This window comes from Dechloromonas sp. CZR5, assembly GCF_008711155.1.
Taxonomy (GTDB): domain Bacteria; phylum Pseudomonadota; class Gammaproteobacteria; order Burkholderiales; family Rhodocyclaceae; genus Azonexus.
The window spans coordinates 1-55,576 of sequence record NZ_VUYQ01000004.1 but is presented as its reverse complement, the minus strand read 5'-3'; the positions used below and the strand labels follow the sequence as shown (position 1 = coordinate 55,576).

The following is a 55,576-nucleotide window of genomic DNA, read 5'->3' as shown; positions in this document are numbered from 1 at the left end:
TCATGCCGTTGGCCGTCCAGCCGATGGCGTAGTGATTGGGTACGGCGCCTATCCGCCGGATCAGTCCGCTCTCGAGCATCCGCCCGAGCCGTTCGATGACCTCGCTGGCCGAAATGCCCAATTCCTCGCCCAGCGCGCGATACGGCTCGCCGACCAGCGGCAGGCCGCCTTGCGTGGCCACGATCAGGGCACGGTCGATGTCGTCACCGATCATACCCGGGCCTCCAGTTGCATCTGCACGAAGTACTCCCGTTCCTTGGGAAAGGCATGCACCGGAAGTCCGGTCTCCGCCTCGATCTGCGCAATGGCTTCGGCAATCCCCTCAGGCTTCTCGGTCGCCAGGACAAACCACATGTTGAGCAGGTGCTCGCGCCGATAGTTGTGCGCCACCTGCGGCAAGGCATTGACCTGCGCGGTCACTGTTTCGTAGCGCGCCTCGGGAACGGCCAGCGCCGCCAGCACGAAGGCGCCGCCCATGCGTTCGATCTGAAACATCGGGCCGAAACGCGTCAGCACCTTGTCGGCCAGCATCCGTTCCAGACGCGCCAGAAGATCCGCCTCGGCAATGCCAAGACGTTCTGCCGCCTGCGCATAGGGATGCTCGGTCAACGGGAAGTCGCCCTGCAAGGTATCGATGATCGCGCGATCGATGGCGTCGAGCTCACGCATAGCGCGCCCCGTTCTGCTTGAAACGGGTGAGCGAAAACAGCGTTTCGTGCGCGCAGTCATCCAGGCCATGGCGCTGACGCAGGTTGGCGATGATCGCCTCGACTTCGTCGCGCGCCTTGCCGTGGATCATGCAGAACAGGTTGTACGGCCAGTCAGGCAGGCAACGTGGCCGCCGATAACAGAGGGTAACCGCCGGCTCGACGGCCAGGGCACGCCCCAATTCGCTGACCCGATCATCGGGGATGTCGTGCACCAGCATGGCGTTGGCCCGAAAACCGAGTTCGTGGTGACGGACGACGACGCCGAAACGCTTGATCGCCCCCTCCTCAAGCCAGGCCCTGATGCGGCCCAGCACGTCGCTTTCGGAACTGCCGACACGATTGGCAATCAACTGGAAAGGCCGGATGAACATGGGCAACCCTTCCTGCAGAACCGAAATCAAGCGACGCTCGATTTCACCGATCGGCTGCACGGGTGTGACCGGAACGGCGGCCACTTCGCGCTTTTGCCGCTTGCCATCGAGCGAGAAGCCGAGGTCGATGTGGAACTCTTCCAGCAAGGGCAGGGGCATCAGGCGGTAGCCGGCGGCCTGCTCGATGGCCCCCAGCGTCGCCTGCAGGCGCCCCTCGCTGGCTGCGGTGACGACAAACCACAGGTTGTAGCGATGTTCGCGCTCGTAGTTGTGGTTGACCTCAGGGAAGCGGTTGACCGCTGCAGCCACCGCCGCCAGTTTTTCCGGCGGCACAGCCATGGCCGCCAGCGTCGAGGCGCCAATCCGCTTGGGTGCGAAGACCGCGCCCACCCGGGATATTTTTCCTTCCCGGCGCAGGTTGTCGAGCCGCCCGAGCACCACTTTTTCGGCAACCCCCAGCCGCGATGCCAATTCGGCGAAAGGTGCCGGACAGAGCGGAAAATCGCGTTGAAAATCGTTCAGCAGGTGAAAGTCGAGTGTATCGTCCATCAGAAGCCAATGCGTACGGCGCGCGAGGTGAAGAAGATGCCGGAGGGACTGTCGGCCACGATCTCACCCTGCTTGGTGAAATTCTCGGTGTTGTAGATGACGACCTTGTTGTCGTCACGCGCCGAGAGCCAGATATTCTCGCCACGCGGCGCAAACTCCATGTGCAGGATGCCCTTGCCCGGCTCCATGTTATGCACGACCTTGCCCGCCAGCGTATCGATCACGTCGATCTTGCCATTGTCGGGGAAGGCGAAATTGACCCAGATCTGCCGCCCGTCGGGGCGCGCCATCACGAAGACCGGCTGGCCGCGCACCGGAATCCGCCCCACTTCCTTCCAGGTCGCCACATCGACAACCAGCACCTCATGTCGTCCGATTGCCGGCAAGTAGGCCTTGCCTTGTGCCACGGACCAGCCGCGCAGGTGCGGCATCTTGAACACCGGCAGCTTTTCCTCGCCACGACCGTACTTTTCGAGAATTTTGCGGGCGCCCTTTTCCGGCTGCCAGAGGTCGAGCATGGCGACACCGTCCTCGCCGAACAGACCGGCCAGGAAATAGCGACCATCAGGCGTTACCAGACCGTCGTACGGCTGGCTGCCAGCCGGGAAACGCTGGGTCTTGGGCTGCTTCGGGTCACTGAAATCGGTCACCCGGATTTCGCCCCCCTCGAACAAGGCATAGGCGAACTTGTTGCCTGCCGTATCGGCCAGGCCGACGACCTTGGAGAATTTGCCCGGCGCGTATTCGGCCGGCACTTCGGACAGCAACTCAAGCGTCTCGGCATCGAAGGCCTTGATGCCGCCCGGCGAATAGTTCTGGGCGACGACAATGCGGCCATCCTGCGAAATCGAGCCGCCGATGGCGTTGCCCGACTGGATGACGCGCTTGACGATCTTGGCTTCGAGCAGGTCGATCTTGGTCAGGCCGCCGTCACGGCCGAAAATGAACGCATAACGACCATCCCGCGAATAAACGGCGGAGGCATGGGAAAGATCGCCCAGGCCGGCAATCCGCGCGTAGGGCTGGCGCGTGGACGTATTGACCAGCGTGACGTGGCCACTCGACCGCTCGATGATCAGGCCCAGATCGCCGGTACCACGCAACTGTGGGCCGGCACAGGCATTGAGCAGGAGGACAAGGAACAGACTCAGCAACAGGCGCATGGTGATCTCGCAGGGGCTTATTCGGGAAAGGCAGTCATCAGTTTATCGACAATCCAGGCGGCTTCGGCTTCCGACATGAACTGCTTCCACGGCGGCATCGGCGTTCCCGGGCGACCGTAATAGATCGTTGCAGTCAGTCCCTCGGCCGGCTTGTCGCGCAAGTTCTCCGGCAGCAAGGCCGGTCCGAGCCCGCCTTTCAAACTCATCCCGTGACAGGAACCGCAATCCTGCCGGACCAGATGCACCAATTCCTTCTGGCGCGCCGCGTTGGGCTCAGATCCCCAGGCGACGCACGATACGGCGAGCAAGGCAAGCGCCAGCTTATTCGGAGACAACGACACTCCCTTTCATTTCCGGATGCGGACCGCAATGATAGTCATGGCGCCCCGCCTTGTCGAAACGGCGAGTCCAGCTCTCGTCCGGGAACAGGCGCTCGGATTCGAGGCCCTTGTCGGCCGGGAAAAGGACGGAATGACTGGTCCGCTTCTCGCGATTCGTCCAGCGGACGCTATCGCCGACCCGGATACGGACCTCGGCCGGCTCGAAACGGTAACCTTCGATCGTCACATCGACGGTCGTTTGGGCAGTCGCCGATGAAAAAAGGAGCGCCAGCACAGCCAGCGCCCCTCCCTGACAGGGCCACCCGGATCGAGCAGTCGGTCTTCCGGATGGCATGGGCAGGTTACTGCTTGGCAGCCTTCACGTCGCCGTCGGCACCGAGACCGATGGTGTGGCCGAAGGAGACGTGGTGGAAGCGGCCGGCCGCATTGTCGGCGTGGATGGCGATGCCGAACGGTACGGCCTTGCCGGGAGCGAGCACGGCATTGCCGGCCAGCTTACGGGTGAAGGTGACGGTGTAGGTATCGCCTGCCTTGGCACCCTCGGCGGTCGCACCGGCCTTGCCGCCTTCCATGTTGCGCTTGTCGGCGACAAAACCATCGACCGACTTGCCGCTACTCTTCCACTGCATCAGATCCATAACGCCAGCATTCACATGCTTGGTCTTGTCCTTGCCCTTCGGCATGCCCTTGGCATCTTCATGGCAAGCCGACCAGCAGCCCGCCTGATCGGCCAGAGGAACCTTGTCGTTCGGGAACATGATGGTCGCCTTGACCTCGTTCTCCTTGTCCGAATGATCGAAGCCACCGGTCGGTGCCTTGAAGGTCAGACGCACATAGAGGTTGGAAGCATCGAAGGCCGCCTGAACGGTAACCGGATAGGTCATGGTCTTCGGTGCGCCCTTGGGCTCCATTTCCTTGCTGGCCAACCGCTTGAGATCGAGCGACAGCTTGCCGTCCTCAACGTGGCAGCCGGCGCAGCTTTCACCCTTTTTCAGGCCGCTGGCGCCGCTGTGTTCGCCCTTGCCCTGCAGCCACTCGAGCGGCGCAGCACCCGGATGGAATACGTGAATCGTGCTCTTGCCCACCTTGGCCCAGTCCGGCGCGGCAATCGCCGCTTGCGAACCCAGCGCCATGAAGGCACCGGCGACTGCCAGGGAAACGAAATGCTTGTTCATCGTGGTCATCTCCACAAAAGTGATACGAATTCGGCTAAATCAAAACAGCTTCGTTTTGTGCTGCTTCATATGCTACGGGGGCTTGCGCCCCCGTAGCTTTGCCTCAAATCAAACAATCAACAGTCGATCAATAGATGTCGTGCTGGGTGTTGTAGACGTTGAACTTACCGGTCGGCGTGATCATCTTCGGATCGGTGATGACCTTCTTGACCTTCAGCGTAGCGTCATCATAGACCACAACGGCGGACTGGTCGGTCTTGCCGCCCCACAGGGAGATCCAGACTTCCTTGCCGTCAGCCGAGTATTCCGGATGGACAGCGCGCTTGACAGCCTTGGTCGGCGGCAGGCCGGAATCCTTGGCGACGTTCAGGATAGCCTTCGGCTTGGACAGGTCGGCCATATCCCAGACGGCAACCGACTCGGCCAGATCCTTGTCCGGGTTCTGCGGCGCGTCGGCCCAGAAGTGCTTGGACTTCGGATGGGTCTTGACGAACAGGTTGCCCGGAACGTGCTTCATTTCCTGAACGACCTTCCAGTTGTATTCCTTGTACTTGGCAAACTTCTTGTCGTCGGACGGCGTCGAGATCAAGGTCACGACATCGGCACCGAGGTGACCCGTTGCCCAGACCGGACCGAACTTCGGATGGACGAAGTTGGCGCCGCGACCCGGGTGCGGAATCTTGGCGGTATCGACCAGGGCAGCCAGCTTGCCGGTCTTGGTGTCGACCGCGGCGATCTTGTTGGAGGCGTTGGCCGCCACCAGGAAGTAGCGCTTGGAAGCATCCCAGCCGCCGTCGTGCAGGAACTTGGCGGAACCGACAGTGGTCGTCTTGAGGTTTTCGATGTCGGAATAATCGACCAACAGAATCTGGCCGGTTTCCTTGATGTTGATAACCCACTCCGGCTTGATGAACGAAGCGACGATGGAGGCAACGCGCGGTTCCGGATGGTATTCGCCATCGACGGTCATGCCACGGGTGGAAACGACCTTGCGCGGCTTCAGCGTATCGCCGTCCATGATCACGTACTGGGGCGGCCAGTAGGAACCGGCGACAGCGTACTTGTCTTCGAAGCCCTTGAACTTGGAGGTATCGACCGAGCGTGCATCGAAGCCGATCTTGACTTCAGCCACGACAGCCGGCTTTTCCATCCACAGGTCGATCAGGCTCAGACGACCGTCGCGACCGATCACGTATACATAACGGCCGGAAGCGGAGAGGCGGGAGATGTGAACCGCATAGCCGGTCTTGACGATGGAGCGGATTTCCTTGGTATCGCCGTCGATCAGGGCAACTTCACCGGTGTCACGCAGGGTGACCGAGAACATGTTGTTCAGGTTGAAGTTGTTCATCTGCTTCTTCGGACGCTGGTCGACCGGAACGATGACCTTCCAGGAATCCATCGTGTCCTTGAAGCTGTACTCTGGCGGAACGTCGGGGGTGTTCTGGATGTACTTCGACATCAGGGTGATTTCTTCCTTGGTCAGGATGTCGTCGAAGTTCACCATGCCACCGTCGGTACCGTAGCCGATGATCTTTTCCAGACGCTGCTGACCGAGCTTGAGCGTACCGCCTTCGGTGACGTTGCCGTCCTTGTCCTTCTTGGACCAGTGCGGCTCAAGGTTCTTGCCGGTGGCGCCCTTGCGCAGCACGCCGTGGCAGCCGGCGCAACGCTCGAAGTAAATCTTCTTGGCCTGCTCCTTCTCGGCTGCCGTCATTGCCGGAGCAGCCTTGGCGGCCTCCTGGGCAAAGGCGGAACCCATGGCGGCAGCCATGGCAGTCAGTGCAAGCATCCCCACAACAGTTTTTTTCATCTTTCCTCTCCTAGAACGAAAACGGGTCGCGTCCTTGTTCCCCAAACGCGATGTCCGCTAGGTTGCGCTTGAGCGCCTCCCGCATCCTTGATACTCATCAATCTTTTTTCCATAAGAAATCTCATACATTCAACGCCATGTAATCACTAGTAACTATTTAACTACAACTTTTGAACTATATTTACTCAATTCCTTGATCCACGCTATTGGCAGGTGCGAACGACCGCATTAGGATGCCCGCCCAAAGGAAGAGAAAAACCATGAATAATTCATCGCAATTACAAGGCGGGAAAGTCTGGCTCGTCGGTGCTGGACCAGGCGACCCCGATCTCCTGACCATCAAGGCTGCCCGCGTCATCGCACAGGCCGATGTCCTCGTCTATGACCACCTGGTCGGCAACGGCATCATGGACCTGGCCCGTTCCGATGCCCGCGTCATCTACGCTGGCAAGGAATCCTCCAAGCACACCATGCCGCAGGGCGACATCAACCAGTTGCTGGTCACCCTCGCCCGTGAAGGACTGTCCGTCGTCCGCCTCAAGGGGGGCGATCCCTTCATTTTCGGCCGAGGCGGCGAAGAGCTGGAAACACTGGTTGCCTCCGGCATTCCCTTCGAGGTCGTACCCGGCGTCACGGCAGCAGCCGGCTGTGCGGCCTACTCCGGTTTTCCGCTGACGCATCGCGATCACGCGCAAGCCGTGACCTTCGTCACCGGCCATCTCAAGGATGGAACGGTCAATCTCGACTGGAGCGCGCTGGCCCGCCCCAACCAGACCGTCGTTTTCTACATGGGCATCGGCGCTGCCGAGGAAATCTGCAAGCAGATGATGCATTACGGCCTGCCCTCGATGACACCGGCGGCGGTCATCCGTAACGGCACCCAGGCTGACCAGAAGACCGTACTGGCAACGCTGGGCACCCTGCCGCACCGCATAGCCGAGTCCGGCATCAAGCCGCCGGCGCTGATCGTGGTCGGCAGTGTCGTCGGGCTGCATGAAAAGCTCAGCTGGTTCGAGAAGCGATGAAATACCTGTTCTTGCTGGTAGCGCTGTTTTCGGCCTCCGCCTACGCCTACACGCCGGACGAATTACGCGGCGACTGCCAGGCCGCCGAAGAGCTGTATGCCAAGCAGAAAAACAGCGACCCTCTTCAGTCGATACGCAGCGCCCGCTGCATTGCCTACGTCGCCGGTTTTGCCGACGGCTACGCAGTCAGCGATTACCTGGCCGGGCAGGTCGGCATGAAGCTCAATGCCTTCTGCCTGCCCAACGACCCGGATTTGTCGATGCGTCTCGTCCGCGCCGTCGTCATTCATGTCGAGCGTGTGCCGCCGAACACCACCATGAGCACCGCAACGCTGGTTGCCGGAGCCCTTGCAAAAGCTTTCCCATGTACGGAATCGCTTGAATCGAAGAAGTGATTCAGGGATAATCCGGCCTCCACTCGCCCCGGTGGCGGAATCGGTAGACGCAGCGGATTCAAAATCCGCCGCCGAAAGGTGTGCCAGTTCGAGTCTGGCCCGGGGCACCAGTTTCAAAACAAAGCGGCTTTCCGTCAGGAAGGCCGTTTTTGTTTGTTCTTCGTGATTGGACAGCACCATGTCGATGACTGTCGACGACTTCGACTTCCACCTCCCCCCCGAACTGATCGCCCAGCACCCCGCCGCCGAACGCACGGGCAGCCGCCTGTTGCATGTGGATGGCTCCACGCATGTCGACCGCCGCTTCGCCGACTTGCCGTCGCTGCTGCAGCCGGGCGACCTGCTCGTCTTCAACGACACCCGCGTGATCAAGGCCCGTTTCTTCGGCCTCAAGGAAAGCGGCGGACGCGTTGAAATCATGCTCGAGCGCATCGTCGACGCAACGCACGCGATCTGCCAGATTCGCGCCAGCAAGGCGCCCAAGCCGGGCAGCAAGATGATCCTGGCCGATGCCTTCACGGTCACGATGACCGGCCGGGCTGGCGCCGACGACGACTTTTTCGCCCTCGAACTGAGCGATGGCGGCGATTTCTGGGAACTCGCCGAACAATACGGCAAGCTGCCGCTGCCGCCGTACATCGAACACCCGGCCGAAGGCGCCGACGAGGCGCGCTACCAGACGGTCTATGCCCGCGAACCGGGCGCCGTGGCCGCTCCCACCGCCGGGCTGCATTTCGACGAAAACATGCTCGAATTGCTGCGCGGGCAGGGTATCCATACCGCTTTCCTGACCCTGCATGTCGGCGCCGGTACCTATCGCCCGATGCGCGTGGAAAAAATTGCCGACCACCGGATGCACAGCGAACGCTTCGAAATTCCGGCGGCAACCGCCGAGGCCGTCGCCGCGACCCGCGCCGCCGGCGGCCGTGTCATCGCCATCGGCACGACCAGCCTGCGCGCCCTTGAGTCGGCCGGCAACGCCGACGGCACGGTGCGTGTCGGCGGGGCGGAAACCGACATCTTCATCACGCCGGGCTACCGCTTCAAGGTCGTCGACCGGCTGATCACCAACTTCCACCTGCCGAAATCGACGCTGATGATGCTGGTATCGGCCTTTGCCGGTTACGACGCGATCCGCGCCGCCTACGCCCACGCGGTCGCCGACCGCTATCGCTTCTTCAGCTACGGCGACGCGATGCTGCTCGAAAAGGCGCCGGACGCCGCCTAACGGTAGTTGGCGAACACGTTCGCGCCCCCGTCCCGGCGGACGAGCAGCACCTCGTAGGGATCGCGCCGGCCGCGATAGGCCGGGCCGTCCATGCCCGGCGAACCGACCGGCATGCCCGGTACCGCCAAGCCGAGGCCGGCCGGCCGTTCGGCGAGCAGGCGACGGATGTCGGCCGCCGGAACATGGCCTTCGAGCAGGTAATCGCCGACCCGTGCGGTATGACAGGAGGCATAGCGCTCGGGCATCCCCAGCCTGCGGCGGGCACCGTCCAGATCGCCGACCTCATGGACCTGAACCGTGAAGCCCTCTTTTTCGAGATGCGCGACCCAATCCTTGCAACAGCCGCAATACGGACTTTTCCAGACTTCGACCCGGGGAGCGGCCGGCGCCGCCCATCCGGGAACAGCGGCGGTAAGCAGCAGTGACAACAACAGGCGACGGCGCGCCGACAGTGATGAACTCATCGCATTTCCTTTCCCGAAATTCGCATCAAGGGGCCACGGCACGGCCCTGCAGGGGCTTGCGGCCGGGCCACTCGACCAGGATCAGCAGCTTGGCGCCGCTCGCCAGGCTACCTGCCGCTTCGAGGCGATTGGGGGCGACCGGGGCCAGCGTCAGTTCGCTTTTCGCCCCGCCAGCCAGCACGGACAGCTTGGCCTTCGCCCCCGCCGTATCGACCGGAGTGCCGTGACTCGTTGCATGGACAACGATCTTGCCGCCCTTGCCAACAATCTCGAATTGAGCCTCGCCGGCCTCGGCGACAACGCCGCCGAACTGTGGCTGGCCGTGCTCGGCATGCGCCAGAACAGCCGATGACGACAGCTGCAGCAAACCGGCAACGACGATGGCAACAATGGCTTTCATGGGTTTCTCCTATTACGGTTTAGAAATTTTCGCCGTCGTTGGCCGCCAGCAGACGCTGTGCGGCCGGCCGGCCAAAGAGCCAGAACAGGGCTGGCGTGACAAAGGTATCGAGCAGGGTCGAGCTGATCAGCCCGGAAAAAATGACGACGGCCACCGGATGCAGGATCTCGGTACCCGGCTGTTCGGCCTCGAAGAGCAGCGGCGCCAGCGCGAAGGCAGCAACCAGCGCGGTCATCAGCACCGGCGTCAGGCGCTCCAGCGAACCGCGCACGATCATCGGCACGCCGAAGGTCTCGCCTTCGAAGCGCATCAGATTCAGGTAGTGGCTGATCTTCAGGATGCCGTTGCGGGTGGCGATACCGGCCAACGTGATGAAGCCGATCAGCGCAGCAACCGACAGGGGCTGGCCGGACAGCCACAGGCCGATGACGCTGCCGACCAGCGCCAGTGGCACGTTGGCCATGATCAGCGCGGCCAGCACCGCCGAGCGGTAGCGGCTGAAGAGGACCATGAAGATCAAGGCCGCCGAACCGAGGGCGAGCACGGCGATCAAGCGCGCTGCCTCCTCCTGCGCCTGAAACTGGCCGCCCAGGGTCACGAAATAGCCCTCAGGCAATGAGAAATCCGCCACGACGGCACGCAGGTCGGCCACCACCTCGGACAGCGCCCTGCCTTGAGCATTGGCCGAGATGACGATGCGCCGCCGGCCATCGTCGCGGGTGATCTGGTTCGGCCCGTCGGCATCCTCGATGCTGGCCAGCCGGGACAGCGGGACGCGACCGGCCGGCGTCTCGACCAGCAGGTTGGCCAGCCCGTCGAGCGAACGGGCCGCCTCCGGCAAGCGGACGACCAGATCGAAACGTCGGTTGCCCTCGACGATCTGCGTCACCTTCTCGCCATCGACCAGGGTCTGCAGCGTGCGCGTCAGCTGCGCCGTCGAGATGCCGTAGCGCGCCGCCGCGTCGAAATCGACGCGTACCTTGATCTGCGGCGCCAGCACCTGCTTCTCGATCTCCAGGTCGGCGAGGCCCGGTATCCTGGCCAGCCGTTCGCGCAGCAGGCCGGCCTGGGCGCGCAGCGTGTCGAGGTCCTCGCCGACGATCTTGATGGCGATCTGCGCCCGCACCCCCGATAGCATGTGGTCGATACGGTGCGCGATGGGCTGGCCCAGGCTCAGGCTGGCCGGCAACTCCTTGAGCCGCTGGCGGATGTCGGCGTAGACCGCTTCCTTGGGTCGTCCGTCCGGTTTGAGCTTGATCTCGAACTCGGTGACATGCACACCCTCGGCATGTTCGTCGAGTTCGGCCCGCCCGGTACGCCGACCCATGTGCTCGATCTCGGGCAGGCCACGCAGCGCCTGTTCGGCCGCCGTGGCGACGCGGATCGATTCGGACAGCGTGGCACCCGGATTGAGGCGCAGGCCGAGGGTGATCGAGCCTTCGTTGAACGGCGGCAGGAAGGTGGTCGGGAAGAAAGGTACGGCGAGCGTTGCCAGCACGACGGCGATGCCGGCTGCCGCCACTGGCAGGCGCGGTGCCGCCAGCACACGCTCCAGAGCCTGCCGGTAGGCGGCCTTGAGACGGACGACCAGGCGCGTCTCGCCATGGTCGTGGCGCACCAGCGCCGGCAACAGATAGCTCGACAGCACCGGCGTCACCAGCACCGACACCGCCAGCGAAGCCAGGATGGCGACGATGTAGGCAATGCCGAGCGGCACGAACAGGCGCCCCTCGATACCGGGCAGGGCGAAGAGCGGCACGAACACCAGGGCGATGATCAGCGTCGCATAGACGATGGCGGTGCGCACCTCGAGCGAGGCGGCGATCACCGTTTCGCGCACCGAGTAGGGCTGGCCGCTGGCCGCCTTTTCGCGCAGGCGGCGCAGGATGTTCTCGACATCGACGACGGCATCGTCCACCAGCTCGCCGATGGCGATCGCCAACCCGCCCAGGGTCATGGTGTTGATCGACAAGCCGAACCATTTGAAGACCAGGATGGCGGTCAGGATAGAGAGCGGGATCGCCGTCAGCGAAATCAGCATCGTCCGCAGATTACCGAGGAAGAAGAACAGCACGCCGGCGACGAAGCAGGCGGCCATCAACAGCTTGAGCTGCAGGTTGCCGAGCGATGCCTCGATGAAGTCGGCCTGGCGGAAGATCACCTGCGGGGCGCTCAGGCCGGCCGGCACGCTGCTCTTGAGATCGACCAGCGCCGACTCGATGCGCCGCGTCAGTTCCACCGTATCCGCCGTCGGCTGTTTCTGGATGCTGAGGATCACCGCCGGGCTGCCGTCGCGCCCGTCGTCGAAGCCGCCGTCGCCGCGCTTGATCGCGGCAGCGAAGCCGACATCGGCGACCTGGCGCAGCAGGATGGGCTGCCCGTTCCGCGCCGTGAGCGCGAGGTTCTTCAGATCCTCCAGCCGTGCGCTGCGCCCGAGGTGACGGATCAGGTATTCGCGCCCGTTCAGTTCGAGAAAGCCACCCGAGGTATTGGCGGCAAAACCGCGTACCGCCGCCTCGATCTGGTCGAGGCCGACGCCCAGTTCCATCATCCGCCGCGTATCCGGCTGCACCTGGAACTGCCGGACTTCGCCCCCGATCGGAATGACCTGCGACACGCCGGCAATCGCCATCAGGCGCGGCCGCAGCACCCAGTCGGCGTATTCCCGCGCCGCCTTGGGATCGGCCCCCTCTCCACGAATGGGAATGGCGACCAGCATGATCTCGCCCATGATCGACGACACCGGCCCCATGCGCGGAACGCTGCCCGGCGGCAACGCGGATTCCATCGCCGCCAGCCGCTCGGTCACCATCTGCCGGGCGCGATAGACATCGACGCTCCAGTCGAACGTGAGATAGACGAAGGACAGGCCGGCACTCGAAATCGAGCGCACCGTCGCAATCCCCGGCAAGCCGCTCATTGCCGTCTCGAGCGGAAAGCTGATCAACTGCTCGACTTCCTCGGGCGCCATGCCGCCGGCTTCGGTCATCACCGTCACCGTCGGCTTGTTGAGATCGGGAAAGACGTCGACCGGCAAGCGCGTCGCCTGCACGGCGCCCCAGATCATCAACGCGGTAGCCGCCACCAGCACGAAGAGCCGGCTACCCAGACTTTTTTCGACAAGCCACTGAAACATGCTGTGCTCCTAGCGGATTTGCGCGATCAGGCTGGCGCCCTGGACGACGACTCGCTCGCCCGGCTCAAGGCCGCCAGTGACCAGTACCCGCAGCCCGTCCAGCGGCTCGCTGCGGATCGCCCGTGCCACGAAACGTTCCGGCGCGGTTTTCACCCAGACGATCACCTGATTCGCCGTATTGCGCGCCAGAGCTGTCGCCGGCAGCGGCAAGCCGGATACGGTCGACTTGAGCTGTACCTGGACCTTGACCGGCTGTCCGAGCGGGAGAGCCAGTCCGGCACCCGCGGCATGATTCTCGAAAATCAGCGGCAAGGCCTGTTCGCGCAGGCGGCGGGGTGCGCCGACAAAAACCAGCGGCACCGAGCGGCCACCGACGGCCACCGTCGCCGCCGCCACATCGCCGAGCGGCACGGCCTCGAAGGCAGTCGCCTCGATATGCAGGCTGTCCGGATCGATGACCTCGAAGATCAGCTCCTTTGGCTCGACGACCTGCCCGACCACCGCGTTGCTCGCCGCCAATACCCCGCCAACCGGTGCCACCAGCGCCTCGCGCCCGGACAAGCCGCCGCCTACCGCGGCCAGGCGTCCCTTCAGGCTGGCCACCTCGCTCTCGGCGCCATCGATGTCCTTTCTCGGCACCGTATCGGCCAGTTCGTTGAGCCGGGCCAGCCGCCGCTCGGCCAGGCCCAGCGCGGCCTTCAGCTCGGCCAGCAAGGCCGCCTGGTTAGACCGCTCGATGGCACCGGAGGCCGGCACAACCCAACCCAGAATCTCGCCTTTTTTCACCCGGCTGCCCGCCGCCGGCAAGCCATGCGGGCCGGCCGGCTCGATGCGGCCCGGAATCATGGCCTGCACGCGCCCGCCGAGATGCGGGTCCATGATCACGCGCCCCGGCAACTCCAGCGTTTTGGGCAGCGTTTCCGCCTGCATCTTGCGCGTCAGCACGGCCATGCCGCGCTGCGCCGATTTGGGCACGAAGACGGCGCCATCCGGCAGGCGCTGCGGTGCGTCGCCCAACGGACGGGCCATTTTTTTCTCGTCGGCATGGTCATGGCCTTCGTGAGCCATCGCCACCGGAGGAATGCCAGCCAGGAAAGCCAGCACGAGGAGTCCTTTTTTCATCATGCACCTCCTTTCGAGCGACGACGCCAGAGCCAGGCAAGCAACCCGCCCACCCCGAGGACCAGCGCCAGCCAGCCGGCCGGCTGCGATAGCATCGCCCCCGACGCAGCCGCATCCGCTGCCTCGACACGCAGTTCACCACTAAGCAGGTCGCTGTCTTCTCCGGCGATCAGCGTCAGCGCCATCGGGTACTCGCCAGGCCGACGCAGGGGCTGCAGCCACTTCTCGTCGGCCACCAGGTAATCGCCCCGCTCCGGGCGAAAGCGCGCCTTGACCGACTGGCCGCCGGCCTCCAGCTCCAGTTCGGCGTTGAGTACCGGCGCATTGCTATCGGCGTAATCGACATACCAGCTCATGCCCTCGGGCGTGAGCCGTCCCACCGCCTCGAAATGCTCACTTTCGGCCACGGCGACCGACATAGGCGGCGTCTCGCCGGCCACCGCGGCGGCCGACAGCACCAGGGCTGCAAGGAGGCCCATCGTTCGTATCAAAATCATCTTCTCTTCCTCACTCCGGCAACAGGCCGAGACTCTGGCGCAGTTGCGAAATACCCTGCCCCAGGGCAATACGGGCGCGCCCGAGCGCGCGCTCCGCCTCAAATGCTTCGGCTTCGATGCGCAACCGCGCCGGGAGATCGGTTTCACCCAGGCGGAAGGATTTTTCGTAGTAACCGCGGTTCTCGCGCGCCAGCCGGGCACGCTCCTCCGTCGCCGCCAGTTGCTGGCGCGCTGCGGCAACCTGCCTGCGTGAAGCCTCGGCCTCACGCCCCAGTCGTTCGCGCAAGCGCTCGAATTCCACGGTGGCTTCGATGGCCTCGGCATTCGCCGTGGCGACCCGGGCATCGTGACGCGGGCCATCCCCGAAAGGAATCCGCAAGGAGAGCGCCCAGGTCTGATCGGCGCGCTCTCCGCTGGCTGCCCGGTCGCTCCGCGTTGCCACGGCCAGCTCCGGGTTGCTGCGCGACTGCACCCGCGCCAGATCGGCATTGCGCCGCGCCAGGTCGGCCCGCCCCTGCCATTCGCGCAGCAGCGGATGAGCCTCGCCGACCTGCGCCGGAAATGCCTCCGACTGCCCGTCCGCCGCGGCTGCCGGGGCGCCGGTCAGGCTTTCCAGGCGATAGCGGGCGAGCGCTTCGGCGGCCTCGGTTTCAGCCTGTTGGGCGCGAACCTGCGACAGGACACCATCTGCCTGGTTGAGATCGGCCCGCGACAAATCGCCGGCGGCGAAACGCCGGGCAACGTCGTCGCGCAGGCGCCTTGCCGCGCCAAGACGATCGGCGGCAAGCGCGACCTCGTTTTGCTGGGCTTGCCAGCCCCACCAGGCATCGCGGACCAGCTGCGCCAGTTGCAGGCGCAGACTCTCCGCCCGCCCGGCCAGCGCCACGTCCTCCGCCTCTGCCGCCGCACGGGCGCCGCTGCGCTCGCCGGGCAGCCAGAGTGGCAGCACCAGGCCGAGATCGCTTTCAAGGGCGCCTCGGTTGCGATTGAATTGATCGCTGCGCACACCCAGCTCCAGGCTGGGCGCGGCAGCCGTCAAGGCCGACGCGGCGCCAAGACGGGCGGCAACCGCACGCTGGCGCTCGGCCAGCGCGGCAGTAGCCGGCTGACGCTGCCAGGCATCGGCAAAGGCCTTGGCCAACGGCGTTTCGCCGCGGGCCGGAGAGGCCAGACTGAACATCACGGTGATTGCGATGCAAAAAACGCTTCGCATGGGATTTCCTCCGGTTGCAATGGAACAACCGGCGGCATGCCGCACTGGGCCCGTCAGGGCCTCAAACAGAAATGGAAAGTGTCAGGACAAGCCGCCGCGACTCAGGCGGCAGCTCTGGGGGGGCGCTCGAGCCCCTCGGGAACGCGCGAGGCGAAGCGGTCCGCATGGCCATCCAGCGCAAACGAATCGGCCGTCACCATGACAGCCAGCCCCGATGCGCCCAGACCACCCGGCAGATGACCAAGAATATGGCCGGGGCAGCAATGGTGATCCTGCTCGTCGCAGGCCGCCTGCTCGTCATGCCCGGCGACCGCGGCATGCATGTCATGCCCGTCATGTCCGGAATGCTCCTCGCCCCCGGCGGACGACACGCCATGCTCGTGCGGCGCCACGCCATCCACGATTTCCCAGCCGAAACTCGGCGAGAAAACGGTCGATAGCATGACCAGCAACAACAGGCGGGTAATCAGGCGCTTGAACATGGAGATTCGAAGATTGAACGCACAAACTATACAATCTCGCACCGCACAAGCAAACAGCTGTTACAAAAACCCCACACATGCAATTCGAACTTTTGAAAACCGATGGCGCCGCCCGGCGCGGCACGCTGACGCTGAACCACGGCGTCGTCCAGACCCCCGTCTTCATGCCGGTCGGCACCTACGGCACGGTCAAGGCCATGACCCCCCAGTCGCTGAACGACATCGGCGCCCAGATCTGCCTCGGCAACACCTTCCACCTGTGGCTGCGCCCGGGGCTGGAGGTCGTCCAGGCGCACAAGGGCCTGCACGACTTCATGAACTGGCGAAAGCCCATCCTGACCGATTCCGGCGGCTTCCAGGTCTTTTCGCTCGGCGCGCTGCGCAAGATCACCGAGGAAGGCGTCAAGTTCTCGTCGCCGCACGACGGCGCCAAGCTCTTCCTGTCGCCGGAAATCTCGATGCAGATTCAGAAGGTGTTGAATTCCGATATCGTGATGATCTTCGACGAATGCACACCCTACCCGGCGACCCGCGACGAAGCCGCGAAGTCGATGCGCCTGTCGATGCGCTGGGCGCAGCGTTCGCGTGACGAACACAACAAGCTGGAAAACAGCAACGCGCTGTTCGGCATCGTCCAGGGCGGCATGTACGAAGACCTGCGCGACGAGTCGCTGGCCGGGCTGGACCAGATCGGCTTCGACGGCATGGCCATCGGCGGCCTGTCGGTCGGCGAACCGAAGGAAGACATGGCGCGCATCCTCGAGCACGTCGCGCCGAAAATGCCGGCCCACAAGCCGCGCTACCTGATGGGCGTCGGCACGCCGGAAGACCTGGTCTTCGCCGTCAAGCGCGGCATCGACATGTTCGACTGCGTGATGCCGACCCGCAACGCCCGCAACGGCCACCTGTTTACCCGTTTCGGCGACATCAAGATCAAGAACGCCCGTTTCAAGACCGACACCGGCCCGCTCGACCCGTCGTGCACCTGCACCACCTGCACGCAGTTCAGCCGGGCCTACCTGCACCACCTGTTCCGCTGCGGCGAGATTCTCGGCGGCATGCTGAATACCATCCATAACCTGCACTTCTATCAGACCATCATGGCCGAGATGCGTGCCGCCATCGAGGCCGGCACGCTCGACGAATGGTCGATCGGCTTTGCCCGCGACCGATCCTCGGGCCGGTGATAGAATCCCCCGTTTCGTTATTCAAGCAACCTGGAGTTACACAATGATCAGTATTGCCCACGCCCAAACCGCCGGCGCCGCTGCCGACCCGACCGGCGGCTTCATGCAGTTGCTGCCGATGATCCTGATGTTCGTCGTGCTGTGGTTCCTGATGATCCGTCCGCAGATGAAGAAGGCCAAGGAGCACAAGGCGCTGCTGGCCGGTCTGTCCAAGGGCGATGAAGTCGTCACCCAGGGCGGCATCGTCGGCAAGGTGACCAAGGTCGGCGAGAACTACGTCTCCGTCGAAATCGCCGAAGGCACCGAAGTCGTCGTGCAAAAGCCGTCGATCGGCCTGGTTTTGCCCAAGGGCACGCTGAAGTCGCTGTAATTCACCCCGAAAGGCGGCCGCTGGCCGCCTTTTTCGCTTCAAAGCCACCATGAATCGCTACCCACTCTGGAAGTACGTCACCGTCGCCATCGCGCTGGTGCTCGGCTTTATCTACACCCTGCCCAATTTCTTCGGCGAATCGCCGGCCGTGCAGGTTTCAAGCGCCAAGGCGACGCTCAAGGTCGATCACAAGACGCAGAACCGCGTCGAGGAAGCCTTGAAGGCCGCCAATATCGCTCACAATGGCATCCAGCTCGACTTCAACGGCGTCAAGACCCGCTTCAAGGATACCGACACCCAGCTGAAGGCCAAGGATGCCCTGGAAAAGGCATTCAACCCGGATGCCGCCGATCCGCAATACGTCGTCGCCCTGAACCTGCTGGCCGCCTCGCCGCAGTGGCTGACCTCGCTGCACGCGCTGCCGATGTACCTCGGCCTCGATCTGCGTGGCGGCGTGCACTTCCTGCTCCAGGTCGACATGAAAGGCGCGCTGACCAAGCGCCTCGACTCGACCTCGGCCGACCTGCGCACCCTGATGCGCGACAAGAACCTGCGCCATGGCGGCGTCAATCGCGAAGGCGACCGCATCGTCATCAAGTTCCGCGACGCCGAAACCCAGAACAAGGCACGCTTCGCCATTTCCGAGAGCCAGCCTGATCTGCAGGTCGTCGAAGCCGGCGACGCCAGCGAGCCGCGACTGATCGCCACGCTGAAGGTTCAGGCCCAGCAGAAGATCGGTGAATCGGCGCTGAAGCAGAACATCACCACCCTGCACAACCGGATCAACGAACTCGGCGTTGCCGAACCGGTGATCCAGCAGCAGGGCCAGGACCGCATCGTCGTCCAACTGCCGGGCGTACAGGATACCGCCAAGGCCAAGGATATCCTCGGCCGCACGGCGACCCTGGAAATCCGCCTGGTCGACGACACCCCGGGGGCGCTCGACGCCGCGTTGGCCGGCAATCCGCCGTTCGGCACCGAGGTCTATAGCGAGCGCGGCGGCCAGCCGCTGCTGGTCAAGAAGCAGGTCGTCCTCACCGGCGACCGCCTGACCGACGCCCAGCCCGGCTTCGACAACCAGACGCAGGAACCGGCCGTCCATCTGACGCTGGATTCCGCCGGCGCCCGCATCTTCAAGGATGTCACCCGCGAGAACGTGAACAAGCGCATGGCCATCCTGCTCATCGAGAAGGGCAAGGGCGAAGTCGTCACCGCCCCGGTCATCCGCACCGAAATCGGTGGCGGCCGCGTGCAGATTTCCGGCCGCATGACAACCAGCGAAGCCAACGATACCGCGCTGCTGCTGCGTGCCGGTTCGCTGGCCGCGCCGATGGACATCATCGAGGAACGCACCATCGGCCCGTCGCTCGGCGCCGAAAACATCCAGAAGGGTTTCCATTCGACGATGTGGGGTTTCGCCGCCATCGCCGTGTTCATGATCCTCTACTACCAGATGTTCGGCCTCGTCTCGGTGCTGGCCCTGGCCTCCAACCTGCTGTTCCTGGTCGCCATCCTGTCGCTGCTGCAGGCCACGCTGACCCTGCCCGGCATCGCGGCCATCGCGCTGACGCTGGGCATGGCCATCGACGCCAACGTGTTGATCAACGAGCGTATCCGCGAGGAACTGCGCGCCGGCATGCCGCCACAGGCCGCGATCTCGGAAGGTTACGAGCGCGCCTTCGGCACCATCCTGGATTCCAACATCACCACGCTGATCGCCGGCCTCGCCCTGCTCATTTTCGGCTCCGGCCCGGTGCGCGGCTTCGCCGTGGTGCACTGCCTGGGCATCCTGACCTCGATCTTCTCGTCGGTCGTCGTCTCGCGCGCGCTGGTCAACCTGATCTACGGCCGCCAGAAGAAACTGACCAAGGTCGCCATCGGCCAGGTGTGGAAGCCCGGCGTCGCCGCCGGCGCGCAGAAATAAGGAATCACGGACATGGAATTTTTCCGCATCAAGAAAGACATCCCGTTCATGCGCCATGCGCTGACGTTCAATGTCATTTCGCTCGTCACCTTCATCCTGGCCGTGTTCTTCCTGTTCACCAAGGGTCTGCACCTGTCGGTCGAATTCACCGGCGGCACGCTAATCGAGGTCAAATACGAACAGTCGGCCGACCTTGAAAAGGTCCGCGGCGCGCTCGGCAAGGCCGGCTTCTCCGATTTCTCGGTGCAGAATTTCGGTTCCTCGCAGGATGTCATGATCCGCCTGCCGCTCAAGGGTGACCAGAACACCAACCAGATCGGCGACGCCGTGATGTCCGCCCTGCAGGCCGATGCCCCGGGCGGCACCAAGCAACGCGTCGAGTTCGTCGGCCCGCAGGTCGGCAAGGAACTGGCCGAGAACGGCGCCATGGCCCTGCTGCTGGTCGTCATCGGCATCGTCATCTATCTCGCCTTCCGTTTCGAATGGCGCTTCTCGGTGTCGGCCATCATCGCCAACCTGCACGACGTGGTGATCATTCTCGGCTTCTTCGCCTTCTTCCAGTGGGAATTCTCGCTGTCGGTTCTGGCCGCCGTACTGGCCGTGCTCGGCTACTCGGTCAACGAGTCGGTCGTCGTCTTCGACCGGGTGCGCGAAACCTTCAAGAAGGTGCGCGGCCTGAGCACGCCGGAAGTCCTCGACCACGCCATCACCAGCACGATCAGCCGAACCATCATCACCCACGGCTCGACCCAGTTGATGGTGCTGTCGATGCTGATCTTCGGCGGCGAGACGCTGCATTACTTCGCCATGGCGCTGACCATCGGCATCTGCTTCGGCATCTACTCGTCGGTGCTGGTCGCCAGCCCGCTGGTCATGTGGCTGGGCGTGTCGCGGGAGCAGTTCATCCGGCAGAAGAAGGTTGTCGAAGGCGCCAACGAGGAAGGTGCCGTCGTCTAAGCATCCCTGTACCCAGGATGGAAGGGAGGGGCCTGCGGGCTCCTCTTTTTTTGCCACCACCCCAGAGGCGAGGCACTTCCACAAAACATGCCACAACCGTCATAATTGCGGCATATATCAGACACTCAAGGCGAATGTCGTGTACGGACTAGTCAATCGGGCATTGCAGGAGTTCATTTGCACCCACCATGGCGAGGCCAGTTGGGCAGCCATCAGGATCACGGCCGGAGTTGAGCTTGAATTCTTCGTCCGCATGGAATCCTACCCCGATGACATCACCTATCGCCTCGTCGGCGCGGCATGCGAGTCGCTGTGTATCGAGCCGGCCACCCTGCTACGGAACTTCGGTCGCCACTGGGTGCTGTTTACCGGGCAGGAAGGATACGGCTCGCTGCTCGACGGAGCGGGCAGTTCATTGCAGGAAATCCTGACCAATCTCGACGACCTGCATGTCAGGGTCGGCCTGATGTACCCGGCGCTCAAGCCGCCCTCCTTCAGCTGCAGCGATGTCCGCGAAGACGGGCTGACACTGCATTATTTTTCGGAACGTCCGGGGCTGGCCCCCATGGTGATGGGCTTGATCGAAGGACTGGGCGAGCGCTTCGGCAAAACCGTCACGATCCGTCATTCCTGTGACCGAAATGCGGGTGCCGACCATGACAGTTTCGATATCCGCATAGCCTGACATGGAACTGGGTTCTCCGTTGCCTCTCGGCGAGCTATTTCCCTTTCTGCTTGAATTGGACGACTGCCTGCGCATCGGGCAAACCGGACCGCTCATGCGCAAGGCTTACCCGGGATTGCAAACCGGCGATTTCTTGATCGATGTCTTCCAACCCATCGGCAAGAGCGGCGAATTCGTCAGTTTCGACCAGCTCTCGACAGAACATCGACGCCCTGCTGCGATTCGCCAGAAGCAGTCCCCGGCTCTGGTATTCCGGGGCGAATGGTTTGCCTGCAAGGCATCGCGCAAACTGTTTTTCCTTGGCTGGCCCTGGGTCACCGATCCGGACGAACTGACGAACCTGGGGATTCCGCTCCATGCCATCCCGGCCCACAATCCGCTCGGTGACCTGCTGTTGCTGCTCAAGACGAATCGCAATACGCTCGCCGACACCCATGCCCTGACCGAGGCGCTGCGCCAGCGAACGCTGGCACTGGAAAGCAGCAATCGCCGCCTGCAGGACGAAGCGGCGCTGATTCGCGCCGTCGAGGAAGCCAAACGGGCCAACCATGCCAAGAGCACTTTTCTGGCCAACATGAGCCATGAACTGCGCACCCCGCTCAGCGGCATCATCGGCATGGCATCGCTGCTGCTGAAACGCAGCGAAGAGCCGAAAACGCGCGACCAGATCGGAAAGATCCTCGCTTCGTCCAACCATTTGCTTGCCGTGATCAACGACATACTGGATCTTTCCAAGATCGAGGCCAATCGGATGTCGCTGGAATCGGCCCCATTCACGCTCTCGGGCGTCATCAACAACGTCCAGAACGCCCTGCTTCTGCGAGCCGACGGCCATCGCGGGATTGAGGTCCGGATCGCCATTGCGGAGGAGCTTCTCGACCGGGTGCTAACGGGTGACCCGCTGCGCCTGGGCCAGATCCTGATCAATCTACTCGGCAACGCGATGAAATTCACACCGCATGGTCATGCCACCGTGCGGGCCGACATCGTGAGCGCCGAGGGCGATGAGGTGATCGTACGCTTCGAGGTGGAGGACACCGGCATCGGCATTCAGCCGGAAGATCAGGAACGCCTATTTCTGGCCTTCGAACAGGCAGACAGTTCGACAAGCCGCCGCCACGGAGGGACCGGTCTGGGCCTGGCGATCTGCAAGCGCCTGGTCGAATTGATGGAAGGCAGCATCGGTGTCAGGAGTCAGCCCGGACGCGGAAGCACATTCTGGTTCACCGTCCGATTCAGCGACCCACATCAATCCTCGCTCCCCCTGCCCGCGAGCGCTTCTGGCCCGGCGACCGAAGAAACGATCCGCGTGCAATTCGGGGGAACACGCATACTGATTGCCGACGACGAACCGGTCAGCCAGGAAATTGCCCGCGAGTTGCTTGAGCACGCGGGCCTTGTCGTCGATGTCGCCAGTGACGGCCAGGAAGCGCTTGAGCTATCGCGCCAAAATGCCTACGCCCTGATCCTGATGGACATGCAGATGCCGCGCATGAGCGGCACCGAAGCCACACGATGTATCCGCGGCCAATCGCTGAATACCGCAACACCGATCCTGGCGACGACCGCCAACGCCTTCGATGAAGACCGCAAGGATTGCCTTGAGGCCGGCATGAACAGCCACCTGCCCAAGCCGATCAGCCCCGCGAAGCTCTACGAAGCCGTGCTGCACTGGTTGCAATACGACGCCAATCGGCGCGACTGAAGCCGCCCCCAACTACCAGGTCGGCACCTCGCCGACCGCCGGCGGCGGCACCTCCGGCAACCACGCGCCGCTGGCGCCGTAGATCGCCGCCAAGGCAATCGCCAGCGCAACAAGCAGCGCCAGGAAGCCGCCGCCGCGCGCGGACTCGCCGTCGGCATCGTCTTTCCATCCGGTAACCATAGGCTTGACCAGGTTCTGCTTCTTGACATGGGCGTAGAACGCAATGGCGGCGACGTGCAGGACAACGAGGCCGATCAGGACATTTGACAGCAGGTGATGCACGCCTGTCAGCCGGTTGCTGACCTCGCGGCTGACCAGATCGGCGAGCGGCCCGGTAAACGCGATGTCGTCATTGGCCAACAGCCCGCTGCCCACCTGAACCAGCAGCAAAGCGATCAGGCCGAATACCGACAGCGCACCGAGCGGGTTATGTCCCTCGCCACGCCATTGGCCGCTCAGGTAGGCCTTGATCTTGGCGGGCGTCGGAAAGAAATGGGCAAAGCGGGCGTAGGTCGAGCCGAGGACACCCCAGACCAGGCGAAAAACCAGCAGGCCAGCGATCAGGATGCCAATCTTTCCATGCCACTCGATCAGATTGCCACCTATTTGCCCGGTCACGACGGCAGCGACCACCGATGCCCCCAGAAGCCAGTGAAACAGGCGCGTCGGTAGATCCCACAGGAAAATCCGCTTGCTGTTCATACCCTGCCCTTCCTCGTTAAATGAAACAGGCGCCCCAAGGGACGCCTGCCTGCTCCAATCGAAGCGCCCGACCTTATTTCTTGGCCTTGAAATCGTCGTGGCATCCCTTGCAGGTACCGCCGAGCTTGCCCAACTGGACACCGACCGCAGCCGCATCGCCAGTTGCCGCAACCTTGGCCATTTCATTGGCTTCCTTGTTGAATTCCATCGCCACCTTGCCCAGCTTTTCCTTGTCCGTCCAGATATTGGCCTTCGCGCGAGTCGGCTCCCAGCCGGTGCCCTTGTCGGTGCCCGGCAGATACAGCGCCCCCATGCCGGAATTGGCGATGGCCTGGATGGCGTTGGCCGCCTTGACGACCTCTTCCTTGTTGAAGTTGCCGCCTTCGACGTTCATCTTGATGCGCTGCATGTTCCAGGCCATGAAGCCATAGCCGGACTGACGGAACTTGATCGCATCTTCCGGCTTGACCTGAGCGACAGCAGCTCCGGCCATGGTGATAGCCAGCAGGGACAGCAAAAGCTTGGATTTCATGAACTCTTCTCCGTTGTTGGGTGGGACACACTGGGTATACGCAGGCAGGGCACAAAATATTCCACCATTCATTTGACGCTGCCCAGGCGCGTTACTTTATCAGCCTCAACGCAAGCTTCCGTGACTCAAGTCACCGAGCGCACACCTAAACCGCGAATACGTGCTTCACGCGCAGCGCCGGAGCACCGGATTCGATGGCCAGCAGGCGAGCGATGTTCGGGTGCTTGCCCGGATTGGCGCGCTCGTCCTCGGTATGTTCGGCGAAGATTTCCAGGCCCTTCCTGGCCGCCTCGGCATTGATCGACCCATAGGTCTGCGCCAGATGGTTATAGACCGCCAGGGAACCCTGGCTGCCAGCCTTGTTCTCGATGCTGGCGACCAGCTGGCCGTCGGCGTCGAGCAGGTTGATGGCGGCCAGATGCGAAATGCCCGGCAATTTCTTCAAGTTTTCGGCAAAAGACATTTATTTCCAGTCCCGTTTGGCTTTGACCAGGCCGATGATCAGCCCGGTGGTGAAGGTGGCTATCGGCACGGTGAAGGCGATGGCCTTGATGCCGCGCTCGGCGCCGAATTGGAAGAGCAGCCAGACCGCCGGCAACATGCCGAGGAACAGCCCGATCGCCGCGCCCCGGATGCCGCCACGGATCACTTCGCGATCCGTGGTTTTCCGGTCGCCGGTGCAGTGCGGACAGTAGATGGCGTCCGCCGGCACGTCCTGGCCGCACTTGCTGCACTGCATGGCTTAGATACGCTTGGCCAGTTCGGCGGCCTTGCCGGTGTAGTCCCACGGCGTCAGCTTGAGCAGCTCGGCCTTGGCGGCTTCCGGGATGGCCAGCGTGGACACGAAAGCCTGCATGCCGTCGCGCGAGACGCGGGTGCCGCGGGTCAGTTCCTTGAGCTTTTCGTAGGCGTTCGGCACAGCGTAGCGACGCATCACGGTCTGGATCGGCTCGGCCAGCAGCTCCCAGTTGGCATCGAGGTCGGCCTTCATCAGGTCGGCATTGATTTCCAGTTTGCCTAGGCCCTTGAGCAGCGAATCGTAACCGAGCAGCGTGTAGCCCAGGCCGACACCCATGTTGCGGAGCACGGTGGAGTCGGTCAGGTCGCGCTGCCAGCGGGAGATCGGCAGCTTTTCAGCGAGGTGCTTCAACACGGCGTTGGCTAGGCCGAGGTTGCCTTCGGAGTTCTCGAAGTCGATCGGATTGACCTTGTGCGGCATGGTCGAGGAACCGATTTCGCCGGCTTTGACCTTCTGCTTGAAGAAGCCGAGGGAGATATAGCCCCAGACGTCGCGGTCGAGGTCGACCAGAATACTGTTGGCGCGGGCAAAGGCGTCGAACAGTTCGGCCAGCGCATCGTGCGGCTCGATCTGGATGGTGTAGGGATTGAAGGTCAGGCCGAGCGACTCGACGAAGCGCTTGGCGAAGCCTTCCCAGTCGTAGCCCGGGTAGGCGGCGAGGTGGGCGTTGTAGTTACCGACGGCGCCGTTGATCTTGCCGAGCAGCTCGACGGCGGCTATGCGGGCGCGAGCGCGTTGCAGGCGGTAGGCGGTATTGGCCATTTCCTTGCCCATCGTCGACGGCGTCGCCGGCTGGCCGTGCGTGCGGCTCATCATCGGGATGTCGGCATAGGCGTGGGCCAGTTCGACCAGCTTGGCAATGACCTTGTCCAGCGTCGGCAGCATGGCCTGGGCGCGGGCGCCCTGGCACATCAGGGCGTGCGACAGGTTATTGATGTCTTCCGAGGTGCAGGCGAAGTGGATGAACTCGCTAACCTTGACGACTTCGGCATTCGCCTTGGTCTTGTCCTTGATCCAGTATTCCAGCGCCTTGACGTCGTGGTTGGTGGTGGCTTCAATGGCTTTGACCTCGGCGGCCTGCGCCGGCCCGAAGTTGGCGACCAGCGCATCCAGCTCGGCAACGGTGGCCGGCGAGAAGGCGGCGATTTCGGCGAAATGCGGCTCGGCGGACAGCGCCTTCAGCCATTCGATCTCCACCTTGAGGCGGGCACGGATCAGGCCGAACTCGGAAAAATGCTCGCGCAGGGCGTCAACTTTGCCGGCGTAGCGGCCATCGAGCGGGGAAAGGGCAGTCAAGGGATCGAAGGTCATATGCACATCCTTTTCAGTAAGCCGGTAATTTTACCTTCCCCGCCATGCGCTGCCCATACGCTATAATCGAACTCCCCAAATCAGAGAGCGCACGATGAAGCTGATCGGCTCCCATACCAGCCCCTACACGCGCAAAGTGCGTATCGTGCTGGCCGAAAAGAAGATTGAATACGATTTCGTGGTCGAGTCGCCGTGGACACCTGGCAACAAGGTGGCGGACTACAACCCGCTGGGCAAGATTCCCGTGCTGGTACTGGATGACGACACGGCCCTCTTTGATTCACGCGTCATCGTCGAGTACATCGACAACGTCACGCCGAACAACAAGCTGTTCCCCGCCCCGAATCGCGAACGCATCGAAGTCAAGCGCTGGGAAGCACTGGCCGATGGCCTGTGCGACGCTGCCGTCGCCGCCTTGCTCGAAGGCAAGCGCCCGGCCAACGAGCAAAGCGCCGACTGGATCGAACGCCAGCTCGCCAAGGTAAAGCGCGCACTGGCCTTCATGTCCGAGGAGCTGGACGACAAGAGCTTCTGCATGGGAACGCATATTTCGATGGCTGACCTGGCGCTGGGTACCGCACTCGGTTACCTGAACTTCCGCTTCCCGGAAATCGCCTGGCAGGCCGACCATCCGAACCTGTCCAAACTGTATGACAAGCTGATGCAGCGCCCGGCCTTTGCCGACACACTGCCGCACGAATAAGCGAAAAAAGCGAACCACACGGTCAACACGGGGCGCCAAAGGCGCCCTTATCTTTTATACCTACTGAACCAAAATCCTTTTGGCCAGTCTCCCTCTTGCCGGGAACTCCCAAAGGAGGTCACACATGATTTCTCCACCCGAAACGGCAATACCGATCGATGCGATCGCCCAAGCGCTTACGGTAGCGTTGGGGGCGCGCGACCACTACACACGGGTCCACTGCGACCGCGTCGTCCAGCTGTCGGAAGCGCTGGGCAAGCATCTGGGCCTGACCAGCAAGGAACTGGAACACCTGTCGCTGGGGGCGCGCTTCCACGACCTGGGAAAAATCGGCATCCCCGACACCGTCCTGCGCAAACCCGAACCCTTTGAGGCTCATGAATGGGAATGCATGAAGCAACACGTAGTGATCGGCGAACAAATCGTTCTCGCCATCAACGGCGGCCGCGTCAGCAGCGTGGCACGCACGGTCAGACACCACCACGAGCATTTTGACGGATCGGGATACCCGGACGGACTAAAGGGGAGCGCCATTCCGCTCGATGCCCGCATCATTTCGGTAGTGGATAGCTACGACGCGATGATCGCCCGCCGCCCTTACCATGATGCGCGCGACCACCGGGCAGTCATGGACATACTGAACAGCGAGTCAGGCAGCAAGCACGACCCGGATCTGGTTCATGCCTTCGGTGCCGTCATCGAAAATAGCTGACGACACCGCAGCAACCCAAACGCTTAGCGGATGATGCCGCCACCCAAGCAGACACGGCTCTCGTAAAGCACCACCGACTGCCCGGGCGTGAGCGCCCACTGCGGCTCAGCAAACCGTATTTCGCAGGTTTCACTGTCGACGCGCTCGACTTCGCACGGCTGATCGGCCGTCCGATAACGCGGCTTGGCCGTGTAAACCCAGTGCGTATGCGGCGCCTTGCCGGAGACCCAGCTCAATTGCTCGGCCAGCAGTTCATCCTTGAGCAAGGCGGGATGATCGTGCCCTTGCACGACGTAGAGCACGTTCCTGTCCATGTCCTTGCCAGCGACGAACCAGGCATCGTGATCGCCGCCGCCCGGCGCCCCCTTCTCCTTCACACCACCGATCTGCAGGCCCTTGCGCTGTCCCAGCGTGTGGTACATCAAACCATCGTGCTCGCCGAGTACCTTGCCGTCGTCAAGACGGCGAATCTCGCCCTTCTTCGGCGGCAGGTAGCGCGACAGGAAATCCTTGAACGGCCGTTCGCCAATGAAACAGATGCCGGTCGAGTCCTTCTTGGCGGCGACATGCAGACCTTCCGCCTCGGCTATCTTGCGCACGTCACGCTTGTAGATATCGGCGAGTGGGAACAAAGTTTTCGACAGTTGTGCCTGGTTCAGACGATAGAGGAAGTAGCTCTGATCCTTGGTGCCGTCCTCGGCCTTGAGCAGCTGGAATTCGCCATTGAACTCGCGTACCCCGGCGTAGTGGCCGGTGGCGATCTTCTCTGCCCCCAGCTTCAACGCATGATCGAGGAAAGCCTTGAACTTGATTTCCGAGTTGCACAGGATGTCCGGATTCGGCGTCCGCCCCGCCTGGTATTCGCGCAGGAATTCGGCAAACACGCGCTCGCGGTATTCGGCGGCAAAGTTGACCACTTCGACGTCAATGCCGATCCGGTCGGCCACGCTCATCACGTCGACGAGGTCCTGCCGCGACGAGCAGTATTCCTCGGTGTCGTCGTCTTCCCAGTTCTTCATGAACAGGCCGATCACATTCCACCCCTGCTGCTTCAGCAACAGCGCAGCAACCGAGGAATCCACGCCGCCGGACAAGCCGACAACCACCGTTTTCTTAGACATCGGGACCAGCCCCTTTCTTCCATTCATCCAGCGGCAGGATCACCGCCGGCTGACCATTATCGACGAACCAGCTGTCGACGACGAATCGTCGCGGTTCGCCCTCCTGACTTTTTTCTTCAATCACGGCCGACCAATGGATCGGCACGATGCCGGCGAAATTGCGGCTTTGCGGCTCCTGAACAAGATGCCAGCGCAGGTAACCGCGCTGAGCGAGCAGACGCAGCAAACGGGTAGTCGATGTCGAATGATCGATACAGTCCATCTTGCCCGGCAGGTCGTCATCAGCATAGTTCCCACCGTGATCGTTGTAGATGTCCGACTGTTCGCCCCCCCAGCCATAAAGGCGGCCGATGGCCACGGCCAGCACCCCACGCTCCGTAGCGGCATCGGTCGCCGCATACATCATGCGCCGTATCTGCCCCAACTGCCCTTCGGTAAAACGAACGCGAACCTCATGGTCGCAACCATAACCGTGACAGATGCGCACCACCTCATCGGCAAAAACCGCCCCCGACCAACAGGCCAACAGCAGGTACAACCAGCGCAGCATCAGCAGTAGTGCACCAGCAGATCGAGCGGATAGCGTTTGCCGGCCAGCAAATCCTCGCAGCAGCGCAGGATCAGCGGACTGCGATGCCGCGCCTGCGTCGCCCTGACCTCGTCCAGCGTCAACCAGCGAGCGGCGACGATGCCGTCGTCCAGCTTCCGATCCGCTTCGAAACCGCGCAACTCCCCGGCAAAGGCGAAACGCAGGTAAGTCGTGTCCTCCTTGGTCGGATGCTTCCAGTGATAGACACCGACCAGATGCGTCGGCTTGAAATGGTAGGCAGTCTCTTCCAGCGCCTCGCGCACCACGGCATCGACCAGCGCCTCGTCTTCCTCCAGATGCCCCGCCGGCTGGTTGAAAGCCAGCCCGGCCTCGGTTTCCTCCTCGACCAACAGGAACTTGCCGTCGCGATAAACGACGGCGGCAACGGTAACGTGGGGCTTCCAGACCATGGCAAGACTCAAACGGCAAAACCATTATTTTACCGTCTGAATTCGGCTAGAATTATGGGCTTTTACACACGGCAACACGGAGAATCACCATGTCCATGTCGGATCGCGACGGTTTCATTTGGCAGGATGGCAAGCTCGTGCCTTGGCGCGAAGCGACCACCCACGTCCTCACCCATTCCCTGCACTACGGCATGGGCGTATTCGAGGGCGTCCGTGCCTACAAGACCGAACGCGGCACCGCGATTTTCCGTCTCAAGGAGCACACCGAGCGCCTGTTCCGTTCCGCTCACATTTTCCAGATGGCCATGCCGTATTCGGCCGAAGAGCTGAACGAAGCGCAGAAGGAAGTGATCCGCGCCAACAAGCTGGAATCCGGCTACCTGCGTCCGCTGGCCTTCTACGGTTCGGAAAAGATGGGCGTTTCGCCCAAGGGCGCCAAGGTGCACGTCATCATCGCCGCTTGGCCGTGGGGCGCCTACCTCGGCGAGGAAGGTCTGCAACGCGGCATCCGCATCAAGACCTCGTCCTACACCCGCCACCACGTGAATATCACCATGGTGCGCGCCAAGGCCTCGGGCAACTACATGAACTCCATCCTCGCCAACAACGAGGCAACTACCGACGGCTACGACGAAGCCCTGCTCCTCGATCCGGAAGGCTACGCCTGCGAAGGCGCCGGCGAGAACCTGTTCATCGTCAAGAACGGCAAGCTGTACACGCCGGACCTGACCGCCTGCCTGGAAGGCATCACCCGCGCCACCGTCATGCAACTGGCCGGCGAACTGGGTATCGAAGTCATCGAAAAGCGCATCACCCGCGACGAAGTCTATTGCGCCGACGAAGCCTTCTTCACCGGCACGGCCGCCGAAGTCACGCCGATCCGCGAGCTCGATAACCGCCAGATCGGCGTCGGTCACCGCGGCCCGATCACCAAGGCGCTGCAGGAAAAGTATTTCGACGTGGTCTATGGCCGCTCCGCTGCACACGCCGACTGGCTGGCCGTCGTCTAATCCCGGGAGATAACAATGTCCGACAAGAAGACCATCGAAATCACTGCCCACGATCTGCCGCTGCACTGCCCGACGCCGAATGCGCCGTTGTGGAGCCAGCATCCGCGCGTCTTCCTCGACGTGCTGAAGACCGGCGAAGTGACCTGCCCGTACTGTTCTGCCAAATACGTCTTCACGGGCGAAGCCCCCAAGGGTCATCACTAAGACACGGACGGCGGGCCGCAAGCCCGCCGTTTTCGCATGAAGAAAGCCCTGATCGTCGCCCCCTCGTGGATCGGCGACACCATCATGGCGCAGCCGCTGTTCGCACGGCTGTGCGCGCGCCATCCCGGTTTGCATCTCGATGCCCTGGCCCCCCGCTGGGTCGCTCCCGTGTTGCACCGCATGGCCGAAATCCGTGACGTCATCGACAGTCCGTTCGGACATGGCCAACTGTCGCTCAAGGCACGCTGGCGACTGGCTCGCCAACTGGCTGCGGGCGGCTATGACGCCGTCTATGTGCTGCCCAATTCGCTGAAATCGGCCCTTGTACCCTGGCTGGCCGGCATTCCGCAACGCGTCGGATTTACCGGCGAATCGCGCTACGGCCTGATCAACGTCCGCCACGACCTCGACAAGCAGGCACTGCCGCTGATGGTCGAACGCTTCATGCAACTGGCCGAAACCCCGGGTACCCCGCCGGCCAAGCCGATCGCCCACCCGCGCATCCACTCCAGCCAGGCCGACCAACAGCGCACCCTGGCCGAACTCGGCCTGAATAAACCTAGCCGCATCGTCGCCTTCTGCCCGGGCGCCGAATACGGCCCGGCCAAGCGCTGGCCGGCCATCCACTTCGCCTCGCTGGCCCGGCAACTGGCCTTGCAAGGCTGTGCCATCTGGCTGTTCGGCTCGCCCAAGGACCACGCCGTCGCCGAGGAAATCGCCCAGCTTGCTCCCGGCCTGTGCCGCAACCTGTGCGGCGCCACCTCCCTCGCCCAGGCGGTCGACCTGCTGGCCCTGGCCGATTTGGTAGTGTGCAACGACTCCGGCCTGATGCACGTCGCTGCTGCTCTCGACCGTCCCATCGTCGCGCTCTATGGCTCATCGTCGCCCGGCTTCACGCCGCCGCTGTCGAATCGCGCCGACGTCGTCAGCCTGAATCTGGACTGCAGCCCCTGCTTCAAGCGCGAATGCCCGCTCGGCCACCTGGACTGCCTGAACAAGCTGTCGCCCGAGCAGGTTCTCGCGCATTGCCAACAATGGATTTCACGATGAGCAAGCCAGGACACTTCGCCTCGCCCGACGACGTCGAACATGCGTTCTACGACGCCATCGCCCATGGCGATGCCGATTTGCTGATGCTGGTCTGGGCCGAGGATGAAGACACGATCTGCGTCCATCCGACCGGCGTCCGCCTGCGCGGCGAAGCGCCGATCCGCGAAAGCTGGCGCAGCATATTCAGCAGTGCCCGCATCAAGGTCCAGCCCGAATCGGTTGCCCATTGGCAGGGAACCGTCATGGCCATCCATCACCTGACGGAAATCCTGTTCGTCGGCGACGATCCCAGCCCGCACGGACCGCTTCACGTCACCCACGTCTATGTTCGTGGCGCGCACGGCTGGCGCATGGTCAGCCGACACGCCTCGGCCGCGGACGATGGCCATCAGGCGATGGCCGACGCCATTCCGCATACGCTGCATTGAAACCCTACCGCGCGCCCGGCTGGCTGCCCGGTGGCCAGGCCCAGACCCTCTGGCCCCTGCTGATCAAGCCGAAATCCATCCCCTTGCGCCGCGAGCGCTGGGAAACGCCGGATGGCGACTTCATCGATGTCGATCACCTCGATGGCCCGGCCGAATCACCCCTGCTGGTTCTCTTCCATGGCCTGGAAGGCAGTGCGCGCAGCCACTACGCCATTTCGACCGCCCGTGCCTGCAAGCGCATCGGCTGGCGCCTCGCCCTCCCGCACTTCCGGGGTTGCTCCGGCGAATTGAACCGCCGGCCGCGCGCCTACCATTCGGGCGATTCGGCAGAAATCGACTGGATCCTGCATCGCCTGCACCAGGGCAACGCCAGCCGTCGCCTGCACGCTGCCGGCATTTCACTGGGCGGCAATGCGCTGCTCAAATGGGCAGGCGAACAGCAGGAGTCAGCCGCCACGCTGGTCACCGGCGTGGCCGGCATCTGCGCGCCTCTGGATCTCGCTGCGTGCGGCCACCATCTGGCACGCGGCTTCAACCGGATCTACACCCGGCATTTCCTCGATACCCTGAAATCCCGCTCGGCCGCCCGCCTTGAGCGCTTCCCCGGGCTTTTCGACGAGACACGCATGCGCCGTTCGCGCAACCTGTGGGACTTCGACGATGCGGTAACCGGTCCGGTGCATGGCTTTGCCGGTGCCGACGACTACTGGGCCCGTTCATCGGCAAAATCCTGGTTGAAAACGATTGCGGTGCCCGCCCTGGTGGTCAATCCCCAAAACGACCCCTTCCTGCCAATATCCGCTCTGCCCGGCCGGACCGACATCAGCGCCAGCGTCCGCCTCGAGCAACCGGCAACCGGTGGCCACGTCGGCTTCGTCAGCGGCCCATTTCCTGGGAATCTGGACTGGCTGCCGCAAAGACTCTTACACTTCTTCACTTCGGAATTGCGATAACACACCATGAGCCAACTCCCAGCCGAGATTTTCAAGGCCTACGACATCCGGGGCATCGTCAACAAATCGCTGACTGCCGACGTGGTGCGCCAGGTCGGTCACGCCCTCGGCTCGCTGGCCGTCGAGCAAGGCCAGAAGGCCATCGCGGTTGGCCGTGACGGCCGCCTGTCCGGCCCGGAACTGGCCGGCGCGCTGATGGATGGTATCTGTGCCGCCGGCGTGGATGCCATCGATGTCGGCTGCGTACCGACCCCGCTGACCTATTTCGCCGCCTACGAACTGGGCTGCCACTCCTGCGTCTCGGTCACCGGCAGCCACAACCCGCCGGACTACAACGGCCTGAAGATGGTCATCGGCGGCACGACGCTGGCGCTGGAAGCCATCCAGGACCTGAAGAAACGCATCGAAGCCGGCAACCTGAAGCATGGCAAGGGCCAACGCCGCAGCGCCGACGTCAAGGCGGCCTATGTTGAAAAAATCGTCGGCGACGTCAAGCTGGCCCGCCCGATGAAAATCGTCATGGACTGTGGCAACGGCGTCGCCGGCGCCATCGCCCCCGAGCTGTTCAAGCGCTTGGGCTGCGACATCGTGCCGCTCTACTGCGAAGTCGATGGCAATTTCCCGAATCACCACCCGGACCCTTCCAAGCCGGAAAACCTGGCCGATGTGATCAGGGCACTCAAGGAAACCGATGCCGAGATCGGTATCGCCTTCGACGGCGACGGCGACCGCCTCGGGGTGGTGACCAAGGATGGCGAGATCATTTTCCCAGATCGCCAGTTGATGCTGTTCGCCGCCGACGTGCTGTCGCGCGTGCCGGGCGGCCAGGTCATCTACGACGTCAAATGCACGCGCCTGCTCGCCCCGTGGATCAAGAAACACGGCGGCGTGCCGCTGATGTGGAACACCGGCCACGCGCTGGTCAAGGCCAAGCTGAAGGAAACCGGCGCGCCGCTGGCCGGCGAGATGTCCGGCCACACCTTCTTCAAAGAACGCTGGTACGGCTTCGACGACGGCCTGTACACCGGCGCCCGCCTGCTCGAAATCCTGAGCCAATCGGCCGACGCCAACCCGGTACTGAAAAACCTGCCCAACGCGCCATCCACCCCGGAGCTGAACATCAAGATGGCCGAAGGCGAACCCTTCAAGCTGATCGACAAGCTGAAGGCCGACGGAAAATTTGCCGGCGCCGAGGAAATCATCACGATCGACGGCGTCCGCGTGGAGTACGCTGATGGCTTCGGACTGGCCCGCCCGTCGAACACCACGCCGGTTGTCGTTCTGCGCTTCGAAGCCGACAATGCGGCGGCACTGGAACGCATCCAGCAAGATTTCCGGCAAGCGCTCAACGCGGTGTGGCCAAGCATCCAGTTGCCGTTTTAAGGAGCTTTCGTGAGCGAATCAGCAGCTGACCAGCTGTTCCTCGGACGCCAGCCGATCCTCGATCGCGACCAGCAACTGTTCGCTTACGAACTGCTTTTCCGCAGCGGCAGCCAAAACTTCGCCGACGTAACCGACGGCGTCCAGGCCACGGCTACCGTCATCGCCAACGCCTTCACCGAACTCGGCGTCGCAGCGGCACTCGGCAAGCATCGCGGCTTCATCAACGTCGACGAGCAATTCCTGTTCAGCGACATGCTCGAATTGCTGCCCCGCCAGGCCGTTGTTCTGGAAATTCTGGAAACCGTGCCGCCGACGCCGGCCGTGGTCGAGCGCTGCCGCGCCTTGAAAGCTGCCGGTTTCACGCTGGCGCTCGACGACGTCGTCCAGCTTGAACCGGCATTTGCCGAGTTGCTGGCCCTGGTCGAAATCGTCAAGGTCGACATCCAGCCGCTATCGCGCGTCCAGCTGATGCAGTTGAGCATGAAGCTCAAGCCCATGGGCAAGCAACTGCTGGCCGAGAAAGTCGACTCGCGCGAGCAGATGGAACAGTGCCTGAAACTGGGCTTCACCCTCTTCCAGGGCTATTACTTCGCCAAGCCGACCATCATCGCCGGCAAAAAGCTGGATCATTCGCAACTCTCGTTGATGAAGCTGATGGGACTGCTTCTGGGCGACGCCGACACCAGCGAACTCGAAGCAGCGCTGAAGCCGGAGCCGGGTTTGACCGTCAACCTGCTGCGCATGACCAATTCCGTTGGCGCCGGCTGTACCGAGCGCATCACCTCGCTGGGCCATGCCATCACCGTTCTTGGCCGACGCCAGCTCCAGCGCTGGCTGCAGTTGCTGGTCTTCGCGTCGGGCAAGCAGAACGCAACCGGCAACCCGCTCCTCCTGATGGCGGCTACGCGCGGGCGGCTGATGGAGTTGCTGGCCGATGAATTGAGCCCCGGCGACAGCGGATTGGCCGACCGGGCCTTCATGGCCGGCATCATGTCCTTGATGCCCGCCCTCGTCGCTCAGACAATGGAAGAAATCGTGGCGCCGCTCGGCCTCGCCGGCGACGTACGGGATGCGCTATGCCACGGCAGCGGCCGACTGGGTGCCTTGTTGCGCATCACCGAAAGCAGCGAAGGTGGCAACATGCAGGACTTGAATGCGGCGCTGGCCGAGTTGCCCGGTCTGGGAGCGAAAGCCATCAATCGGGCGCAGACCATGGCGCTGCAATGGGCCAACGAAATCGGCCGGGAACAATCCCTTTAAGCATCGTTACAAAACCCCCACAGCCTGACACCATCCGGCCGGGCAGGCAGCCCCTATAATCGGCGGATCACTTATTTGACGATATTTCATGGACAGCGAACGCCCGTACCGGCCATTCGGATATAACGCGCTTGGCAGCCCTCCCCAGAGTCCGCTGGCCAAATTGTTCGCGTTCCTGTTGAGTGCCGCCTTCCTCGTCCTGGCTTTCATGTTCTCGCTGGTCGCCCTGGCGGTGGTCGCCGTCCTTGGCCTCGTACTCGGCGGCTGGCTGTGGTGGCGGACCCGGCAACTGCGTCAGCAGATCAATCGCCGACAAGCCGAACAATGGAGCGGCTCCGAGCAGGGAAATCCTTTCCGCGCCGCCGCATCGGGGAGCTCCTCAACCATCATCGACGGCGAGGCGACGCGCATCGTCGACGATGCGACAGGCAGCCCGACGCGCCGACAGGAAGGCTGACTGCCGCGAACGGGCGCGCGAGGCCAGGCTTAACGCAGCTTGGGATTCAGCGAGCCGCGGTTGTAGTCCTTGTCGCCCGGCATCAGGGTACGCCCGACACCGAACAATCCCCCTTGTGCCTCGGCGCTACGCACCTGGTTTTCCGGGTAATCGGCGGCAACCTTGCGGGCCGCTTCGGCCCTGGCCGTATCGACGAACTCCCAGCGTCCGTTCGGAAACAGACGCACCGGCACCCCATCGGACGTAACCGCCTCGATCGGCGGCACGCGATCCGGTTCGGCGGCGAGGCATAGCCCCGCCCCCAGCAGCAGCAAGGTGCCGACCAGCGTTTTCAAAGCTTGGCGTCGACCCAGGCCTGAACTGCAGCCAGCGCAGCCGGCAGGTTTTCCGGCTGGGTTCCGCCGGCCTGCGCCATATCCGGCCGGCCGCCCCCCTTGCCGCCGACCTGCTGGGCCACCAGGTTCACCAGTTCGCCGGCCTTGACCTTGCCGGTCAGGTCGGCAGTGACGCCCGCGATCAACGTCACCTTGCCGTCGGCGACCGAGGACAGGACAATGGCGGCAGACTTCAGCTTGTCCTTCAGCTTGTCCATCGTCTCGCGCAAGGCAGTCACATCGGCCCCTTCCAGGGTCGCGGCCAATACCTTGGCACCCTTCACGTCGACGGCCTGACCGACCAGATCGTCGCCCTGAGAAGCAGCCAGCTTCGATTTCAGGCGGGCCAGTTCCTTTTCCAGCGCGCGGACATTGTCCAGGATGCCGACGACACGCTCGGCAATATCTTCCGGCGTCGTTTTCAACAGTGCGGAGATTCCCTGGACACGGTTTTCCTGCGCCTGCACATAGGCCAGCGCATTGTTGCCGGTGATCGCCTCGACGCGGCGTACGCCAGCGGCGACGCCGGCCTCGCTGACAATCTTGAACAAACCGATGTCGCCCGTGCGGCCAACGTGCGTACCGCCGCACAGTTCCTTGGAGGAGCCGATTGCAACGACACGGACCTCATCGCCGTATTTTTCGCCGAAGAGCATCATCGCGCCGGATTTCTGGGCATCGTCGATGGCCATCACGCGGCTGTCGGTGGCTGCATTGGCCAGAATCTCGGCATTGACGATTTCCTCGACCTCGCGGATTTCCTCGGCCGTCATCGGCTGGGTGTGCGCGAAGTCGAAACGGGTCTTGTCCGGGTCGACCTGGGAGCCCTTCTGTTGCACGTGGCCGCCGAGCACCTGGCGCAAGGCCTTGTGCATCAGGTGGGTCACCGAGTGGTTGCGGGCCGTCGCTGCGCGTGAAACCGCGTCGACTCGGGCTGCGACCTCCTGGCCGAGAACCAGCTTGCCGGTCTTCAGGACACCGTGGTGACCGAAGACAGCCGCCTGTATCTTCAGCGTATCCTCGACGGCGAAGATGCCGCCGAGACCCTTCAGTTCGCCGCGATCGCCGCACTGACCGCCGGATTCGGCATAGAACGGCGTGTTGTCGAGGACGACGACACCGAGGTCGCCTTCGTTCAGTTCATTGACGGCGGCACCGTCCCTGTACAGCGCCAGCACCTTGCCCTTGGCTTCGAGCGATTCGTAGCCGTGGAAGGCGGTTTCCTGGCCGGCGTACTCAAGCGCAACGGCCATCTTGAACTTGCCGGCGGCGCGTGCCTGCTCCTTCTGGCGTGCCATCGCAGCGTCGAAGGCGGCGGCGTCGACGGTGAAGTCGCGTTCGCGACAGATGTCGGCCGTCAGGTCGAGCGGGAAGCCGTAGGTGTCGTGCAACTTGAAGGCGGTTTCGCCGTTGAAGACAGTGACGCCCTTGGCGGCCATGTCGGCCAGTTCGCCTTCGAGGATGGCCATGCCGTGCTCGATGGTGGCGAAGAAGCGGTCCTCCTCCTGCTTCAGCGTGGCAACGACCTTGGCCTGGCTTTCCTTGAGTTCCGGATAGGCTTCGCCCATCTCGGCAACGAGGTCCGGCACCATCTTGTGGAAGAAGGCGGCGCGGGCGCCGAGCTTGTAGCCATGGCGGATGGCGCGGCGGATGATACGGCGCAGGACATAGCCGCGGCCCTCGTTGCCCGGAATGACGCCGTCGGCGATCAGGAAGGAACAGGCGCGGATATGGTCGGCGAGCACCTTCAGCGACGGCGAATTCATGTCGGCATCGCTCGTTTCGCGGGCGGCAGCGGCGATCAGCGCCTGGAACAGGTCGATCTCGTAGTTGGCATGCACGTGCTGCAGCACGGCCGAGATGCGCTCCAGGCCCATGCCGGTGTCGACGGAGGGCTTGGGCAGCGGATGCATGACCCCGGCTTCATCACGGTTGAACTGCATGAACACGTTGTTCCAGATCTCGATGAAGCGGTCGCCGTCTTCTTCCGGCGATCCCGGGGGGCCGCCCCAGTGCTGTTCGCCGTGGTCGTAGAAGATTTCGGTGCACGGGCCGCAGGGGCCGGTGTCGCCCATCATCCAGAAATTGTCGGAGGCATAGCGGGCACCCTTGTTATCGCCGATGCGCACGATCTTCTCGGCCGGCACACCGACTTCCTTGTGCCAGATGTCGTAGGCCTCGTCGTCTTCGGCGTAGACCGTGACCATCAGGCGCTCTTTCGGCAGCTTGTAGACTTCGGTCAGCAGTTCCCAGGCGTACTTGATCGCATCGCGCTTGAAATAATCACCGAAGCTGAAGTTGCCCAGCATTTCGAAGAAGGTGTGGTGACGTGCGGTGTAGCCGACGTTTTCGAGGTCGTTATGCTTGCCGCCGGCACGCACGCATTTCTGCGAGGTGGTGGCGCGGGTGTAGGGGCGCTTGTCGAAACCGAGGAAGACGTCCTTGAACTGGTTCATGCCGGCGTTGGTAAACAGCAGCGTCGGATCGTCGTGCGGAACGAGCGACGAGGAAGCGACGATCTGATGCCCCTTCGAGGCGAAGAAGTCGAGGAATTGCTGGCGGATTTCAGAGCTCTTCATAAGCTGGCAGCCTTCGCGGCGTTGGAATTCGAAACCATCGATTTTAAATGAAAGTCCCCCCTTCAGTGCAGGAGCGTGAGCGCAACGACGGCCTCCGCACAAAAAGAAAAACCCGCTCGACGGCGGGTTCTTCGTATCAGCGTTCCGCAATCAACGCTGGCGTGGGCGGTCCTTGCGACCGTCGTGATTGTAGTCATGCTGACGGTCGTGCTTCTGGCGGTAAATGCGGTCGCTTTGCACCTCCTGTGCCTGATGGAGACGCGCGCGTTCCTGGCGGGTAACCACGCCGTCGGCCTTGGCCCGGTTTTCCATGTTATCGACACGCTGCTGGCCACGCTCCAGGCGGTTCGCCTCACGCTGGGTCAGGCTGCCCGAGGCAACCCCCTGATCGATACGGCGTTCCTGGTTGGCCTGGTGCTGGTCAATGCCCGGCGTATTGGCCTGGGCGAAAGCAAGGGTTGGCAGGACGACGGCGATGGCGGCAAGTGCTCTGATGGTCTTCATGTTTTCCTCCTGAGTGCGGGGCAAAATCCCTGAGCGCATTAGAAGTTAAATCCACTTCGAAATCAGCCGCCCAATTGCAAACCTTTGTAAGCACTTGTTTCGGATGCGAAGAGGTCGAGCCGGTCGGTGAATACGGCACTGACGCCCCGCGCGAACAAGGCTCTTGCCCGTTCCGTATCGTTGACGGTGTAACACAACACCGGAATGGCGGATTCCTTCAATGCGACAAGGGTATCGTCGGCCAGGTGCAAGGCATTGCAGTGCAGCGTGACCGCCTGCAAACGCTGCATCTCCTGCTGCCAATCGACGGGCACCCGCTCGAACAACAAGCCTCGCGAGAGAGCCGGCGCCAGGTCGCGCGCAATCTCCACCGCCTCAAGGGAAAACGACGAGAGCAAGGGCATCACCTCGGCCCCTTGCCACAGGACGTCTACCTGACGGGCAACCACCTCGGCTGTCTGTCGCTCGAAGCCACCAGCCGGCTTGATCTCGACATTGGCCAGCAGCCCGTACTGGCGACACAATGCGGCCGCCTCGGCAAGGCGCGGGATGCGCTCGCCATGGCCGGCATCGAGCGCGAACAGTTCGGCATCCGGCATTTCGCAGACACGCCCGACACCGTTGGTCGTCCGCTCCAGCGTTTCATCGTGAATGAGAACCGGCGTACCGTCCCCCGATAACATCACGTCGAATTCGACAGCCCGATAACCGAGCCGAGCCGCCAGCCTGATACCCGCCAGCGTGTTTTCCGGAGCGAGCGAACCGCCGCCGCGATGGGCAAACCAGCGCGGCAGCGGCAGCTCCATCAGAAGGGTTGCGCCTTCTTCAGGGCCGGCTTCGCATTCAATACGGCATTGCCGCGCGACACCGCCGTATCGAGCGCGGCCTTGGCGGGCTTCTTGTCCGCCCACACGGCTTCCAGCTCCTCGTTCGTGATGATGCGAACCGGGTCGGCATCGGCAACGTGCGGGGCATTCACCGTACCACGCCCCTTCATCGAGGCATAGGCCACTTCAAACGTCTTGTCGCCATCCTGCAGCAGTTTGCTCCGGGCTGCCGCGCGGGCCGCCGCGGTCAGCGGCAAACCGCCATAGATGCGCACCATTTCTATCTGCATTTCCGGAGACAGCAGGAAAGAAACGAATTTTGCCGCCTGCTTGTACTCGGCTGCCGACTTGCCCGCGCCCACCCACAAGGAGCCGCCATCGGCCAGCGTATTCTGGCGACCGCCGTAGACGTCGTCGTGGTACGGCAGCGGTGCCACGCCCAGTTCAACCCCCTTGGCATCGCGGAAATCAACGTGTTCGCGGGAGTTGGTCGTGATCATCGCGCACTCGCCGGCATGGAATCGGGCACTGGCTTCGTCGCGACGCCCGAACAGCTTGAAATAGTTGGCCTTGGCCCAGGTTGCCATCATGGCGATATGCTTGACCTGCGGGAGCCCGTTGAAGATCAACGCCCCCTTGTCGCTGACGGCAGGAACCCCCGAAACGGCGCTGACGTTATCGATATGGACCCAAACCGGCCACGACGACGTATAGGGGCAGGCATAGCCGGCATCCTGAAGCTTGTCGAGGACCCCCTGCATCTCGAACCAGGTCTTCGGCGGCTGCTCGGGGTCCAGCTTCGCCTTGCGGAAAGCATTCTTGTTGTAAAACAGAACCGGCGTCGAATACACCAGCGGCAGGGCGACCAGACGTCCCTTGCTATCCACCGCACCCGCCTTCAGATCAGGGGATAGATCGGCCAGTTGCAGGGGTTGACCTGCCTTGGTCATCATCTCGTGCAAGGGCATGAAGCTCTTCGGTTGAACCAGAATGTCGCTGATGTCGTAACGACGAACCAGATTAAGGCCAGCCGGCTTTTCGCCCTTTTCAAGGCGGGACAGCTTCAGATTCCCTCCCGTTTCCTTGTTGAACCGATCCACCACGGCCTGCAGCTGCTCTTCACCGGCCGGCCCCAGGTTGTGCGCGAGTTCAAAATCGGCAACCACCGCCGGCGCAGCTTTGGCTGCGGTCTTGGCGACCGGCTTGGCCGCTGATGCGTTGGCACAGACAAGGGCCAGGGAAATGGCAACAGCGGAAGGGAGAATGCGATGCTGCATGGGTACTCCGGGAGCGTAAAGCGCTTGATTATACCCGTCAAAATCAGTGCATCGCTTCTCCCTGTCTTTTACAAATATGCGAGAATCGCGAACATGAAAACGTACATCTTAGCCGCCGTCGCCGTCATCGCACTCAACGCATGCGACCAGATCGGCCAGAAGCTTGGCCTGGAAGATCCCGCCAAAAAGGAAGCTCGCATGGAGCCGGAAGCCAAGGCTGTCGGCAGCGCCTGCCGGCAATCGGGCCGTGCCATCGAGGACTGCTACTCGATCTATGGCTGGCTGCCGAAAGCGGGTATCTATGCTGGCTGGCGCGAAATGGACGAATACATGCGGGAAAACAAGCTGGAAACGGTCGCCCCGCAACTTCCGCCCCCGGAACCCCCGGGCGCAAGGAAAAAGGCAAAAAAAGACCCGACTGAAACCGCCTCGGCAAGCGAAGCCAAGGCGGAAAGCAAGGCAGAAGCCAAAGCCGAAGGGGAAAAGAAAGTGGACAAGCACTAAGCCGCCCGACACGCCAGGTTTCCTCTCGGAGAATATCGATGCCTTTCCCGGCTTTCATGGGCGGAATACGCGGAAAACTGATCATCATCTTCGTGCTGATCAAGGTGATTCCGCTTCTGCTGCTCGCCTGGTTTGCCTGGTATGCCACGAGCCATCTGGGTAACGACGTATCGGCCAAGGCCACGAGCATGGCCGATACCGTGCTGGTGACCATGAAATCCATGGGCAAGACCGTCACCGACGATTCGATACGCGCGCTGGACCTGCGTTCGCGCGAAGCGATCGAGGCTCTGACGACGGACACCGCCAAGGAAATCGCCAGCTTTCTGTATGACCGCGACGAGGATATCCGTCAGGCAGCCACCCTCCCCCTTTCCGAAGAGGCTTTCGGACAGTTTCTGGACCAGCACCAGCGCGACATCTATCAGCACGGACCGTGGCGCCTCGCCGACGACGGGAAATCCTGGGTCCCCGCACAACCGGTCGTGCGCGAGACAAAAGCCACTCGCACTCCCCTGCCCGACAACGCCCGGGATTTTCATGCGCGCCCCCGGGAATACCTCGGAGAACGCCGGCGCCGTCCGCTATTCATTGAAATCACCTTCGTCGACCTGGCCGGCAATGAAAAAATCAAGGTCACGCGAGGCGACCTGACCGACAAGCGTCGGTTGAACATTGCCGATCCGGCGAACACCTTCGTGAAGGCCGAAAAATATTTTGCCGAGCTAGGCAAACTCAAGCCAGGGGAAATACACGTCTCCAACGTGATCGGCGCCTATGTGTCGACGCATACCCTGGGCCCCTATCTTCCCGCAGTTCTCGAAAAAGCCGGAAAACCCTTCAAGCCCGAAGACTCAGCTTATGCCGGCACGGAAAACCCGGTCGGCAAGCGCTTCCGCGGAATTGTCCGCTGGGCCATGCCGGTGGTCAGGGGTGGCCGGATCACCGGCTATGTCACACTGGCCCTCGACCACGACCACATCCGCCAGTTCTCCGATCGCCTGATGCCGACCGAGGAACGCTTCACCCCGATCGCCGATGCGATCAAGGGCAACTATGCCTTTCTCTGGGATCACAACAGCCGCTCGATTTCCCACCCCCGCGACTACATGATCGTTGGCTACGACCCGCGAACCGGTCGCCCGGCCACGCCATGGATGGATGAAGCGCTTTACGCGGAATGGCAAGCCAGCGGCAAGCCCTCCGACGAATTTCTTGCCAGCGTACCGCCCTTCCGTGACCAGAATCTGACACGCAAGCCAGCCAAGGCACAAATTGAGGCCGGGAGCATCGGTCTCGACTGTCGTTACCTCAATTTCTCGCCGCAGTGCGATGGCTGGAACACCCTGACCGAACACGGTGGATCAGGTTCCTTCGCGATTTTCTTCTCAGGCTTGTGGAAACTCACCACGGCAGCCGCGATCCCCTATTACACCGGACAGTACGGCAAGACGCAGCAGGGATTCGGTTTCGTCACCATCGGTGCCAATGTCGATGAATTCCATAAGGCCGCAACCGACACGGCAATGCGGATCAACGCCCTGGTCGAGCAGAAGGATGCCGACTTCAAGAGTCATCGCAGCGCACTGCTCGATCACATCAGCGACAGCCTGACAAGCACCGCATTCGGCCTGTGGGGCTCGACCTTGCTGATGGTGATCATCGTCATCGGCATTGCCGTCTGGATCGCCGGACTGCTGACCCGGCGGATTACCGGGATGATCGACGGCATTCACGACTTCCAGCGCGGCAACCTCAGGCGACGGCTCGATTCGCGAGGCACTGACGAAATGGGCGAACTGGCCCGATCCTTCAACCACATGGCCGATTCCGTAGAGGAATCGTTCAAACGCCTCGATGACGCACGCGAAAAAGCCGAGGAAGCCAGTCGCCAGAAATCGGCCTTCCTGGCCACCATGTCGCACGAATTGCGAACCCCGCTCAACGGCATACTGGGTTTCGCCGAGCTCCTGAAACTCGAACTGGCCAATTCAACCCATCAGGAATACGCTACGATCATTGAGCAGAGCGGCAGTCATCTGCTCCGCCTGGTTAATGAAATACTCGACCTGGTCAAGATCGAGTCGGGAGAAATGGACTTCCAGTCCGTTCCGACGTCCATCCTGGGTCTTGTCGAGGAATGTGCCGCGCAACACAGGACTCACGCAGAAGACAAAGGACTCGGCTTCCTGGTCCGCCTTGCCGAAGGGCTTCCGGCCCAATTCCCGACCGACCCGATACGCCTGCGCCAGATTCTCGACAACCTGCTCAGCAATGCAGTGAAATTCACGTCACGCGGTGAAATTTCCCTTACTGTCAGCCGGATTGACGACGAAATTGCGTTTTCCGTATGCGATACCGGCATGGGCATCCCCGAGGACAGCCAGGAAACGGTTTTCGAGAAGTTCAAGCAACTGGAGCATTTCCTGACCCGGGAGCAAGGCGGAACGGGGCTTGGACTCGCCTTGGTCAAACAACTCGTCGACCGCATGGGCGGTCGAATCACGTTGGCCTCCGAGGTCGACATCGGCTCGACCTTTACCGTATTCCTTCCGATTGGAGCGATGAATGACTGATGAACTGCTAGCCCTGGTCGTGGATGATCAGCCCACCAATCGCCTGCTCGCATCGGCGCTGCTCAAGCGCCTGGGCTGGAACGTCAAGGAAGCTGCGGACGGATTGACCGCCCTGGCCCTGGCAAAGCAAAACACTTTCCGCCTGATCCTGCTCGACATCAGCATGCCCGGACTATCCGGCGAGGAGACCTGCGCCCAGCTCAAGGCCAGCACCCTCGCGCCTCCGCCGAAAATCATCGCCTACACGGCGCATGCTTTTCAGGAGGATCTGGACCGCCTGAGAAGCCTCGGCTTCGACGATGTGCTCGTCAAACCGATCAACCGGCAGCAGCTTGAAACGATGGTCGGCAGCCTTTGAACCCGAGCATTTTCCGACAAAGGCCATAAGCTCCCCACCCGACGGTCCACGTATTCTGACCGACGGTGGATGGTAGGCGTATAATTCCGGCCCATGTCTGAAATCAATACCTTAGCCGGTCAAGCAACCGGCACCCCGGCTGCCGAAACAGCCCCCGAAATCACCTTTGCCGACCTTGGCCTCGCGCCCGAACTGCTGCGTGCCGTTACCGACGAGGGTTACACCAAGCCGACGCCGATCCAGGCCAAAGCCATTCCGCTCGTCATCAGTGGCAAGGACATCATGGGCGGCGCCCAGACCGGTACCGGCAAGACGGCCGCCTTCACGCTGCCCATCCTGCAGCGCATCCTGCCCTTCGCCAGCAGCAGCCCGTCGCCGGCCAAGCACCCGGTACGCGCCCTGATCCTCGCCCCGACCCGCGAACTGGCCCTGCAGGTCTTCGAATCGGTCAAGGCCTACAGCAAGCACACGCCGATCCGCGCCATGTGCGCCTTCGGCGGCGTCGACATCAAGCCGCAGATCGCCGAACTGAAGAAAGGCGTCGAAATCCTCGTCGCCACCCCGGGCCGTCTGCTCGACCATGTCGAGAACAAGAGCGTCAGCTTCAATTCCGTACAGGCCCTGGTCCTCGACGAAGCCGACCGCATGCTCGACATGGGCTTCATCCCCGACGTCACGCGCATTCTGAAAATGCTGCCGGCCCAGCGCCAGAGCCTGCTCTTCTCGGCCACCTTCTCGGAAGAAATCAAGAAGCTGGCCGACACCATGCTGCAGGCGCCCGTACTGGTCGAGGTCGCCCGCCGCAATCAGGTATCCGACACCATCACCCACCGCGTCCATCCCGTCTCCGAATACGGCAAGCGCGGCCTGCTGACCAAGCTGCTCAAATCCGGTGAAATCCGCCAGTGCATCGTCTTCATGCGCACCAAGCAGGGCTGTTCGCGCCTGACCCGCGAACTGCAGCGGGCCGGCATCCACGCCGATGCGATCCACGGCGACAAGAGCCAGATCGACCGCATCAAGGCACTCGACGCCTTCAAGGCCGGCGAAACGCATGCCCTGATCGCTACCGACGTTGCCGCCCGCGGACTGGATGTCGACGACCTGCCCTACGTCATCAACTACGAACTGCCGCACACGCCGGAAGATTACGTCCATCGTATCGGGCGTACCGGCCGTGCAGGCAAGATGGGCAATGCCATCTCGCTCGTTAGCGCACACGAGGTCGGCTATCTGGTCGATATCGAAAAGCTGATCAAGCGCCCCATTGAACAGGTCGAAGTGGCCGGCTTCGAACCGGAACCGGAATACGAGTACCCGCCGGGGAACAAGCGCAAGCGCTCATCGGCACCGCCGCCGAAGGCGCCGCTGGCCAACAAGCCGGAACGCCATGAACGCGGCGACCGGCGCCCGCCGCGTCGCAACCCGATGATCGCTGCCGACGGTTTCGATTTCAGCAAGCCTTACGAGGAAAGCACCCCACGTGGCGAGATTCCGGACTCGCCCACGGCACCGCCCAAAGCCGACCCGCACAAGCCCAAACGCGTTGTGGCCGCGCTGCTCGGCGGCCTGGGCCGCAAGTAAGAGTAGCCAGCATACAAAAACGGCGCCATCCAGGCGCCGTTTTTCTTTTCATGTCCCGTCGATCAGGGCCGGGAACGAGGCACAAAGCCAGGCGGTGGTGCCGGTTTCTTGGGCGGCAGCGCCTCGATCAGTTTGATAACAGCCAGCGACAGGTTATCCCCGCCGCCATTGGCCCGCTGCCGCGCCTTGTCGATCAGGATTTCGCAGGCCTGGCGCGCCGAATTCTCGGCCACCAGCGTGCCCAGTTCGCGATCGTCGAAGTAAGCCCACAAACCGTCCGAACACAAGACGAAGGAATCGCCGGCAGTCAGTTCAGTCACCTCATCGAGCGTGATCTTGGGCTCATCCTGCCCCCCCAGCGAGGCCAGCAGGACATTGCGGTTGGGATGCGTAAGCGCCTGTTCGGCAGTGATTTTTCCTGACGCCAGGAGGTGCTCGACGTAGGAGTGATCCACCGTCCGGCGAATCAGTTGATTACCCCGGAAATGATACAAGCGACTATCACCACAATGCCCCCAGGTAACCCGCCCCGGCTGGAGCAACAGCATGACCGCCGTACTGTGCGGGTCCATTTCGTTGATGAAACGCGACGCCTTGATCATGGTGTGTGCCTCGGCCATGCTGTTTTCCAGCATGCCTTGCGGGCATTCGTCGGCACCGAGAAAGTGGTCCAGATTGGTTTTCGCGGTATGGATGACCTGCTCGGCAGCCAGGGCGCCGCCGGTGTGCCCTCCCATGCCGTCAGCGACCACGGCAAGCGCCACGCCCTTGCGGCGGGCATGAGCCAGAATCGCCACACGATCCTGCTGTTCCTTGCGATCCCCTTGATGTTGCGCAGCGCACGCGTCGACAGCTATCGACATCCCACCTCCCTTTGAAGCAACAGGTTATCACGAAAGGCAAAAAGCTCGATTAACACTGTTGCAACGTCGGTTTCCAAGCGCTCAGGAGGCATTGGCAACCCCCTGAAAACGCTCGAGGATGATATCCACGAACTCCGGTAAGGTATCGTCGCTCAGCCCCAGCTCGGGCAGCACATCGCCGCGAATGGCATCCCATTCCGGGTTGTCCATGCGCTGGTCGACGCAATGTATCTCGATGGCCAGCTGCAGGATGGCGACCATGCTGCGCGCCTCATGGGCACCCAGCTCGTTGATCGAATGATGGTAGCGAATGGCGTCGCAGATGAATTCCGGCAGGCACCAGTGGCGGGCGACCAGATAGCCGACCACGCAATGATCGGCGTTGAACTTGCGGTCCTCCTCGGCGATGTCTATCCACTGCCCCGGTGCACCGAGCTGCATTTCGGCGCAGTAGGTCGGGAAGCGCTGCATCAATAGCGGCACGCCGCAGTCGTGGAATATACCGGCCAGATAGGCCTGGTCAGGGAAGATATTGCACACGGCAATACGCTCGTCGGCAATCAGCATGGCCAGTTGGGCGATGGTATGCGAACGCGCCCAGAAAGCCTCGTAGACTTGGCGGTTCTTCTTGATCGCCCCAAGTCCGGCGAGCGAAATGGCCTGCACCAGATTGAAAGTCTGGCGCACGCCGACGGCATGGAGAATTTCCTCAACCGTACTCATCGGGGGATGCTGGCGATACGCGGAATTCCCCACGATCTTGAACAGTATCGCCGTCAGCCCGGGATCCTGGTTGATGACACGAGCCAGCAGACGGACATCCATTTCCTTGCGCGCCATCAGCTTGCGCAACTCATCAAGAACACGCGGCTGAGGGGGAATCTTCACACCGCCCTCAAGCAACCGCTTGATCCGCCCTACCCCCTGCTCATCCAGTGATTTCGTAATCTCGAAAACGGAATTTCCGACCTCAGCCATCACGCCAAACCCTCATCTATCAGTTCTATCCAGTGCCTGACCGGCAGGCTGCATCCAGCTTGCAGATGCGTCAGGCAGCCGATGTTCGCGGTCGCGATCCGAGCAGGCTCGCCGAGCTGTAGCGCATGCAGCTTGTTGTCGCGCAGACGGCCCGCCAACTCTGGCTGCAACACCGAATAGGTACCCGCCGAACCGCAACAAAGATGCGCATCGGGTACCGCGGTCAAAACGTAGCCAGCCGCCTGTAACAGCATTTCGATCACACCGCGAATTTTCAATCCATGCTGCAAGGTGCAAGGGGAATGAAACGCCAACCTACCCCGCTCGCCCGCACATGCAGCGAAAAGCGGCAACAGTGTATCCGTTTCTGCCGCAAGAATCTCGGCTGGATCGCGACAAAGCGTGCTGATGCGCTGCGCTTTTTCAGCATAGGCAGGATCATCGGCGAGGAGATGTCCATAATCCCGGACCTGAACGCCACAACCCGACGCGGTGACCACGATCGCCTCGACCCCGGCCTCGACATGCGGCCACCAGGCATCGATATTGCGGCGCATGTCGGCTTTGCCATCATCCTGCGCGTTGAGGTGAAAACGCACGGCGCCACAGCAACCGGCCTTGCCCTCTTCGAACAGCGTGACATCGAGACGATCCAGCACACGCGCCAGTGCCGCGTTGGTATTCGGTGCCAGCGATGGCTGGACGCAACCGGCAAGCACGAGCATCCGTCGGCTGTGCGCCTTGCCTGCCGGCCACGGGCGGGCTGCAGGCATCGCCGGCGGCAGTTTGTCGGCAAGTGCTGCAGGCAACAGCGGCTTCATCACCCGCCCCACGGCAACGGCCGAAGCAAACAGTGCCGGGTTCGGGAGGACCGTCTTGAGCAACGCGCGCGTCAGTCGGTCACCCAGGCGGCGAGGCAGTTTTTCCTCCACCACCATGCGGCCGACGTCAAGCAAATGACTGTATTTGACACCGGATGGGCAGGTCGTTTCGCAGGAGCGGCAGGTCAAGCAACGATCGAGATGCGTCCGTGTCTTCTCGCTGACCGGCTTGCCTTCAAGCACCTGCTTGATCAGGTAGATACGGCCCCGCGGACCGTCCAACTCGTCGCCCAGCAGTTGATATGTCGGACAGGTTGCCGTACAGAAGCCGCAATGCACGCATTTGCGCAGAATCTCCTCGGCCACCCGCCCGGCATGGGTTGCCCGCAGTTCGTCGGTGAGTTTGGTATCCATCAGAACTCCGCGTACAAACGCCCTGGATTCAGGATGCCCTTCGGGTCGAAGGATTTTTTGAGGCGCCGGTGCAGCGCCAGCATGGCCGGAGACAGCGGGGCAAATGCACCCTCCAGGCAGCGCAGCGACTCGGGAGAGCGATAGAGCGTCGCATGGCCGCCCAGACGAGCGGCCGCTCCTCGTGCGGCCTCCTGCTCCCCGGCATACCAACGCAGCGCACCGCCCCATTCGATGGCGCGCAAGCCGGCCAAACCGGGGTCGCCGGCAGTCGACGGCAGCGCCAGACGCCACAGGATGTCAGCGGTGAACGCCGGATGCGTCTGTTCGCGCACTGACGCCCATAAACTGCCGCCGTCAGCCACCTCAGTGCCGCCCAGCTTGCGCATCGCCGCATCGACCGCAGCCCTTGCGCCGGAGAGGCGCAGCCAGAGTTGCCCGTCGTGCCAGAACGAAGCGGATATCGGCAATGGCTGTCCACCCCAGAGATTCAAGCGGGAAATCGCTTCATCGGCATCCATCGCAAACACCAGCGTCTGTTCCGCCGTCGGACGTGGCAGTACTTTCAGGGTGACCTCGGCCAGTACTCCTAGGGTACCCAAGCTGCCGGCCAGCAGGCGCGAAACGTCATAGCCGGCAACGTTCTTCATGACCTGTCCACCGAAATTGAGCACCTGCCCGGCGCCGTCGACCAACCTGGCCCCGAGCATGAAATCGCGCACGGCCCCCGCTTGCGACCGACGCGGACCGGACAGGCCAGCCGCTACGCAGCCGCCAATGCTTGCTCCCGAAAAGCGTGGCGGCTCGAACGCCAGCAACTGCCCTTGCTCCGCCAGAGCCGCTTCAATCTCGGCCAGCGGCGTGCCGCAGCGGGCCGTGATATACAGTTCGGTCGGTTCGTAAGCCACGATGCCACGGTATCCGCCGACATCGAGGAGTTCTCCGGACAGCATCCCGCCATAGAAATCCTTGCTGCCGGCGCCGCGAATACGCAAGGCGGACTGGCTGTCGTGCGCCGTCCTGACTGCCTGAACGATCTCGTCGAGTGTCATCAGAAACGCTCCAGTTCCGGAAACTTGAGTTGCCCGCGATGCACGTGCATACGGCCGTACTCGGCGCAGCGATGCAGGCTGGGCACGGCCTTGCCTGGGTTGAGCAGCCCCTGCTCATCGAAAGCGTGCTTGATGCCGCGAAAGGCATCGAGTTCCGGCGTCGCATACTGGACGCACATCTGATTGATTTTTTCGATGCCCACGCCGTGCTCGCCCGTGATCGACCCGCCCAGCGCCACCGAGAGCTCGAGTATTTCGGCGCCGAAAGCCTCGGCCCTTTCCCAGTTTCCCGGTTCCGAAGCGTCGTACATGATCAGCGGATGGAGGTTGCCATCCCCGGCGTGAAAGACGTTGGCACAGCGCAGTCCGTATTTGCGTTCCATGTCGGCAATGGCCGACAGCATCTCGGCCAGCCGCTTGCGCGGAATGGTGCCGTCCATGCAATAGTAGTCCGGCGTGATCCTTCCAACCGCCGGGAAGGCTGCCTTGCGTCCGGCCCAGAAACGAAGGCGTTCGGCCTCCGACTGCGAAACGCTGATGTTGCTGGCCCCCGCCTCTTTCAGCACATTGGTGACGCGGGCGATCTCCTCAGCCACCTCTTCCGGCGTACCGTCCGATTCGCAGAGCAGGATGGCCTCGGCATCCAGATCGTAGCCGGCCTTCACGAAGGGCTCGACCGCCGCCGTCGCCGGCTTGTCCATCATTTCCAGACCGGCCGGAATGATGCCGGCGGCAATAATGGCGGCGACCGCGTCGCCGGCCTTGGCCACATCGGCAAACGAGGCCATGACAACCTGCGCCAGTTCCGGTTTGGGAACCAGCTTGACGGTCACCTCGGTCACCACGCCCAGCATCCCTTCCGAACCGATGAACAGCGCCAGCATGTCGTAACCCGGCGAATCGGGACCTTCCGAGCCCATCTCGAAAACTTCGCCCTCGATACTGACCACGCGGATACGCAGTACGTTGTGGACGGTCAGGCCGTACTTCAGGCAGTGCACGCCGCCCGAGTTTTCCGCCACATTCCCGCCCAGCGTGCAAGCAATCTGAGACGACGGATCGGGGGCGTAATACAGGCCATGCGGCGCCGCCGCCTCGGAGACGGCAAGGTTGCGCACCCCGGGTTGGACCACGGCCAGCCGGGCCAGCGGGTCGACGCGCAGAATCCTGTTGAAGCGTGCCAGCGACAGCACGACACCGTGGGCGTGGGGCATCGCACCGCCCGAAAGCCCGGTACCGGCACCGCGAGCCACTACCGGAACGCCCAGCTGATGACAGGTGCGCAGAATGTCGATCACCTGCCCTTCGTTCTCGGGCAAACAAACCACCAGCGGCAGTTCGCGGAATGCCGTCAGTCCATCGCATTCATACGGGCGCAAATCCTCCTCGTCGGCGAGCAGGCAACGAGGAGGCAGATAGAGTCGCAGGCGCCTGAGCAGAGCATCCTTGTCGACCGAAAACGGGGTGTCGTTCATTGCACTCATCATGGCGGCTTCACCTGATCAGAAGGGGATGAGGATCATCGGCAGTGGTAGGTTTTGGCCCGGACGAACGGCAGATCGCCCGGAGCAGAAAACAATAACACGCATCACTATCGGCGAGCCTCCCGCCGCCGTCGCGAAGTATCGTGCCCAAGCTCACCGAGGCAACCAGCCGAGCCCGGCTTCGGTCGTGGCCAGTGGTTTGTATTCGCACCCGACCCACCCCGCATAACCCAGACGATCCAGCAGCGAGAACAGGAAAGGATAGTGAATCTCGCCCGTGCCCGGTTCGTGGCGTCCGGGATTGTCCGCGATCTGGACATGCCCGATCAGATCGATATTCTCTTCTATCGTGCGCGCCAGATCGCCCCGGATAATCTGTGCGTGATAAAGATCGAGCTGCAGCCTGACGTTGCTGCGGTCGATACGTTCGATCAGCCGGAGGGACTTGTCGATATCGTCCAGCCAGTATCCGGGAATATCGATCCGGCTGTTGATCGGCTCGACCATGACGGTGGTTCCGACAGTTGCAAAACGGTCGGCGGCATGGCGCAAGTTGGCGATATAAATCGCCTCCAACTCAGCCTCGGCAACACCCCATGGACGCAAACCCGCCATGCAATGAACCCGCTCGCAATCAAGGAGCATCGCATAGTTCAAAGCCTGTTCGACGCCTTCCGAAAACTCTCCCTGACGTCCGGGCAAACATGCCAGTCCACGCTCGCCATTGGCCCAATCGCCGGGAGGAAGGTTAAACAACACCTGTTCCACATCAGCCGCCTTCAAGCACTCGGCAAGCTCACGGGCGGGCCAGTCGTAGGGGAAGAGATACTCGACGCCCTGAAAACCGGCCGCGGCGGCAAGACGAAAACGCTCCCGGAATGCATGCTCGGTGAACAGGAAACTGAGGTTGGCAGCGAACTTTGGCATGGGCAGGACGGTCTCTCGCACGGCCTGTCAGTATAATCTGCACCTACAAGGAGAAACATCGTGAGTGAGAAGAGCAACGCCAACGAACGCAAGGGAAACCGCCTTTCCAAAATTGTTACCCGTACCGGAGATGGCGGAACCACCGGGCTAGGCGATGGTAGCCGAACCACCAAGGACAGCCTCCGTATCGACGCCATCGGCGAGGTGGACGAACTGAATTCGACCATTGGACTGCTGCTCTGCGAAGAACTGCCAGACCCTGTCCGCGCTGCCTTGCTCGATATTCAGCATGACCTGTTCGATCTGGGCGGCGAACTTTGCCTCCCCGGCATGGCCATCATGAAGGAGGCTCAAGTTGCCCGTCTCGAGGAACTGGCTGAAACCTTCAATCGGGATCTGCCCATGCTCAAGGAATTCATCCTGCCAGGCGGAAGTCGCCCGGCCGCCGTTGCCCACCTCTGCCGAACCGTGTGCCGACGTGCAGAACGTGCGATGGTTCGACTGCATGGAGCAGAAGCACTTTCGGAAGAAGCCCGGCGCTTCATCAACCGACTATCCGACCTGCTGTTCATTCTTGGCCGACTGCTCAATCGCGCCAGCGGACGGGGCGACGTACTCTGGCAGAAAGCCAAGAACGCCGAGTAAGCTCACCGTCAGGGCTGCACACTCCGCATAGAACTCCGAGTTGAATCGTGTACCGCGTTGTCACCCGCTACCGCAATGGAACCGAGCGCCCCATCATTGAGTATGGGCCATGGCATCCCTCTCGGCAGCACACCGAATATTGGGCGGAACAGTTGCGCCTTGCCGGATATATCGTGGAAATAGACAGTCAGGCCGGCAAGGTCCCAGAGGACAACGCCGACCTTGCCTCTGCGCTTGCCAGCATGGCGTGATCCCTAGGGTTGTAGGGAACCCAATCGATTGGCGTATCATCCAGGAATAAAAACCTAGGAGACAAACCCCAATGAACCTTCCTGCGTTCAATACGATAGCGCTTGCTCTCAGCGACCATGTCGCTGACATCCGGCTGAACCGCCCGGACAAGTCGAATGCCCTCAACGAGACGATGTGGCAGGAAATACGACAGGCCTTCGAATGGGTGGATTGCTCGCCAGAGGTACGCGTTGCCATATTGAGCGGAGAAGGCAGGAACTTCTGTTCCGGCATAGACCTCAGCATGCTGGGCGGAATCCAACAACAGATAGCCAATCCGGACGGTGCCCGTAGCCGGGAAACCCTGCGCCGCATCATCCTTGACCTCCAAGGCTGCCTGAGCAGCATCGAGCAATGCCGAAAGCCTGTTCTTGCGGCCATCCATGGCGCCTGTATTGGTGGAGCACTCGACCTTGTCACCTGCTGCGACATGCGTTACATCACCAGTGACGCCGTGTTTTCCATCAAGGAAATCGATATCGGCATGGTTGCCGATGTCGGAACGCTTCAACGACTTCCACGACTGATCGGCGCCGGCATCGCTCGTGAGCTGGCCTTCACCGGACGCACGGTCGACGCAAACGAAGCCGTTTCCCTTGGACTGGCAAACCGGATGTTCCCGTCCCGGGAAACGCTACTGGCGGGCGTACAGGAGATAGCGGCAAGCATCAGTCGCAAATCCCCCCTTGCCATTCGCGGCACGAAGGAAATCCTGAACTATAGCCGTGACCACAGCGTCGCCGACGGATTGAACTACGTCGCAACCTGGAATGCTGCGATGCTGCTATCGAGCGATCTCAGGGAAAGTATGGCCGCACAACACGAAGACCGCCGACCAACCTTCCAAGCCTAATCGGACGGGGAGTTGTTCCACAGCTGCAACCAGAGTCTGGCTTTTTTTTAAAGCGTAAAAACCCCGTTACTGGATTAGTAACGGGGTTTTTGAATGGGAGTCTGGCGTTGACCTACTTTCGCGAGCGGAAGC

At 62.4% G+C, this 55,576-nt stretch carries 60 protein-coding genes and 1 tRNA gene (1 of these 61 cut by a window edge); 27 read left to right on the top strand and 34 right to left on the bottom strand.

The window, feature by feature from the left end; translation table 11 throughout:
• The 8 genes from F1002_RS12360 to F1002_RS12325 form a co-directional block, all read right to left on the bottom strand.
• A protein-coding gene (locus tag F1002_RS12360; RefSeq protein WP_150429356.1) for an AsnC family transcriptional regulator crosses the window boundary here: on the bottom strand, positions 1–214 show its 5' end (the start). Its footprint begins 266 nt before the window's first position; only the first 214 of its 480 coding nucleotides appear in the window; its start codon is at positions 212–214; its stop codon lies off the left edge, out of view.
• A complete protein-coding gene (locus tag F1002_RS12355) occupies positions 211–669 on the bottom strand; it encodes an Lrp/AsnC family transcriptional regulator (protein WP_150429355.1) in 459 nt (152 codons plus the stop codon). The genes F1002_RS12360 and F1002_RS12355 overlap by 4 nt, the downstream gene beginning before the upstream one ends.
• Positions 662–1,630 carry an Lrp/AsnC family transcriptional regulator gene (locus F1002_RS12350; RefSeq protein WP_150429354.1) on the bottom strand — a complete coding sequence of 323 codons (969 nt, stop codon included), beginning with the start codon at positions 1,628–1,630 and terminating at the stop codon, positions 662–664. The genes F1002_RS12355 and F1002_RS12350 overlap by 8 nt, the downstream gene beginning before the upstream one ends.
• Positions 1,630–2,793, bottom strand: coding sequence for a cytochrome D1 domain-containing protein (locus F1002_RS12345; protein ID WP_150429353.1), 1,164 nt, complete (start codon positions 2,791–2,793; stop codon positions 1,630–1,632). The genes F1002_RS12350 and F1002_RS12345 overlap by 1 nt, the downstream gene beginning before the upstream one ends.
• A 17-nt stretch (positions 2,794–2,810) precedes the next feature.
• Positions 2,811–3,128 (bottom strand): cytochrome c, encoded by a 318-nt coding sequence (locus tag F1002_RS12340; RefSeq protein WP_191090389.1) that lies wholly within the window; start codon positions 3,126–3,128, stop codon positions 2,811–2,813.
• Complete coding sequence (locus F1002_RS12335) at positions 3,115–3,408, bottom strand: plastocyanin/azurin family copper-binding protein (protein ID WP_255584485.1); 294 nt, start codon at positions 3,406–3,408, stop codon at positions 3,115–3,117. Before F1002_RS12335 ends, F1002_RS12340 begins: the two co-directional genes overlap by 14 nt.
• 67 nt (positions 3,409–3,475) lie before the next feature.
• The gene (locus tag F1002_RS12330) at positions 3,476–4,309 is read right to left on the bottom strand and encodes an ethylbenzene dehydrogenase-related protein (RefSeq protein ID WP_150429350.1); all 834 of its coding nucleotides are present in this window, start codon (positions 4,307–4,309) and stop codon (positions 3,476–3,478) included.
• A 127-nt stretch (positions 4,310–4,436) separates the two neighbouring features.
• The gene (locus tag F1002_RS12325; protein ID WP_150429349.1) at positions 4,437–6,122 is read right to left on the bottom strand and encodes a cytochrome D1 domain-containing protein; all 1,686 of its coding nucleotides are present in this window, start codon (positions 6,120–6,122) and stop codon (positions 4,437–4,439) included.
• Positions 6,123–6,382: 260 nt separating this feature from the next.
• On the opposite strand from F1002_RS12325, the gene cobA reads away from it, so the two are divergent.
• From cobA to queA, 4 genes are all read left to right on the top strand, one after another.
• Positions 6,383–7,147 carry a uroporphyrinogen-III C-methyltransferase gene (cobA, locus tag F1002_RS12320; RefSeq protein ID WP_150429348.1) on the top strand — a complete coding sequence of 255 codons (765 nt, stop codon included), beginning with the start codon at positions 6,383–6,385 and terminating at the stop codon, positions 7,145–7,147.
• Complete coding sequence (locus tag F1002_RS12315; RefSeq protein WP_150429347.1) at positions 7,144–7,542, top strand: Rap1a/Tai family immunity protein; 399 nt, start codon at positions 7,144–7,146, stop codon at positions 7,540–7,542. Before cobA ends, F1002_RS12315 begins: the two co-directional genes overlap by 4 nt.
• A gap of 25 nt (positions 7,543–7,567) precedes the next feature.
• Positions 7,568–7,652 (top strand) — tRNA-Leu (locus F1002_RS12310).
• A gap of 68 nt (positions 7,653–7,720) precedes the next feature.
• Positions 7,721–8,770, top strand: a complete 1,050-nt coding sequence (queA, locus tag F1002_RS12305) for a tRNA preQ1(34) S-adenosylmethionine ribosyltransferase-isomerase QueA (RefSeq protein ID WP_150429346.1) — start codon at positions 7,721–7,723, stop codon at positions 8,768–8,770.
• Here the strand turns inward: queA and F1002_RS12300 are convergent.
• From F1002_RS12300 to F1002_RS12270, 7 genes are all read right to left on the bottom strand, one after another.
• Positions 8,767–9,234 carry a DUF411 domain-containing protein gene (locus F1002_RS12300; protein WP_191090388.1) on the bottom strand — a complete coding sequence of 156 codons (468 nt, stop codon included), beginning with the start codon at positions 9,232–9,234 and terminating at the stop codon, positions 8,767–8,769. The two genes, queA and F1002_RS12300, sit on opposite strands and share 4 nt — an antisense overlap.
• Positions 9,235–9,259: 25 nt before the next feature.
• On the bottom strand, positions 9,260–9,634 hold the full coding sequence (locus F1002_RS12295) for a hypothetical protein (RefSeq protein WP_150429345.1): 375 nt from the start codon (positions 9,632–9,634) through the stop codon (positions 9,260–9,262).
• Positions 9,635–9,653: 19 nt separating this feature from the next.
• On the bottom strand, positions 9,654–12,770 hold the full coding sequence (locus F1002_RS12290) for an efflux RND transporter permease subunit (RefSeq protein WP_150429344.1): 3,117 nt from the start codon (positions 12,768–12,770) through the stop codon (positions 9,654–9,656).
• Positions 12,771–12,779: 9 nt separating this feature from the next.
• The gene (locus tag F1002_RS12285) at positions 12,780–13,892 is read right to left on the bottom strand and encodes an efflux RND transporter periplasmic adaptor subunit (RefSeq protein ID WP_223879581.1); all 1,113 of its coding nucleotides are present in this window, start codon (positions 13,890–13,892) and stop codon (positions 12,780–12,782) included.
• Positions 13,892–14,389, bottom strand: a complete 498-nt coding sequence (locus tag F1002_RS12280) for a hypothetical protein (protein WP_150429342.1) — start codon at positions 14,387–14,389, stop codon at positions 13,892–13,894. Before F1002_RS12280 ends, F1002_RS12285 begins: the two co-directional genes overlap by 1 nt.
• Before the next feature lie 10 nt (positions 14,390–14,399).
• Complete coding sequence (locus F1002_RS12275) at positions 14,400–15,602, bottom strand: TolC family protein (RefSeq protein ID WP_150429341.1); 1,203 nt, start codon at positions 15,600–15,602, stop codon at positions 14,400–14,402.
• A gap of 101 nt (positions 15,603–15,703) precedes the next feature.
• Positions 15,704–16,084, bottom strand: coding sequence for a hypothetical protein (locus tag F1002_RS12270; protein ID WP_150429340.1), 381 nt, complete (start codon positions 16,082–16,084; stop codon positions 15,704–15,706).
• Between the two features lie 77 nt (positions 16,085–16,161).
• Here F1002_RS12270 and tgt point away from each other — a divergent pair, with 77 nt between their 5' ends.
• From tgt to F1002_RS12240, 6 genes are all read left to right on the top strand, one after another.
• On the top strand, positions 16,162–17,271 hold the full coding sequence (gene tgt / locus F1002_RS12265; RefSeq protein WP_150429339.1) for a tRNA guanosine(34) transglycosylase Tgt: 1,110 nt from the start codon (positions 16,162–16,164) through the stop codon (positions 17,269–17,271).
• A 43-nt stretch (positions 17,272–17,314) separates the two neighbouring features.
• Positions 17,315–17,641 carry a preprotein translocase subunit YajC gene (gene yajC / locus F1002_RS12260; RefSeq protein ID WP_150429338.1) on the top strand — a complete coding sequence of 109 codons (327 nt, stop codon included), beginning with the start codon at positions 17,315–17,317 and terminating at the stop codon, positions 17,639–17,641.
• Between the two features lie 49 nt (positions 17,642–17,690).
• Positions 17,691–19,565 (top strand): protein translocase subunit SecD, encoded by a 1,875-nt coding sequence (gene secD, locus F1002_RS12255; RefSeq protein ID WP_150429337.1) that lies wholly within the window; start codon positions 17,691–17,693, stop codon positions 19,563–19,565.
• A 12-nt stretch (positions 19,566–19,577) separates the two neighbouring features.
• Positions 19,578–20,522 (top strand): protein translocase subunit SecF, encoded by a 945-nt coding sequence (gene secF, locus F1002_RS12250; protein ID WP_150429336.1) that lies wholly within the window; start codon positions 19,578–19,580, stop codon positions 20,520–20,522.
• 139 nt (positions 20,523–20,661) lie between these two features.
• Positions 20,662–21,207, top strand: coding sequence for a heme NO-binding domain-containing protein (locus F1002_RS12245; RefSeq protein ID WP_150429335.1), 546 nt, complete (start codon positions 20,662–20,664; stop codon positions 21,205–21,207).
• Between the two features lies 1 nt (position 21,208).
• Positions 21,209–22,912: an ATP-binding protein gene (locus F1002_RS12240; protein ID WP_150429334.1), complete on the top strand. Its 1,704-nt coding sequence runs from the start codon at positions 21,209–21,211 to the stop codon at positions 22,910–22,912.
• Positions 22,913–22,924: 12 nt separating this feature from the next.
• On the opposite strand, the gene F1002_RS12235 is transcribed toward F1002_RS12240, so the two are convergent.
• The 5 genes from F1002_RS12235 to purB form a co-directional block, all read right to left on the bottom strand.
• Positions 22,925–23,614 carry a cytochrome b/b6 domain-containing protein gene (locus F1002_RS12235; protein WP_150429333.1) on the bottom strand — a complete coding sequence of 230 codons (690 nt, stop codon included), beginning with the start codon at positions 23,612–23,614 and terminating at the stop codon, positions 22,925–22,927.
• A 73-nt stretch (positions 23,615–23,687) separates the two neighbouring features.
• Complete coding sequence (locus F1002_RS12230) at positions 23,688–24,146, bottom strand: cytochrome c (protein WP_150429332.1); 459 nt, start codon at positions 24,144–24,146, stop codon at positions 23,688–23,690.
• A gap of 145 nt (positions 24,147–24,291) precedes the next feature.
• The gene (locus tag F1002_RS12225; protein WP_150429331.1) at positions 24,292–24,609 is read right to left on the bottom strand and encodes a DUF2322 family protein; all 318 of its coding nucleotides are present in this window, start codon (positions 24,607–24,609) and stop codon (positions 24,292–24,294) included.
• A complete protein-coding gene (locus F1002_RS12220) occupies positions 24,610–24,885 on the bottom strand; it encodes a zinc ribbon domain-containing protein (protein ID WP_150429330.1) in 276 nt (91 codons plus the stop codon).
• Positions 24,886–24,888: 3 nt separating this feature from the next.
• Positions 24,889–26,256, bottom strand: a complete 1,368-nt coding sequence (purB, locus tag F1002_RS12215; protein WP_150429329.1) for an adenylosuccinate lyase — start codon at positions 26,254–26,256, stop codon at positions 24,889–24,891.
• 94 nt (positions 26,257–26,350) lie between these two features.
• Here purB and F1002_RS12210 point away from each other — a divergent pair, with 94 nt between their 5' ends.
• Positions 26,351–26,959, top strand: a complete 609-nt coding sequence (locus tag F1002_RS12210) for a glutathione S-transferase (protein WP_150429328.1) — start codon at positions 26,351–26,353, stop codon at positions 26,957–26,959.
• A gap of 124 nt (positions 26,960–27,083) precedes the next feature.
• Positions 27,084–27,671 (top strand): HD-GYP domain-containing protein, encoded by a 588-nt coding sequence (locus F1002_RS12205; RefSeq protein ID WP_150429327.1) that lies wholly within the window; start codon positions 27,084–27,086, stop codon positions 27,669–27,671.
• Positions 27,672–27,694: 23 nt separating this feature from the next.
• On the opposite strand, the gene mnmA is transcribed toward F1002_RS12205, so the two are convergent.
• From mnmA to F1002_RS12190, 3 genes are read right to left on the bottom strand one after another with little or no spacing between them, the layout of a single operon-like run.
• Positions 27,695–28,792, bottom strand: a complete 1,098-nt coding sequence (gene mnmA / locus F1002_RS12200) for a tRNA 2-thiouridine(34) synthase MnmA (RefSeq protein WP_150429326.1) — start codon at positions 28,790–28,792, stop codon at positions 27,695–27,697.
• Positions 28,785–29,342, bottom strand: a complete 558-nt coding sequence (locus F1002_RS12195; RefSeq protein ID WP_150429325.1) for a hypothetical protein — start codon at positions 29,340–29,342, stop codon at positions 28,785–28,787. Before F1002_RS12195 ends, mnmA begins: the two co-directional genes overlap by 8 nt.
• Positions 29,342–29,791, bottom strand: a complete 450-nt coding sequence (locus tag F1002_RS12190) for an NUDIX hydrolase (protein ID WP_150429324.1) — start codon at positions 29,789–29,791, stop codon at positions 29,342–29,344. Before F1002_RS12190 ends, F1002_RS12195 begins: the two co-directional genes overlap by 1 nt.
• Positions 29,792–29,880: 89 nt before the next feature.
• On the opposite strand from F1002_RS12190, the gene F1002_RS12185 reads away from it, so the two are divergent.
• The 8 genes from F1002_RS12185 to F1002_RS12150 all read left to right on the top strand — a co-directional run bounded on the left by F1002_RS12185 (position 29,881) and on the right by F1002_RS12150 (position 36,536).
• Entirely contained in the window at positions 29,881–30,801 is a 921-nt protein-coding gene (locus tag F1002_RS12185) for a branched-chain amino acid transaminase (protein WP_150429323.1), read from the top strand.
• Positions 30,802–30,816: 15 nt separating this feature from the next.
• Positions 30,817–31,005, top strand: coding sequence for a zinc-finger domain-containing protein (locus F1002_RS12180; RefSeq protein ID WP_150429322.1), 189 nt, complete (start codon positions 30,817–30,819; stop codon positions 31,003–31,005).
• Between the two features lie 36 nt (positions 31,006–31,041).
• Positions 31,042–32,055 (top strand): lipopolysaccharide heptosyltransferase II, encoded by a 1,014-nt coding sequence (gene waaF, locus F1002_RS12175; protein WP_150429321.1) that lies wholly within the window; start codon positions 31,042–31,044, stop codon positions 32,053–32,055.
• Complete coding sequence (locus F1002_RS12170) at positions 32,052–32,483, top strand: nuclear transport factor 2 family protein (RefSeq protein WP_150429320.1); 432 nt, start codon at positions 32,052–32,054, stop codon at positions 32,481–32,483. Before waaF ends, F1002_RS12170 begins: the two co-directional genes overlap by 4 nt.
• On the top strand, positions 32,480–33,436 hold the full coding sequence (locus F1002_RS12165) for a YheT family hydrolase (RefSeq protein ID WP_150429319.1): 957 nt from the start codon (positions 32,480–32,482) through the stop codon (positions 33,434–33,436). Before F1002_RS12170 ends, F1002_RS12165 begins: the two co-directional genes overlap by 4 nt.
• 6 nt (positions 33,437–33,442) lie before the next feature.
• Positions 33,443–34,819 carry a phosphomannomutase/phosphoglucomutase gene (locus tag F1002_RS12160; RefSeq protein ID WP_150429318.1) on the top strand — a complete coding sequence of 459 codons (1,377 nt, stop codon included), beginning with the start codon at positions 33,443–33,445 and terminating at the stop codon, positions 34,817–34,819.
• Positions 34,820–34,828: 9 nt separating this feature from the next.
• Entirely contained in the window at positions 34,829–36,079 is a 1,251-nt protein-coding gene (locus F1002_RS12155; protein WP_150429317.1) for an EAL and HDOD domain-containing protein, read from the top strand.
• Between the two features lie 88 nt (positions 36,080–36,167).
• Positions 36,168–36,536 carry a hypothetical protein gene (locus F1002_RS12150; protein WP_150429316.1) on the top strand — a complete coding sequence of 123 codons (369 nt, stop codon included), beginning with the start codon at positions 36,168–36,170 and terminating at the stop codon, positions 36,534–36,536.
• Positions 36,537–36,565: 29 nt separating this feature from the next.
• On the opposite strand, the gene F1002_RS12145 is transcribed toward F1002_RS12150, so the two are convergent.
• The 5 genes from F1002_RS12145 to F1002_RS12125 all read right to left on the bottom strand — a co-directional run bounded on the left by F1002_RS12145 (position 36,566) and on the right by F1002_RS12125 (position 42,097).
• Positions 36,566–36,871 carry a hypothetical protein gene (locus F1002_RS12145; RefSeq protein ID WP_150429315.1) on the bottom strand — a complete coding sequence of 102 codons (306 nt, stop codon included), beginning with the start codon at positions 36,869–36,871 and terminating at the stop codon, positions 36,566–36,568.
• Positions 36,868–39,489 (bottom strand): alanine--tRNA ligase, encoded by a 2,622-nt coding sequence (gene alaS / locus F1002_RS12140; protein ID WP_150429314.1) that lies wholly within the window; start codon positions 39,487–39,489, stop codon positions 36,868–36,870. Before alaS ends, F1002_RS12145 begins: the two co-directional genes overlap by 4 nt.
• A 150-nt stretch (positions 39,490–39,639) precedes the next feature.
• Positions 39,640–39,993, bottom strand: coding sequence for a hypothetical protein (locus F1002_RS12135; protein WP_150429313.1), 354 nt, complete (start codon positions 39,991–39,993; stop codon positions 39,640–39,642).
• A gap of 62 nt (positions 39,994–40,055) precedes the next feature.
• Positions 40,056–40,799, bottom strand: coding sequence for a glycerophosphodiester phosphodiesterase (gene ugpQ / locus F1002_RS12130; protein ID WP_150429312.1), 744 nt, complete (start codon positions 40,797–40,799; stop codon positions 40,056–40,058).
• Positions 40,799–42,097 (bottom strand): extracellular solute-binding protein, encoded by a 1,299-nt coding sequence (locus F1002_RS12125; protein WP_150429311.1) that lies wholly within the window; start codon positions 42,095–42,097, stop codon positions 40,799–40,801. The genes ugpQ and F1002_RS12125 overlap by 1 nt, the downstream gene beginning before the upstream one ends.
• A 24-nt stretch (positions 42,098–42,121) precedes the next feature.
• On the opposite strand from F1002_RS12125, the gene F1002_RS12120 reads away from it, so the two are divergent.
• The 4 genes from F1002_RS12120 to F1002_RS12105 all read left to right on the top strand — a co-directional run bounded on the left by F1002_RS12120 (position 42,122) and on the right by F1002_RS12105 (position 47,119).
• Complete coding sequence (locus F1002_RS12120) at positions 42,122–42,601, top strand: hypothetical protein (RefSeq protein ID WP_223879580.1); 480 nt, start codon at positions 42,122–42,124, stop codon at positions 42,599–42,601.
• Between the two features lie 38 nt (positions 42,602–42,639).
• Complete coding sequence (locus F1002_RS12115) at positions 42,640–45,177, top strand: ATP-binding protein (protein WP_150429310.1); 2,538 nt, start codon at positions 42,640–42,642, stop codon at positions 45,175–45,177.
• Complete coding sequence (locus F1002_RS12110) at positions 45,170–45,535, top strand: response regulator (RefSeq protein ID WP_150429309.1); 366 nt, start codon at positions 45,170–45,172, stop codon at positions 45,533–45,535. The genes F1002_RS12115 and F1002_RS12110 overlap by 8 nt, the downstream gene beginning before the upstream one ends.
• Positions 45,536–45,694: 159 nt before the next feature.
• Positions 45,695–47,119 (top strand): DEAD/DEAH box helicase, encoded by a 1,425-nt coding sequence (locus F1002_RS12105; protein ID WP_150429598.1) that lies wholly within the window; start codon positions 45,695–45,697, stop codon positions 47,117–47,119.
• 62 nt (positions 47,120–47,181) lie between these two features.
• Here F1002_RS12105 and F1002_RS12100 read toward each other — a convergent pair whose 3' ends face one another.
• The 6 genes from F1002_RS12100 to hyi all read right to left on the bottom strand — a co-directional run bounded on the left by F1002_RS12100 (position 47,182) and on the right by hyi (position 53,655).
• The gene (locus tag F1002_RS12100; protein WP_150429308.1) at positions 47,182–47,982 is read right to left on the bottom strand and encodes a PP2C family serine/threonine-protein phosphatase; all 801 of its coding nucleotides are present in this window, start codon (positions 47,980–47,982) and stop codon (positions 47,182–47,184) included.
• Between the two features lie 81 nt (positions 47,983–48,063).
• A complete protein-coding gene (locus tag F1002_RS12095; protein ID WP_223879579.1) occupies positions 48,064–48,870 on the bottom strand; it encodes an HDOD domain-containing protein in 807 nt (268 codons plus the stop codon).
• 89 nt (positions 48,871–48,959) lie between these two features.
• Positions 48,960–50,195 carry a glycolate oxidase subunit GlcF gene (gene glcF, locus F1002_RS12090; RefSeq protein WP_150429306.1) on the bottom strand — a complete coding sequence of 412 codons (1,236 nt, stop codon included), beginning with the start codon at positions 50,193–50,195 and terminating at the stop codon, positions 48,960–48,962.
• Positions 50,195–51,244, bottom strand: coding sequence for a glycolate oxidase subunit GlcE (gene glcE / locus F1002_RS12085; protein ID WP_150429305.1), 1,050 nt, complete (start codon positions 51,242–51,244; stop codon positions 50,195–50,197). Before glcE ends, glcF begins: the two co-directional genes overlap by 1 nt.
• Positions 51,244–52,731: an FAD-linked oxidase C-terminal domain-containing protein gene (locus F1002_RS12080; protein ID WP_223879578.1), complete on the bottom strand. Its 1,488-nt coding sequence runs from the start codon at positions 52,729–52,731 to the stop codon at positions 51,244–51,246. Before F1002_RS12080 ends, glcE begins: the two co-directional genes overlap by 1 nt.
• Before the next feature lie 150 nt (positions 52,732–52,881).
• A complete protein-coding gene (gene hyi, locus F1002_RS12075; protein ID WP_150429596.1) occupies positions 52,882–53,655 on the bottom strand; it encodes a hydroxypyruvate isomerase in 774 nt (257 codons plus the stop codon).
• 60 nt (positions 53,656–53,715) lie between these two features.
• Here hyi and F1002_RS12070 point away from each other — a divergent pair, with 60 nt between their 5' ends.
• The 3 genes from F1002_RS12070 to F1002_RS12060 all read left to right on the top strand — a co-directional run bounded on the left by F1002_RS12070 (position 53,716) and on the right by F1002_RS12060 (position 55,444).
• A complete protein-coding gene (locus F1002_RS12070) occupies positions 53,716–54,300 on the top strand; it encodes a cob(I)yrinic acid a,c-diamide adenosyltransferase (RefSeq protein ID WP_150429304.1) in 585 nt (194 codons plus the stop codon).
• 47 nt (positions 54,301–54,347) lie between these two features.
• A complete protein-coding gene (locus F1002_RS12065; RefSeq protein ID WP_150429303.1) occupies positions 54,348–54,551 on the top strand; it encodes a hypothetical protein in 204 nt (67 codons plus the stop codon).
• A gap of 71 nt (positions 54,552–54,622) precedes the next feature.
• A complete protein-coding gene (locus F1002_RS12060) occupies positions 54,623–55,444 on the top strand; it encodes a crotonase/enoyl-CoA hydratase family protein (RefSeq protein WP_150429302.1) in 822 nt (273 codons plus the stop codon).
• Positions 55,445–55,576 lie beyond the last annotated feature (132 nt).

Excerpts from the sequence above, each read along its gene's own strand:
- F1002_RS12355 (WP_150429355.1), bottom strand. The coding sequence starts at position 669 with ATGCGTGAGCTCGACGCCATCGATCGCGCGATCATCGATACCTTGCAG.
- F1002_RS12350 (WP_150429354.1), bottom strand. The coding sequence starts at position 1,630 with ATGGACGATACACTCGACTTTCACCTGCTGAACGATTTTCAACGCGAT.
- F1002_RS12345 (WP_150429353.1), bottom strand. The coding sequence starts at position 2,793 with ATGCGCCTGTTGCTGAGTCTGTTCCTTGTCCTCCTGCTCAATGCCTGT.
- F1002_RS12330 (WP_150429350.1), bottom strand. The coding sequence starts at position 4,309 with ATGAACAAGCATTTCGTTTCCCTGGCAGTCGCCGGTGCCTTCATGGCG.
- F1002_RS12325 (WP_150429349.1), bottom strand. The coding sequence starts at position 6,122 with ATGAAAAAAACTGTTGTGGGGATGCTTGCACTGACTGCCATGGCTGCC.
- cobA (WP_150429348.1), top strand. The coding sequence starts at position 6,383 with ATGAATAATTCATCGCAATTACAAGGCGGGAAAGTCTGGCTCGTCGGT.
- F1002_RS12315 (WP_150429347.1), top strand. The coding sequence starts at position 7,144 with ATGAAATACCTGTTCTTGCTGGTAGCGCTGTTTTCGGCCTCCGCCTAC.
- queA (WP_150429346.1), top strand. The coding sequence starts at position 7,721 with ATGTCGATGACTGTCGACGACTTCGACTTCCACCTCCCCCCCGAACTG.
- F1002_RS12300 (WP_191090388.1), bottom strand. The coding sequence starts at position 9,234 with ATGAGTTCATCACTGTCGGCGCGCCGTCGCCTGTTGTTGTCACTGCTG.
- F1002_RS12295 (WP_150429345.1), bottom strand. The coding sequence starts at position 9,634 with ATGAAAGCCATTGTTGCCATCGTCGTTGCCGGTTTGCTGCAGCTGTCG.
- F1002_RS12290 (WP_150429344.1), bottom strand. The coding sequence starts at position 12,770 with ATGTTTCAGTGGCTTGTCGAAAAAAGTCTGGGTAGCCGGCTCTTCGTG.
- F1002_RS12285 (WP_223879581.1), bottom strand. The coding sequence starts at position 13,892 with ATGAAAAAAGGACTCCTCGTGCTGGCTTTCCTGGCTGGCATTCCTCCG.
- F1002_RS12280 (WP_150429342.1), bottom strand. The coding sequence starts at position 14,389 with ATGATTTTGATACGAACGATGGGCCTCCTTGCAGCCCTGGTGCTGTCG.
- F1002_RS12275 (WP_150429341.1), bottom strand. The coding sequence starts at position 15,602 with ATGCGAAGCGTTTTTTGCATCGCAATCACCGTGATGTTCAGTCTGGCC.
- F1002_RS12270 (WP_150429340.1), bottom strand. The coding sequence starts at position 16,084 with ATGTTCAAGCGCCTGATTACCCGCCTGTTGTTGCTGGTCATGCTATCG.
- tgt (WP_150429339.1), top strand. The coding sequence starts at position 16,162 with ATGCAATTCGAACTTTTGAAAACCGATGGCGCCGCCCGGCGCGGCACG.
- yajC (WP_150429338.1), top strand. The coding sequence starts at position 17,315 with ATGATCAGTATTGCCCACGCCCAAACCGCCGGCGCCGCTGCCGACCCG.
- secD (WP_150429337.1), top strand. The coding sequence starts at position 17,691 with ATGAATCGCTACCCACTCTGGAAGTACGTCACCGTCGCCATCGCGCTG.
- secF (WP_150429336.1), top strand. The coding sequence starts at position 19,578 with ATGGAATTTTTCCGCATCAAGAAAGACATCCCGTTCATGCGCCATGCG.
- F1002_RS12240 (WP_150429334.1), top strand. The coding sequence starts at position 21,209 with ATGGAACTGGGTTCTCCGTTGCCTCTCGGCGAGCTATTTCCCTTTCTG.
- F1002_RS12235 (WP_150429333.1), bottom strand. The coding sequence starts at position 23,614 with ATGAACAGCAAGCGGATTTTCCTGTGGGATCTACCGACGCGCCTGTTT.
- F1002_RS12230 (WP_150429332.1), bottom strand. The coding sequence starts at position 24,146 with ATGAAATCCAAGCTTTTGCTGTCCCTGCTGGCTATCACCATGGCCGGA.
- F1002_RS12225 (WP_150429331.1), bottom strand. The coding sequence starts at position 24,609 with ATGTCTTTTGCCGAAAACTTGAAGAAATTGCCGGGCATTTCGCATCTG.
- F1002_RS12220 (WP_150429330.1), bottom strand. The coding sequence starts at position 24,885 with ATGCAGTGCAGCAAGTGCGGCCAGGACGTGCCGGCGGACGCCATCTAC.
- purB (WP_150429329.1), bottom strand. The coding sequence starts at position 26,256 with ATGACCTTCGATCCCTTGACTGCCCTTTCCCCGCTCGATGGCCGCTAC.
- F1002_RS12210 (WP_150429328.1), top strand. The coding sequence starts at position 26,351 with ATGAAGCTGATCGGCTCCCATACCAGCCCCTACACGCGCAAAGTGCGT.
- F1002_RS12205 (WP_150429327.1), top strand. The coding sequence starts at position 27,084 with ATGATTTCTCCACCCGAAACGGCAATACCGATCGATGCGATCGCCCAA.
- mnmA (WP_150429326.1), bottom strand. The coding sequence starts at position 28,792 with ATGTCTAAGAAAACGGTGGTTGTCGGCTTGTCCGGCGGCGTGGATTCC.
- F1002_RS12195 (WP_150429325.1), bottom strand. The coding sequence starts at position 29,342 with ATGCTGCGCTGGTTGTACCTGCTGTTGGCCTGTTGGTCGGGGGCGGTT.
- F1002_RS12190 (WP_150429324.1), bottom strand. The coding sequence starts at position 29,791 with ATGGTCTGGAAGCCCCACGTTACCGTTGCCGCCGTCGTTTATCGCGAC.
- F1002_RS12185 (WP_150429323.1), top strand. The coding sequence starts at position 29,881 with ATGTCCATGTCGGATCGCGACGGTTTCATTTGGCAGGATGGCAAGCTC.
- F1002_RS12180 (WP_150429322.1), top strand. The coding sequence starts at position 30,817 with ATGTCCGACAAGAAGACCATCGAAATCACTGCCCACGATCTGCCGCTG.
- waaF (WP_150429321.1), top strand. The coding sequence starts at position 31,042 with ATGAAGAAAGCCCTGATCGTCGCCCCCTCGTGGATCGGCGACACCATC.
- F1002_RS12170 (WP_150429320.1), top strand. The coding sequence starts at position 32,052 with ATGAGCAAGCCAGGACACTTCGCCTCGCCCGACGACGTCGAACATGCG.
- F1002_RS12160 (WP_150429318.1), top strand. The coding sequence starts at position 33,443 with ATGAGCCAACTCCCAGCCGAGATTTTCAAGGCCTACGACATCCGGGGC.
- F1002_RS12150 (WP_150429316.1), top strand. The coding sequence starts at position 36,168 with ATGGACAGCGAACGCCCGTACCGGCCATTCGGATATAACGCGCTTGGC.
- alaS (WP_150429314.1), bottom strand. The coding sequence starts at position 39,489 with ATGAAGAGCTCTGAAATCCGCCAGCAATTCCTCGACTTCTTCGCCTCG.
- F1002_RS12135 (WP_150429313.1), bottom strand. The coding sequence starts at position 39,993 with ATGAAGACCATCAGAGCACTTGCCGCCATCGCCGTCGTCCTGCCAACC.
- ugpQ (WP_150429312.1), bottom strand. The coding sequence starts at position 40,799 with ATGGAGCTGCCGCTGCCGCGCTGGTTTGCCCATCGCGGCGGCGGTTCG.
- F1002_RS12125 (WP_150429311.1), bottom strand. The coding sequence starts at position 42,097 with ATGCAGCATCGCATTCTCCCTTCCGCTGTTGCCATTTCCCTGGCCCTT.
- F1002_RS12115 (WP_150429310.1), top strand. The coding sequence starts at position 42,640 with ATGCCTTTCCCGGCTTTCATGGGCGGAATACGCGGAAAACTGATCATC.
- F1002_RS12110 (WP_150429309.1), top strand. The coding sequence starts at position 45,170 with ATGACTGATGAACTGCTAGCCCTGGTCGTGGATGATCAGCCCACCAAT.
- F1002_RS12100 (WP_150429308.1), bottom strand. The coding sequence starts at position 47,982 with ATGTCGATAGCTGTCGACGCGTGCGCTGCGCAACATCAAGGGGATCGC.
- glcF (WP_150429306.1), bottom strand. The coding sequence starts at position 50,195 with ATGGATACCAAACTCACCGACGAACTGCGGGCAACCCATGCCGGGCGG.
- glcE (WP_150429305.1), bottom strand. The coding sequence starts at position 51,244 with ATGACACTCGACGAGATCGTTCAGGCAGTCAGGACGGCGCACGACAGC.
- F1002_RS12080 (WP_223879578.1), bottom strand. The coding sequence starts at position 52,731 with ATGATGAGTGCAATGAACGACACCCCGTTTTCGGTCGACAAGGATGCT.
- hyi (WP_150429596.1), bottom strand. The coding sequence starts at position 53,655 with ATGCCAAAGTTCGCTGCCAACCTCAGTTTCCTGTTCACCGAGCATGCA.
- F1002_RS12060 (WP_150429302.1), top strand. The coding sequence starts at position 54,623 with ATGAACCTTCCTGCGTTCAATACGATAGCGCTTGCTCTCAGCGACCAT.